Raw genomic sequence first — 53,036 nt, 5'->3', positions numbered from 1 at the left:
AAGTAAATTCCACTGTGAGATGGGAGAGTGGAATTTAAAATTTTAATTTTGGTTAAAGAGGTAATTTAAAATAACAGTTGCCTAATACATTTTTCTAATGTAAAATGGACAGTGATGTAAAAATGCATCCGTAGTTTAATGGATAAAACGCCGCCCTCCGGAGGCAGTAATGTGGGTTCGATTCCCGTCGGGTGCATTTATCACATTATTATGAATACAAATTTTGATAAAGGAGTGTGTCATTGTGAGCACTGAAAAAAAGCAATTTATAAGTTCTGAATTAGAGGATTTATTAAAAGAGGTTGAAGAAGATCACAAAAAGTCCGGTGAGATTATAAAAAAGAAAAAAGAAAATAAGAAAAAGAAACCCAAAATCAGATTTGATATAATAATTGCCATACTTTTGGCAGTAGTAATTTTAGGAGGCGTTGTTTTCTTAGTATCACATTTTGTGGGAAAAAATAATTCAGCATCAAATAAGGAAACAGTAGCAAATCCTTTAGAAGATGAAAAGTATCCTGAGATTTCCGATGTTATTAAGAATTACCTTAATGCATTTTTAATTGAGGATGAGCAGAAGCGTCTTCAGGTATTAGCCCAGTACGTTGGAAATATGTATGACATTAACAAAATTAAATACAACAACTATGTTTCAGCATATAGTGACATAGAGTGTTACACTAAAGAAGGACAGTATGAAAACACATACGTTGTATATGCATATTATCAGACAGAGTACAAGAATATTGATACTCCGGCTCCGTCCATAACCCGTTTTTACGTTGTTCGTGATGGGAAAACAGGAAATGTGTATATTCAAAATGATCCCGGTGAGGAAGTTGAGAAGTACATGGACAGCCTTACGAAAGATGATGATGTGCAAAAACTGTTAAAGAGTGTAAGTCAGGAATTTGAAGAGGCAAGAAAGTCTGACAAGAAGTTAGATGATTATTTTAATAAAATAAGTGAAAAGGTCAGTGAGAAAAAGGAAGAAGCTTCTACAAAAGAAAACAGTACAACAAAGGCTTCTGATGAAACTACACAGAAGGCTACAAAGAAAAAGAAATAATTATAAAAAGAAGTATTGCATTTGTGATACTTCTTTTTATACTAAAAAACAGAAGTAAATGTTGCAAATATGGATGTATTTAGTAACCAATGAAATAGAATTTAAATATTACCAAGGAGTTATGTGTGGAGAAAACATGTTATATAGCAGGTGCCGGGGATAATACAGGCACTGATTTTAAAATAAATGAAGGGGATTGTGTCATAGCAGCAGATGGTGGAGTGAAAATTCTTGAAAAGTTAAACATTACTCCTGATTATATATTAGGGGATTTTGATTCATTAGGCTATGTACCGAAAGGGGATAATGTTATAAGATATAAGGTAATGAAAGATGACACGGATATGATGCTGGCTGTGGAACTGGCAATGGAAAAAGGCTATAATAATATAGTAATATACGGCGGAACCAAGGGTAAAAGAATAGACCACACCTTTGCCAATATTCAGGTTATGCTTTATGCATCAAAAAGAGATGTTAATATAAAAATGATTGATGATGTTAATACTTACTATATGATTACCAATAGGAAAATAACCATTCCCAAGCAGGAAAAAGGTAATTTGTCGGTATTTGCCATAGATGGTGATGCTAAGGAGGTTACAATTAAGGGGGCATTGTATCACGCTGAAAAAGTAACCATTGAACCGGATTCTACATTATCAGTGAGCAATTCATTTATTGGAAATGAAGTGGAAATTGAAGTTAAGGATGGAAGCCTGCTAATAATAACTGATGAAATGAGTCATTAATTTATTAACAGGTAAGGAAATAATATGAGTAAAATAACCAGGGCGTTTTGTATAGATAACAAAGAAATATCAAGAGAAAAAAACAGGGACTTAACTCCTATACGTCTTAATAAATATTTAAGCGATTCGGGATTTTGTTCAAGGCGTGAAGCAGACAGATTAGTGGAACAGGGAAAGGTTTTTGTAAATGATGAAGTGGCTCTTATGGGGCAGAAAATCCTTTGTACTGACATAGTAAAAGTGGAGGATAAGGTAATTATAAGGGAAAAGCAGCAGATACTTATTGCCCTTAATAAGCCTGTAGGAATTGAGTGTACCTCAGATATGAAAAATCCTGATAATATAATAGATTTTGTTGGTTATCATAAGAGAATATATCCCATTGGCAGATTAGACAAAAACTCTCAGGGGCTTATTTTGCTTACCAATGACGGTGCTTTTGTAAATGGAATATTAAAAGCATCTAATTACCACGAAAAGGAATATATAGTCACTGTAGACAAAAAAATAACTGACGATTTTATTAAAAAAATGTCACAGGGAGTAGAAATATTAAATCAGAAAACAAGACCCTGTAGGGTATCTAAAATAAGTAATAATACCTTTAATATTGTTCTTACTCAGGGACTTAACAGACAAATAAGAAGAATGTGTGAGGCACTAGGCTATAATGTTCAGAAATTAAAAAGAATCAGAATAGTTAACATTGAAATGGGCAATATGCCTGTTGGTGCATACAGAAACGTAACAGAGGAAGAGTTAAATAAATTAAAGAAAATCTGTGGTATTTAAGAGAGGATAAAATGGAGAAATCGGAGAGAATTAAAGAATTAGTTGAACTTTTAAATAAAGCAGGAAGAGCTTATTATCAGGAGGCAGAAGAAATAATGTCTAACTTTGAATATGATAAGCTTTACGATGAACTTCTTTCATTAGAAAAGGAAACAGGAATTGTTCTTGCTAACAGCCCTACGGTGAACGTAGGATATGAGGTAGTAAGTGAACTGCCGAAGGAACAGCATGGAAGTCCTATGCTGTCATTGGATAAGACAAAGGAAGTGGAGACATTAGCTGCATTTGCAGGGGAGAGAAAATGTCTTTTGTCATGGAAGTTAGACGGACTTACGGTAGTTTTGACATATAACAACGGAAGTCTTCAAAAGGCAGTTACCCGTGGAAACGGACAGGTGGGGGAAGTAATTACTGCTAATGCAAGAACCTTTAAAAATATCCCTGTATCCATTCCTTTTAAAGGGGAGTTAACTTTAAGAGGTGAGGCTGTAATTAAATATTCTGATTTTGAGGAAATAAATAAGTCAATAGAAGATATAGATGCAAAGTATAAAAATCCAAGAAATTTATGCTCAGGTTCAGTGAGACAGTTAAATTCGGAAATAACAGCTAAAAGAAATGTTAATTTTATGGCATTTGCCTTAATTAATGCTGAAAATGTGGATTTTCAAAATTCCATGGAAAATCAGTTTATATGGCTTGAAAATCAGGGTTTTGATGTGGTGGAACATAAAAGGGTAACTCAGGATAATATGAAGGAAACCGTGGAATATTTTGCAGAGAAAATAAAAACATATGATTATCCTTCAGATGGACTTGTACTTATGTATGATGATATTGCATATGGAATTTCTCTGGGGTCAACGGCTAAATTTCCAAGAAACGGCATAGCCTTTAAATGGGAAGATGAACAGGCTGAAACAACTTTGAAATATATAGAATGGAGTCCCAGCAGAACAGGTCTTATAAATCCTGTTGCAGTTTTTGAACCGGTGGAATTAGAAGGTACCACAGTTACCAGGGCAAGCGTTCATAATGTAAGTATAGTGGAACAGTTAGCCCTTCACTCAGGAGACAGGATAAAGGTTTACAAGGCAAATATGATTATTCCACAGATTTCCGAAAATCTTACCCAAACCGGAAATATTGAGGTTCCTGATACATGCCCTGCCTGTGGACATAATACGGAAATAAGAAATGATAACGGAATAAAAACTCTCTATTGTCCCAATAAACAATGTCCTGCAAAAAATATTAAGGCATTTACTTTGTTTGTATCAAGAAATGCAATGAACATCGATGGATTATCAGAGGAAACATTGGAAAAATTTATTGATGCAGGTTACATCAGAGAGTTTGCAGATATTTACCGTATAAGCAGATACAGGGAGGAGATTACCAATACATCGGGATTTGGTGAAAAGTCCTATGATAATTTAATAACATCCCTTAACAAGTCAAGGAATGTGGAACTGCACGCCCTTATATACAGTTTGGGAATCCCTAACATAGGTGTTGCAAATGCAAAACTTATCTGCAAATATTTTGATAATGACCTGAAAAAAATCAGACATGCTACAGTGGAGGAACTGGTTAAGATAGATGGAATTGGGGACAAAATGGCAGAAAAATTCACGGAATATTTTTCAGATAAGGAAAACGTTGAAAAATTAGACAGGCTTCTTCAGGAAGTAACAATAAAGAATCCGGAAGTAAACCATAACGCTCAGAATATGGAGGGACTTAACTTCGTTGTAACAGGTAGTGTTAATCATTTTGCCAACAGAAATGAGGTAAAGGAATATATTGAACAAAGAGGCGGTAAGGTGACAGGCTCCGTAACATCTAAAACCAATTATCTTATCAATAATGACATAATGTCTAATTCTTCTAAGAACAAAAAGGCTAAAGAATTGGGAATTGAAATCATTACAGAGGAACAGTTTATTGAAAGATGGAGCTAGGGCAATAAGTCATGTTTAGATAGTGCAATATTTTTTTTAATAAAATGGGTTAAAACCATTGAACCATATCATATATTATGATAAATATATATCAGTATTAAATTTCTAATGAATAATTTATGGGAGGAAAAGATATGCGTGACGATATTATAGAAATTTTATGCGACATTAATCCATTATGGGATCCGGATGATGAGGATATGAGCATAGCGGAGTTCTTAGAGTCAAAACAGCTTATGGAGTTGATTGTTGCACTTGAGGATAAATTTGATGTAGATATTCCTTATGATGAGAGAAACGAAGATAATTTTGAAAATATTGACACTATTATTGAACTTTTAGAAAAGCTTCAGTAATAAGCTGTAATTAATAGGTCTAAAATAGAATATGCAGTATAATGCAAAGTATAAAAGATTGTTGTTAAATGTCTGAAAGATAATTTAATGACAATCTTTTATTTTATGTATAAATCTTGGGGAAAATATTATTAAGATAGCAATTTTTAATGTCAAAAAATATGCCGAAAACAGGGATAGTTTTTCTTGACATATGTAAAGGAAAATTGTATTATTAAATTGTACTAATTGATGTAGTACAATTAATAAATGAAAGGGGAATAATATGTTCACAGTAAACTTTGGTTCAAGAACGCCGGTTTATCAGCAGTTATATGATGATGTAGTACGGCTTACATCCCTTGGAATACTTAAAAGTCACACAAAACTGCCGCCGGTTAGAACTCTGGCTACAGAATTAGGCATTAATCCTAATACGGTACAGAAAGCATACAAGATGTTAGAAACAGACGGATATATATATTCAACTGTAGGCAGGGGAAGCTTTATTTCAGACAAATTAGGACAAAATGAAGCTGAGAAAATAGAGATTAAAAAGAAACTTACCGGTGTTATCGGGGAAGCCTACAAAAAAGGCATTACCAGAGGTGAGATGATAGAAATTATAGATGAAACTATAAGTGGAGGAAAGACAGAATGATAGAAATAAATAATCTGACGAAAAGATTTGACAAAACAGTTGCCATTAATAATTTAAACTGCGTCATATCTGAAGGAACAATTTTCGGCTTAGCAGGAAGTAACGGAAGTGGTAAAAGTACCCTTTTAAGAACCCTTGCAGGAGTTTATGAGCCTGATGGGGGAAAGGTTATAATAGACGGACAGGATTCCTTTGATAACCATGAAATAAAGGAACGCTGCTATTTTATTTCCGATTATCCGTATTTTTTTAATGACAGTACAGTGGAAAATATGGCAAAGCTTTTAAGAGGTCTCTATAAAAGCTGGGATGAGGAACGTTACACACAGTTATGTAAAATGTTCCCTATAGAAACAAACAAACGAATAATTAATATGAGTAAAGGTATGCAAAGACAGGCATCCCTTATTCTTGCCTTTTCAACAAGACCGAAATATTTGTTTTTAGATGAAATATTTGACGGATTAGACCCGGTTATAAGAAAAACATTAAAGACCATTATAATCGAGGACGTTACGGAGAATAACATGACATGTATTATTGCATCCCACAATTTAAGGGAAATTGATGATATATGTGACAGAATAGTATTATTACATAGTGGAAGTCTTGTTACAAATAAGGAAACAGACGAACTTAAGAATAAGATGCATAAAATCCATATGGCATTTAACAATCCGCCGGATGGAGATGCCTTTAACCATTTAGATGCCCAAGTATTAAGCCAGATAGGTGGATATTATGTGCTTATGGTAAAGGGAGATTTAGATGAAGTAATGGAAGAACTAAAGAAATTAGAACCGGCATTTTTAGAAGTAATGCCATCAACATTAGAAGAAGTATTTATTAACGAAATGGAGGGTGTAGGTTATGGAAAATAATGTAGGATTATCAGGCAGAAAAAAAGCAGTTGCATTATTTAAATGGTCATTAAGAAAAAATCTTCCGTTTTCAATTGCATATTGGATTTTGTTGTTTTTATCATTTCCAATGATTGAAATATTTGCAATGATAGTTTGTGGTACGCAGCAAAATTTAGGAATGGAAAGTTATATAAAAGATATGAAAGAAGTTTGTGAATATCTTCCGGCTATATTTTTTGTGGCATTTGCCATAATCTTTTCAATAATCATGGCAATAATGTCATTTTCATATATGCATAATAAAAGAAGTGTGGACTTATTTGGCAGTTACCCAATAAGCAGAAGAACCTTATTTTTTGTAAGATACTTTTCCACATTGGTTTTATGTATAGTTCCTATGATTATAATAGGTTCTGTTGGTGCCATTTTAGGTTTAAGTGATGTGGCATTAATTGAATCATTTAAGGTAATAGGAATACTGACAGTTACAATTATTGGAAATGTAAGTTTTATAGCTATGATTTCATTATGTTGCGGAACAGTGGCTGATGTACTTATATCATATGTGGTAATCAGCGCTATATATCCTATATGTGTCCTGATTGGGGTATTGTTTCCACAATCTGTTATTCCGGGACTTGCTGTATCAGAGATTCCAAGTACGATTCTTACATTTTTATCTCCGGCAGCATCATTTTATACATGTAAATTCGGAAGTGGAAGCGGCCTTGGAATTGCATGGTGGATATGTCTTTCAGTGGTTCTTATGGCAGCATCCTTTGTACTTTGTAAACAGAGAAAGGCAGAAAGTGCCCAGAATGCCTTTGCCTTTAGCATAGTGGAAATTATTATTAAATTCTTCACATGTTTTGCAACAGGATTTGGTGTGGGATATATGTGCTCATTTTTGGGAGATGATAGTTGTAAGGCACAGTATATATGGTTTGTTGTGGGAACTGTAATTGCCGTAATGACGGCTAATTTGTTATTGCATTTAGTATTTCACAGAGGACTATCAAAGTTTAAGTCTAGCCTTATGGAATGTGGTGTGGTATTTGTGTGCATCATGGCATTTTTACTGATTACAACATCAGGAGGATTGGGATACCTGCAAAGAGTACCTGATAAGGAAGATGTACAGAAAGTAAATATTGTTCAGGGAAACACTCAAAGTTTTGTTATTGATGGGAAAGATGTTTTGGCATCTTATACAGATGATGCTAATATTATAAGTGATGTATGTGAAGTACATAAGCTGATTACAAACAGCTTAGATAAGCATCACGGATTTTTACCGATTAAAAGCAGATATGGTGGTAGTGACCAGGAAAGTATTAGTATTAAGTATGTGTTAAAAAATGGAAAAACCATTTCAAGAAAATATGATGGTTATTACATTGCCAGAAATACAAAAGATATTATGAAAAAAATGTCTGATATAACATCAACTAAGTATTATTCTCAGGTAAAGCATCCTTTTTACATAATACCGTATAAATACATTACAGATATGCAAATCTCTAAATATGTTGTAAATGGTGATGCTGATGAAGAAGAAATATATGGTGATGATTATGCTGTTAAGGCAGGTCAGGTTACGGATGAGGTGGATTATTTATCAAAGCCTGAAAATAAGGAGTTGATTAATTCCTTTGTAGAGGCACTTAAAAAGGATGTGGAAGCTAATGGAATGTATATTCCGAAAAGCTACGAAAAAATATGGGGAATTTCAGTTACGTATAGAATATCATCAGATGACGGATATGATGCTGGTGGTTACGCCGGTGGACTGATTTATATTCCGGAAGCTTACACTAACACTATGAAAATTCTTGAGGATAAGGGGTATTTAAATGATGCCTACAACTTTGTAAGTGAGTGCGAAACATATACATACAATGAAAAAGGAAAGTATTTATCCGGCAAAAAAATATATTTCACCCTGCCTGAAGGGTGGGATAAAAATAAGGAAGTACAGTGTGTTGCTGTAGGTGATGATGAGACTATGCTTACAGAAATTGATAATACTTTAACAAAATGTAAAAAAGTTTCAGACACCGTATGGATGTATGAAATACCGGATGATGATAAATATACACAGTTGTACAAAGAAGAAAATGATGAAGATTTTGTAACTAAGGGAGTGGTATTTTATCAGATAGGGAAAAAAGATATGAATATTTCCGGGTTAATCACATTGCCTGAAAAACATGACGGGCAGCAGGTTACTCTTGGAAAACAGCTGAAAAAAGAATATGAGAATTTCTTTTCAAATATGTATGAGTATAATTGGACAAAGTTCAATAAATAGTTAATAATGTCATGCTAAATATTGACCGTAAAAAAAAATAGTAGTATATTTAAATAAGTTAAAAACTACTAAGACAAACGGAGGAAATTTAATATGGACAAGAAAAATATTGACTGGGCAAATCTTGGTTTTGGATATATCCAGACTGACAAGAGATTTGTATCTAATTTCAAAGATGGAAAGTGGGATGACGGAAAGTTAACAGACGATGCTAATGTAGTCATAAACGAATGTGCCGGAGTTTTACAGTATGCTCAGACAGTTTTCGAAGGAATGAAAGCTTACACCACAGAGGATGGACGTATAGTAACATTCCGTCCTGATTTAAATGCAAAGAGAATGGCAGATTCAGCCAGAAGACTGGAGATGCCTGTATATCCTGAAGATAAATTTGTAGAAGCTATCGAAAAGACAATCAAGGCTAACGCAGGATACGTTCCACCATATGGCAGTGGAGCTACACTTTATGTAAGACCTTATATGTTTGGAAGCAATCCTGTTATTGGTGTAAAGCCTGCTGATGAATATCAGTTCAGAGTACTTACAACACCTGTTGGACCTTACTTCAAGGGTGGCGCAAAGCCTATTACAATTAAGGTAAGTGATTTCGACAGGGCAGCACCTCACGGTACAGGTCATATTAAGGCAGGTCTTAACTATGCCATGAGCTTACATGCCATTGTTACAGCACATAAAGAAGGCTTTGACGAGAATATGTATCTTGATGCAGCTACGAGAACAAAGGTAGAAGAAACAGGTGGTGCAAACTTCATTTTCGTTACAAAGGATAATAAGGTTGTTACACCTAAGTCAAATAGTATTTTACCATCTATTACACGTCGTTCACTTATGACAGTTGCTAAGGATTACTTAGGACTTGAAGTTGAAGAGAGAGAAGTATATTTTGATGAAGTTAAAGATTTCGCAGAGTGTGGTCTTTGTGGTACAGCAGCAGTTATCTCTCCTGTAGGAAAGATTGTTGACCATGGAAAAGAAATCTGCTTCCCAAGCGGAATGGAAGAAATGGGACCTACAACAAAGAAGCTTTATGAGACTTTAACAGGAATTCAGATGGGAAGAATTGAGCCACCTAAGGGATGGTTATACGAAATTAAATAATTTGATTAAATGTAAGCCCGCTTGCAAGTTGTAAGCGGGCTGTTTTACACTTATAAAATAAAAGTGTTGAGAGGAGTAAAAGTATTATATGTGGAACAGAGTAGAACTAAAGAATAATGCAAAACAGATTATGAGAAAAAATTACTGGTGGATTGTACTTCTTTCAGTAATTACGGCTATTGCAATAGGACAGGGAATCCGTTTAAACGTAAATTTAGGAACTAACGGAATATCTACTAATTATAGTAAGGGTCTTATGGGAAGAAGTTCCGGAAGTTATTTTGACCAGATAATAAATGGTAGTGGAATAACAAACATGAAACCGGACAGCAGCATTGATATCTCTTCTCAGATGTTTAATGTAAGAAATTATATTAAAAATATATTTAGTGGTATATCCTTAGTTGAATTGTATGCAATTATGAGTGTGGCAGGTTTCTTTATGCTGGCATCTATTTTGCTTAGATGTTTTCTTTTATCCCCACTTGAAGTCGGATGTAAAAGATGGTTTTTAAAGAATAGAACCCAAAAGCCTGAAACATCTGAAATAGCATATGCTTTTAGAAAGGGATACGGAAATGTAGTAAAGATTATGTTTTGTAAGAATCTTTTTACAGCACTTTGGAGCTTATTGTTTATTATTCCGGGTATAATTAAGTCATATGAGTATAGGATGGTGCCTTATTTATTGGCAGAAAATCCAGACATGGATATGCATGAGGCTTTTGAAAGAAGTAAAAACATGATGATGGGAAACAAGTTTGATACATTTGTATTAGATATTTCTTTTATAGGTTGGAGATTCTTATCTGCGCTTACTGCAAATATATTGGATATTTTTTACGTTAATCCGTATGTTTTCCTTACAGATGCAGAATTATATGTTAAATTATGTTCATTAGGAAGTACAAACAGAGAAAATTATAATTATTAAAATAAACAGGGGGCAAAAATAATGAGCGAATTAAATAAGGCTTTGGCAGTTATTAATGAAGTACAAAAGGCAGTAGTTGGAAAAAACGACGTTATTGAAAAAATAATGGCAGCAATTATTGCACAGGGACATATTCTTATAGAGGATATGCCGGGGGTAGGAAAAACTACCATGGCTAAGGCTTTTTCAAAGGCTATGGGAATTAAAGACAGTCGAGTACAGTTCACACCGGATATAATGCCGTCAGATTTAACGGGATTTTCCATATACAAAAAGGAAACGGGACAGTTTGTTTACAAACCGGGAGCACTTATGTGCAATATGTTTTTGGCAGATGAAATAAACAGAACATCCCCTAAAACCCAGTCAGCATTATTAGAGGTTATGGAAGAAAGACAAATTACCGTTGACGGAATAACAAGAGAGATGGGAAATCCTTTTGTGGTTATAGCAACGGAAAATCCTGAAGGCTCAGCAGGAACCCAGATGCTTCCGGAGTCACAGTTAGACCGATTTATGATTTGTGTAAATATGGGGTACCCTACAGTGGAAGAGGAAATGGAAATCCTTAAAAGAAGACATATGGGAAATCCTTTAGAATATGTAAATAATGTAATAAGTGCTAATGACATTATCCTTATGGAACAGGAAGTAAAGGAAGTGTACATTAAGGACAGCGTGTACAAATATATTGTTCAGGTGGCAGAAAGCACAAGAAACCATGAAATGTTAGGAGGGGGAATGAGTCCCCGTGGAACAGTGGCTTTAGCGGCAATGAGCAGGGCATATGCATGGATGAAAGGGCGAAACTTTGTTGTACCACAGGATGTAAGAGATGTATTTGAGTGTATTGCAACTCACAGAGTGAGACTGAGTACCAAGGCAAAGGTAAGCCATATTAATAAACACGATGTTTTAAGTGAAATTTTAAGACAGGTACCTGAACCTGCAATGAGAAGGTAGGTATGATTAAAAGAAGTTTAATTTATAGTTTGGTTACCTTAATAACCCTTTGCATGTTTTTTCTTTTTACAGAGAAGGTAATAGGAATTGTTCTTTTAATGGAATGTATGTATTATATTATGGCAATTGTGTATGTTCGTATTGTATCACGGTTTATACAGGTTAAATTGGATAAAGGCTTGTATTCTGCTGAAAAAAACAGTGAAATTCCAATATTAATTCAGGTAAAAAATAAATCAAAGTGGTTAAGTGTAAGGTGTGGCTTTAAAATTAAGGTGGTAAATAATTTTACCGGTGAGGTTAAAAAGGAAATAATTAATCATACCGTTACAAGAGGAGTAAAGGAAACTTTCAGTGAAAGCTTTTTATCCTCAGACTGTGGTGAAATTTCCGTATATTTAGTGGAGTATTATGTATATGACTGGATTGGCTGCCTTTATTTAAAAAAGAAAACAAATGATGTTAAGAAGATAGAAATATTGCCGGAAACCCATCTTTTAATGACAGAGATACAAAGAACCACCAGAGAATTTATTACAGATTCAGAGGTATATTCTGATAGCGAAAAAGGTGATGATTTATCTGAAATATATCAGGTAAGGGAGTACGTGGAAGGTGATCCTATACATGATATACACTGGAAACTGTCAGCCAAGACTGACAATCTTTTAATAAAGGAACACGGAAAACCATTAGGCTGTGTGGTTCTTATATGGATTGACTTGTTTAGAAACAATACCGTAAAGCATCTAAGAGGAAAGAAACATGGCAGAAAAAATCTGCCGGTAAATGCCATTGAAATGGCTGCTTCGGTATCTCTTTCATTAATAGAACAAAAATGTGTTCATATGGTTGCATGGTACGAGGAAAAAAATGACAGAATTATTAGGAAGAGAGTAGAAAATGAAGAAAATATATACGAACTTCTTAACAGGCTGCTTTATTTAGAATCATATCATGACAGAAAAAGAGCAGATATGCAGTTTGATGAGCGTTTCGACAGAAATGATTTCAGCTCCATGGTGGAAATAAAGTCTGATGGAAGGCTGATTGTAAATGGCAATGAAATAGAAGTAAAGAAGAAGGGCGATAAAGTATGTTATGAAGAGACATATATTATCGTATAGCGTAGGATAAAATGGCGGGAATAGAATTTGTTAAACTTGAAAAAAAGAATAGTAATTTCATTATGTATCTTTTGGCAGTATTCTTTGTGCTGTTATGTTCTTTTGATGCAATTTCCTCAGTGTTTAAATTTGATATAAAACCCATAATTACAATATCAGTCAGCGGAGCAGCCGCAATAGGTGGATATGCTTTATTTATGCTGATGATAAAAAGCAGAAAAGCTATGGTGATAATAGGTGTTTTGTATCTTTGTGGATTGTATTTTTTCAGGGCAGGAAGTGGAATTTATATAAACAAAATTCTGAAACTTTGGAATTTTTACTATGAGACCAATTATGTAGGCTTAAAGTATAAGTCATCTTATCTTTACAATGTGGTGATATTGCTATTGGTGGAATTATTAATAGCAGTTATTTTATACAGTATTATCATAGGGAAAAATTGCCGGTATGTGGCTTTACTACTGGTATTAGCACCTGTGATTTTAGATTCGGCAGTAGGTTATCTGCCTTCAGTTTCAAGTACATTAGAACTTATTTTTGCAGCAGTATTTTATTTTACAATATACCGTCAACAGGGAGAAAAAAATGTAATTACCACTGCTGTAGCAACCATGGCAGTGTTACTGATGGTGTCGGTTCTGGCTTTTAATATTTCACCTAAGCTGGAAAAGTATAAAAAAATGGACAGTTATAAGAAAACAGCAGAGGCTATTAAGAACTTTGATAAAATTAATCCGGGAGATTTCTTAAGTTCCATTTTTGAAGGCAGCGGAAACTATGCCAAAGCAGGAATTGGAAAAGGAAAGTTAGAAAATATTAATGAATTCAGGGCTACCGGGAAGAAGGTATTAAAGGTTACGGTTACAAAGAAGCCTACAAAAACGGTGTATTTAAGAGCTTTTGTAGGAATAGATTATAACGGGAAGGAATGGACAGGTGCCGATAAAGATACCGTAAAGGATATAAAAGAATTTTATAACACACAAAGTCAGTTTAAAAAGTTAATAAATGAACCCTATAATAAGTTTTCAACTTATACATCCCTGGCAAAACAGAAAATGACTATTGATGTTTTAGGGGCATCCGGCAAATATGGATATTCACCGTATTTTTCCGAAGTAAAGGATGAAAGTGCTGATTATGATACCTGCGCCTTAGGTGATGGAAAAAAACAACATATATATTTATATTTCGATGGAAATGATTTAAGTAATAATTTTGACTATTTAAGCAATGTATCTTCCTATTGGTACAAATATAGTGAATTTACAAAAGTAAGATATATCGGAAAACCTAAGGGGCTTGATGAATTAAAACATAGATGTAATCAAATTGACAGTAATTACGAAGTAGGTGTTGCCACGGCAATTAATGAATGGTTTAGTGATTTACAATATAGTAAAGCGCCGGGAAAAACAACAGATGGCAGGGATTTCGTGGAGGATTTTCTTTTTAACAGGAAAACGGGATTTTGCGTGCATTTTGCATCGGCGGCAACGTTGATTTACAGAATGAAGGACGTACCGGCAAGGTATGTGGAGGGATACGTTATTGACCCCTCAAGTTTTACCAAACAAAATGACGGTACATTTGCAGCTACGGTTACTGATGAAGGGGCTCATGCATGGTGTGAGGTATTTAATGATATTAAAGGCTGGCAGGTAAGGGAACATACACCGGGATACAGCACGTCGAGAATATCAAAACAGGAAAACAATACTACAAAGCAGGAAGCAACTACAGTTGCAGCGGTAGCTACAACCCACGCAAATGAAAGTACAACGGCTTCGGCGGATAACACAAAGGCAACTGTAAACAGTGAAAGTCATAAGAATACATCTCACAGTGAAAATGTAAGTTTAAAGCATGTAATAAAGGTGTTAAAAGTAATTTTCATACTTATAATATGTGTGGTGGCGGGATTCATTATTTTTGTTTTGCCTCATAGAATTAAGAGAGTCAGTAAAATACGGAAAATAAAAGGGAAAAACAGTATATGCAGCACTTATAAGGAAATCTGTAATATATGCAATTTCTTCGGAGCAGGTTTAAATAAGGGCAATTCCACAGAGGCAATAGAGAAAATGATAAAACAGTTTCCACAGCTCTCAGAAGAAGAATGGCGATGGATATATGACATAACCCTTATAGCAGCGTTTTCAAATGACAGGGCTACAGATGAGGACAAGAGGAAAATGTACATGCTTTATCGTAAATTTAGAAACGATATGTTAAAGAGTTTAAAGGGCGTTAAAAAGTTTATTTTTAAATTCATAAAGGCAATGTAATTAAAAATAATAAAACTTAACTGGTTTTAGTGAAAAAATGGCGTTAATTCGCCATTTTTTTTATTGAAGATACTAGACAAAGGAAATAGAATTTGTTAAAATTATAACAATCTTGGAAATATCAGATATGTTACATATTTTTCACAAAACATTAACAGAGTTATTTCAAATGTTTATTGCGGTTAAATTCAATTGATGATATTATTTAAGAGTGTGAGTAATTTTTAAAATTGATGTAATTTATTATATTAAATTAAATTTTTATGGAGGATTATATTATGTCAAAGAAAGTAGTTATTGCAGGCGCATGCCGTACAGCAATCGGAAAAATGGGCGGAGCATTAAGCACAACTCCGGCACCGGTTTTAGGATCTATCGTTATTGAGGAAGCTCTTAAGAGAGCAGGCGTTCCTAAGGAAGCAGTTGATCACGTATATATGGGATGCGTTATCCAGGCAGGTCTTGGACAGAACGTAGCACGTCAGGCTTCACTTAAGGCAGGACTTCCTATTGAAACACCGGCAGTTACAGTAAACGTTGTTTGTGGTTCAGGTCTTAACTGTGTAAATATGGCAGCTCAGATGATTAAGGCAGGAGATGCTGATATCGTTGTTGCAGGTGGTATGGAGAATATGTCAATGGCACCTTTTGCACTTCCAAAAGCAAGATTTGGTTACAGAATGAACAACGGAACACTTGTTGATACAATGGTAAATGATGCATTAACAGATGCTTTCAACAATTATCATATGATGATTACAGCTGAAAACGTAGCTGAACAGTGGGGAATCACAAGAGAAGAATTAGATGCATTCTCAGCTAACTCACAGCAGAAATGTGAAAAGGCTATGGCTGAAGGTAAGTTTAAGGATGAAATCGTTCCAGTTGTTGTTAAGAACAGAAAGGGCGATATCGTTGTAGATACAGATGAAGGACCAAGAGCAGGAACAACTGCTGAATCACTTGGTAAATTAAGATGCTGTTCAGGAAAGCCTGATGGTGTTGTTACAGCAGGTAATGCTTCAGGTATTAATGATGGAGCAGCTGCAGTAGTAGTTATGAGCGAAGAAAAGGCTAAGGAATTAGGCGTTACACCTATGGCTACATTTGTTGGCGGAGCACTTGGCGGAGTTGATCCTTCAATCATGGGTGTTGGACCTGTTGCTTCAACAAGAAAAGTTATGGAAAAGACAGGCTTAACAGTTGACGATATGGATTTAATCGAAGCTAACGAAGCTTTTGCAGCACAGTCAGTTGCAGTTGCAAGAGACCTTGGATTTGATATGAGCAAGGTTAACGTAAACGGTGGAGCTATTGCACTTGGACATCCTGTTGGAGCTTCAGGTTGTAGAATACTTGTTACATTACTTCACGAGATGCAGAAGAGAGACGCTAAGAAGGGTCTTGCAACATTATGTATCGGTGGCGGAATGGGCTGCTCAACAATCGTTGAAAGAGACTAATTAAATATATAAAAAGCTGGTAGCAGATTTTACTACCAGCTTTTCATGTGTTTTTTAATAAGGTAATTTAAAGGAGAAGTGATATGGAATTTATTACTTATGAACAGGAAGGATTTGTTGGAGTTATTACCATCAACCGTCCAAAGGCATTAAACGCATTAAACAGCCAGGTCCTTGATGAATTAAACGCTACATTAGATGCAGTTGATGTTAATGAAACAAGAGCATTGATTTTAACAGGTGCCGGAGAAAAGTCATTTGTTGCAGGCGCTGATATAGGAGAAATGTCAACACTTACAAAGGCTGAAGGCGAAGCTTTCGGTAAGAAGGGAAATGATGTTTTCAGAAAACTTGAAACATTACCTGTTCCTGTTATTGCTGCAGTAAACGGATTCGCTTTAGGTGGCGGATGTGAAATATCAATGAGTTGTGATATTAGAATCTGTTCTGAAAATGCTATTTTCGGACAGCCTGAAACAGGTCTTGGAATTACACCGGGATTTGGTGGAACACAGAGACTTGCAAGAATCGTTGGACCTGGAATGGCTAAACAGATGATTTATACAGCAAGAAACATTAAGGCTGATGAGGCTTACAGAATCGGTCTTGTAAATGCAGTATATCCACAGGAAGAACTTATGGATGCAGCAAAGAAAATGGCAGCAGGCATTGCAAAGAACGCACCTATTGCTGTAAGAGCATGCAAGAAGGCAATTAATGATGGATTAGATGCAAACATGGATGATGCAATCGTTATTGAAGAAAAATTATTCGGTAGCTGCTTTGAGACAGAAGATCAGAAGGCAGGTATGGGTAACTTCCTTGAAAAGGATAAAGAAAAGAAATTAAAGGTTGTACCATTTAAGAATATGTAATATAAGCCACTTAGTTTTTTATAATTATTGATTTGAGACATAAGTGGATACAAAATAAAATTATCATAAATATTATGGAGGAATAATCATGAAGGTTGGAGTTATTGGCGCAGGAACAATGGGTCAGGGAATCGCAAAGGCTTTCGCTCAGGTTGAAGGATACACAGTTGCATTATGTGATATCAAGCAGGAATGGGCTGAAGGTGGAAAAGACAAGATTGCTAAAGGTTATGCAAGACTTGTTGAAAAAGGAAAAATGACACAGGAGAAGGTTGATGGTATTCTTAACAGCATCACACCTGGTCTTAAGGAAGATTTATGTGCTGACTGCGATTTGATCGTTGAAGCTGCTTTTGAAAATATGGAAGTTAAGAAAACAACATTTGCAGAATTAGATAAGATTTGCAAGCCTGAATGTGTTTTCGCTTCAAATACATCATCACTTTCTATCACAGAAATTGGAAATGGTCTTACACGTCCTATGATTGGTATGCATTTCTTCAATCCTGCTGACAGAATGAAATTAGTAGAAGTTATCGCAGGGGTTAATACACCTGATGAAACAGTTGCAACAATCAAGAAGATTTCAGAAGAAATCGGAAAGACACCTGTACAGGTAAATGAAGCTGCAGGATTTGTTGTAAACAGAATTTTAATTCCAATGATTAACGAAGCTGCTTTCATTAAGATGGAAGGTGTTTCAGACATTGCCGGTATTGATGCTGCAATGAAACTTGGTGCTAACCATCCAATGGGACCTCTTGAATTGGGAGATTTCGTTGGTTTAGATATCTGCCTTGCAATTATGGATGTACTTTACAATGAAACAGGGGACAGCAAATATCGTGCATGCCCATTAATCCGTAAGATGGTTAGAGGCGGAAACCTTGGTGTTAAGTCAGGTAAGGGATTCTATGTATATAACGCAGACCGTACTAAGACACCAGTTGATGCTCAGTAATTAGAGCAAACTATAAATTTGGAGGACAAATAAATGGATTTTACTTTAAGCAAAAAACATGAAATGGCTAGAACACTTTTCAAAGAATTTGCAGAAAACGAAGTTAAGCCTCTTGCTCAGGAAACAGATGAAAATGAACAGTTTCCTGTAGAGACAGTTGAAAAGATGGCAAAATATGGTTTCCTTGGTATTCCGGTTCCAAAGGAATACGGCGGACAGGGATGTGATCCTTTAACATATGTTATGTGTGTTGAAGAATTATCAAAGGTTTGTGGTACAACAGGTGTTATCGTATCAGCTCATACATCACTTTGTATCGATCCTATTATGACATTTGGTACAGAAGAGCAGAAGAAGAAATATGTAGTTCCCCTTGCAAAAGGTGAAAAGTTAGGCGCTTTTGGTCTTACAGAGCCGGGTGCAGGAACAGACGCACAGGGGCAGCAGACAAAGGCTGTTTTCGATGAAGCTACAAATGAATGGGTATTAAACGGTTCTAAGTGCTTTATCACAAATGGTAAGTATGCAGATGTTTACATTGTAATCGCTGTAACAGGTAAAGTTGAAAAACGTGGTAGAATGATGAAAGAAATTTCAGCATTCATCGTTGAAAAAGGAACACCTGGATTTACATTTGGAACAAAGGAAAAGAAGATGGGTATCCGTGGTTCAGCAACATACGAATTAATCTTTGAAGATTGTCGTATCCCGGCTGAAAACTTACTTGGTAAGAAGGGTAAAGGTTTCAACATCGCTATGCACACACTTGATGGTGGACGTATCGGTATTGCAGCTCAGGCTCTTGGTCTTGCTGAAGGTGCTCTTGAAACAACAATTGATTATGTTAAGGAAAGAAAGCAGTTTGGCAGATCAATCGGACAGTTCCAGAATACACAGTTCCAGTTAGCTGATATGGCTACTAAGGTAGAAGCTGCCAAGTTATTAGTATACAAGGCTGCTATGGCTAAGGCTACACAGCAGACATATTCTGTAGAAGCTGCTAAGGCTAAATTATATGCAGCAGAAGTTGCAATGGAAGTTACAACTAAGGCTGTTCAGTTACACGGTGGTTATGGTTATATCAGAGAATATGACGTTGAAAGAATGATGAGAGATGCTAAGATTACAGAAATCTATGAAGGTACTTCAGAAGTTCAGCGTATGGTAATCTCTGCTAACTTATTAAAGTAATAGGAGGTACTAATCGTGAAAATTATCGTATGTGTAAAACAGGTACCTGATACAAAGGGTGGAGTACAGTTTAACCCGGATGGTACATTAAATAGAGCTGCAATGCTTACAATCATGAATCCAGATGATAAAGCAGGTCTTGAAGCAGCACTTAGATTAAAAGATCAGTACGGAGCAGAAGTTACAGTTCTTACAATGGGTCTTCCAAAAGCTGAAGATGTTCTTCGTGAAGCTATAGCTATGGGTGCTGACAACGGAATCTTAGTAACAGACAGAGTTTTAGGTGGTGCTGATACTTGGGCTACATCTACAACAATTGCCGGTGCTATCAGAAACATTAAAGATTATGATATTATTATTACAGGACGTCAGGCTATCGACGGTGATACAGCTCAGGTTGGACCACAGATTGCTGAACATCTTGGAATCCCTGTTATTTCATATGCTGAAGGCATTGAAGTTGACGGAGACAGCGTAATCGTTAAGAGACAGTACGAAGACAGACATCATATGCTTAAGGCAAAGATGCCGGTTCTTATTACAGCTCTTTCAGAATTAAATGATCCTAGATATATGACTCCGGGTGGAATTTTTGATGCTTGTGATGCAGAAATTACAACTTGGGGAAGAGCAAATCTTGTTGATGTAGAAGATGGAGATCTTGGACTTAAGGGCTCACCTACAAAGATTGCTAAGGCTTCAGATAAGGTTCGTAAGGGTGCAGGCGAAAAGGTTACACCTGATTCACCGGAAGAAGCAGTTGAATACATCATGGACAAATTAATAACAAAGCACGTTATTTAATAGAGAGGAGATTATAATTATGCAGAACATTAATTTAGAAGATTATAAAGGCGTATTTGTCTTCGCTCAGCAGGTAGATAACGAATTAAGCCCAATCGCATTCGAATTACTTGGAGAAGCAGGAAGACTTGCAAAACCTTTAAATACAGAAGTTACAGCAGTACTTCTTGGATCAAAAGTTGGAAACTTGGTTGACAAATTAGCAGAATATGGTGCTGATAAGGTAATCGTAGTTGATGATCCTGAACTTGAAACATACAGAACTGAGCCATATGCACATGCATTAGCTTCAGTTATTGAAGAATACAAGCCTGAAATAATGTTAGTAGGTGCAACAGCTATCGGTAGAGATTTAGGTCCTACAGTTTCAGCCAGAGTAGCTACAGGTCTTACAGCAGACTGTACATTACTTGAAATTGGTGATTTTCCAATTAACCCAATTCCGGGAAAGGAGCAGAAGCACAATCAGTTACTTATGACTCGTCCTGCATTTGGTGGAAACACAATTGCTACAATCGCTTGTCCTGACAATAGACCACAGATGGCAACTGTTCGTGCAGGTGTTATGCAGAAGGCTGATCCTAAGCCTGGAGCAAAGGCAGAAGTTATTGAATTTAACCCTGGATTTGAGAAGAACAACAAGTATGTTGAAATTCTTGAAGTAGTTAAGTCAGTAGCTGAAACAGTAGATATTATGGATGCTAAGATTTTAGTATCCGGTGGACGTGGAGTTGGTTCAGCAGAGAACTTCAAGATTCTTGAAGACCTTGCAAAGGTTCTTGGTGGTGAAGTTTCATGTTCAAGAGCTGTTACAGATAATGGCTGGTTACCGGTTGACAGACAGGTAGGACAGACAGGTAAGACAGTTCGTCCACAGGTTTACTTTGCAATTGGTATTTCAGGTGCTATTCAGCACGTTGCCGGAATGGAAGAATCAGACTTAATCATCGCAATCAACAAAGACGAAGATGCTCCAATCTTTGACGTAGCTGATTATGGTATTGTAGGTGATTTAAACAAGGTAGTTCCACAGCTTACAGAAGCTATTAAGGCAGAACTTGCAAATAAATAATCGTGAAGCATTAAGCATAGCGAATAAATAAGAGATATAAAGAGAATGTCCCTTGCAACTATGGTTGCAGGAGGCATTCTTTTTATAATTGCATTGGACGAAGGAAATATATCTGTTGGAGATATGGTACTTGGCAGTGATAATAAATATGTGGTAAGTGTCCCATCAACCGAAGAAGGAAAATCCAATATAAAGTTGGGAAATTCAGGTACAGCAGATTACTATGTTATGACTATGAATGTTGATAAAGGATATTGTAAAAGCTATAAAATTAGACCTTATGTTGTATTGAGGGATGGAAGTGTGGTTTATGGTGCCATTCAGGGATATAATGTGTTCGATGTGGCAAAAAAAATATATGATAATAATTTAATGAACAATGAAAAATCCCATAATCTTCTTTATGACAATCTGATTAAATTAGTTGACCCTAATTATATGAGGGTGGATTTTGACTGCCCTAAAATAAATGCTGACACATAGAAGAATATATTAATTTGTAAAAATGTCAAAAATTACTTTTTGCACTAATTTGTTGAAAAATTAGGTAGATATAAACTGAATTTGTGGTATAATTAAATGGTGTTTTTGCACGAATAAATATATTCTAAAGAAAGGAAATGTATGGTCAGAGGACTGTACGGAGAGGAAAATGTTAGAAAAAATTTTCAAACTCAAACAGAACAACACTTCTGTAAAAACAGAAGTAATTGCGGGTCTTACAACATTTATGACTATGGCATATATTTTGGCTGTAAACCCGAACATCTTAAGTGATGGCACAGGCATGGATAAGGAAGCTATCCTTATTGCAACATGTTTAGCATCATTTATCGGTACTATGTGTATGGCTTTTATGGCAAATCTTCCATTTGCTTTATCAGCAGGTCTTGGACTTAATGCGTATTTTGCATACACAGTTTGTGGTGAAATGGGATATTCATGGCAGGTAGCGTTATTTGCAGTATTTGTTGAAGGTATTATCTTTATTGTACTTTCATTAACAAATGTACGTGAAGCTATCTTTGATGCAATTCCACTTAATCTTAAGAAAGCAGTATCAGTTGGTATCGGTTTATTTATTGCATTTATCGGATTACAGAATGCAGGTCTTGTTGTAGATTCATCAACACTTGTTACTATTACTGATTTCACAAAGAATTTCCACACAGCCGGAATCACAGCATTATTAGCTGTTATTGGTGTATTTATTACAGCTATACTTTATATTAAGAGAGTTAAAGGCTCAATTCTTATTGGTATCGTATCAACATGGGTTCTTGGAATTATATGTGAACTTACAAAAATCTATGTTCCTGATAACGAGAGCTTTTTCTCAGTTATTCCTACAAGATTTGTAAGCTTTGATTTTTCAGCATTAGGAAAAACATTTGGACAGTGCTTTAATCTTGATTTCAAGGCTGTAGGTATTGTAAACTTTATTATTGTTGTATTTGCATTCCTTTTTGTTGACTTATTTGATACATTGGGAACAATCATCGGTGTAAGTACAAAGGCAGGTATGCTTGATGAAAATGGAAAGTTACCAAACATCAAACCTGCACTTTTATCAGATGCTATTGCAACATCAGCAGGTGCCATACTTGGTACATCAACAACAACAACATTCGTTGAGTCATCAGCAGGTGTAGCAGAAGGTGGACGTACAGGTCTTACAGCAGTTATTACAGGTGTGTTATTCTTAGTAGCTGTAATTTTCTCACCTTTATTTATAACAATTCCATCATTCGCTACAGCTCCGGCACTTATTATGGTTGGATTCCTTATGTTTGGTGCAATTACAGACATTAAGTTTACAGATGAAAATTTAACAGAAGCAATTCCTGCTTACCTTTGTATTATTGCAATGCCATTATTCTATAGCATTTCAGAAGGTATTTCAGTAGGTATTATTTCATATGTATTACTTAACCTTGTTTGTGGAAAGGCTAAGAAGGTTAAACCATTATTATATGTTTTAGCTGTATTATTCGTTTTGAAATATATATTCTTATAAAAAGTTTAAAACCAATAAACAAAACAAAACCGGGCTTCAAAGCCCGGTTTTGTTTTGTTTGTCTATCATTATTTTGTTATTGTATTATTTCATCATCAGGCATAACCAATGCTGCTATGATGTAAGCAACAATACCCGTACCACATGAACACAATGTAACAAGACACCAAATAAGTCTTACAACAGTAGAATCAATGTTTAAATAAACACCTAAACCGCCACATACACCGCATAACTTTCTGTCAGTACCGGATTTACATAGTCTTTTCTTCATAAAAAACTCCTTATCTTATTAATAAGTCATAGCCTTTTCTTCGCCACTCATAACCCTTAATGCACCCTGTGCTAAAGCTAATAATTCATCTTCACCAGGATAAATTGTTATAGGAGCAAGGAAACTTACAGCGTTCTTGAAGTATTCCTGAGTGATAGCATTGTAAGCAATACCACCTGTTAAGATAATCTGGTCAATCTTACCACCAAGAACAACAGCCATAGCACCGATTTCTTTTGCTAACTGATAATGGAAAGCATCCATTACTAACTGGGCTTTTTCATCATCCTTAGCCATTTTTACAAGGTCTCTCATATCGTTAGTTCCAACATAAGCATTGAAACCACCGTTACCGTTAATCATCTTTGAAACTTCAGCCTGAGTATATTTTCCGCTAAAGCAAAGCTTCATTAAAGCACCTGATGGAAGTCCACCTGATCTTTCAGGAGAGAAAGGACCGTCACCATCTAAAGCATTGGCAACATCAATAACCTTGCCGTTCTTATGAGCTCCAACTGAAACACCGCCACCCATATGAACAACGATTAAGTTAAGGTCTTCATATGCTTTTCCAACTTCTTTCGCATATCTCTTAGCAACAGCCTTCTGGTTTAATGCATGGAAAATTGAAATTCTTGGCATTTCAGGGTGACCTGAAAGTCTTGCAACGTCCTGTAATTCATCAACAACTACAGGGTCAACAATATATGATGGAACATTGATTTCAGATGCAATCTCTTTAGCAAGAATACCGCCTAAGTTAGAAGCATGCTGTCCCTGTTTTCCAATCTTTAAATCCTCTAATAATTCAGGTGTTGTTTCATATGTACCACCTGGTATTGGTTTAAGAAGACCACCACGACCTACAACAACATCAATATCATTAAGGTCTACACCTTTTTCCTTTAAAACATCAAGAATAACTTCTTTTCTGAAATCCTTCTGATCATAAATAGTAGCATACTGTGCAATCTCTTCTGTAGAATGTCTGAGAGTTTCTTCCATTAACTGGGTTTCATCTTCATAAACACCAATTTTAGTAGAAGTAGAACCCGGATTAATAATTAAAATTTTATATGACATAACTGCCTCCTTTATTTTAATTTCTCTGCAACGATTGCTGCAAGAGCAATAGAGTTAACTTTAACTTCAAATTCATCTGAACGGGATGTAAGAATAACAGGAGCTTTTGTACCTGTTAAAATATTACCGTTTTTACATTCAGCAGTGTGAACTAATGCCTTATATGTAATGTTACCTGCGTGAATATCAGGGAATAATAATACATCAGCATCACCAACAATTTTTCTGTTAGTTGTTCCTTTGTGGAATGCAGCCTGAGGCTCAATAGCAAGGTCAAGGGAAAGAGGTCCGTCAACGATACATCCTTCAATTTCACCATTTTCATTCATTTTTGTAAGTTCGTCAGCATCAACTGTGCAAGGCATCTTAGGGTTTACAACTTCAACTGCTGCAAGTGGTGCAACCTTAGGACACTCAATGCCACAGGCATGAGCAATTTCAACTGTGTTTCTAATAATGTTTGCCTTTGTTTCGAGATTAGGATAAGGAACAAAAGCAACGTCTGATAAGAATAAAAGATGATCAATACCCTTTATTTCAAATACGCAAACATGTGATAATGTTTTGTCTGTTCTTAAACCAACTTCCTTATCTAATACACTCTTAAGGAATGATTTTGTATCAATAAGTCCCTTCATGTACATATCAGCTTCGCCGTCATGAACTAATTTAACAGCAGTTCTTGCTGCTTCAATAGGATCGGCAACATCGATTATTTTATAATCATTTAAATGCATTTTAAGAACCTGTGCAATTGTTCTTATTTTAGATTCATCACCAACTAAAATAGCATCGGCAATGCCTCTTTCTTTTGCAGCCTTTACAGCCTCCAAAACAGCATCATCGTGTGCGCATGCTACAGCAACAGTCTTTTTAGGACAATCTGCAACCTGTTTTAGTAAATCATCAAAACTTTTACTCATATTCATGTACCTCTTAAATTTTATTTTCTTCAAATATTGCCCTGCAATATTTGGGATAAACCACCTTAAATAATAGCACCAGCACCACATTCGGTCAAGGAAAAACGCTGTTTATAGGGAAAAGATGTTCCATAAAAAGTATAAATATTTTCTAATTGCTAACTTTAACCATAAAGGGTATACTTGTTTAGTAAAAAATTAATTTGAGGACGTATTCATGAAGAGTTTACTAAAGTATTTAAAAAATTATAAGAAGGAATCATTTTGCGCACCATTGTTTAAAATGCTTGAAGCATGTTTTGATTTAATTGTACCGTTAGTAGTATCAGCAATTATTGACAATGGTATAAAGACAAATGACACATCATATGTGTTAAAAATGGGAGGAGTTCTTGTATTATTAGCTTTTGTGGGACTGGCATTTTCCATTACAGCCCAGTATTTTGCTGCAAAAGCATCAGCCGGTTTCGGACAGGAATTAAGACATGAGTTATTTAGTCATATTCAAAAGCTTTCCTATACCAATGTAGATAAATACGGCGCATCTACATTTATTACAAGAATGACAGCAGACGCGAACCTTGTTCAGTCTCAGGTAAACATGGCTCTCAGACTGTTACTTCGTTCACCTTTTATTGTTTTCGGTGCCATGATTATGGCATTTTTTGTTGATTTTAAAACCGCATTGGTATTTGCTGTTTCCATACCGGTTTTGTCAGTTATAGTATATGGAATAATGCTTATAACAATTCCTCTTTACAAAAAGGTTCAGGGAGCTCTTGACAAGGTAATGGGAAGTACCAGAGAAAATTTAAGCGGTACAAGAGTTATCAGGGCTTTTAATAAGGAAGATGAAGAAATTGACAGATATAATAGTGAAAATGAACTATTAAATAAATTTCAGATTTTTGCCGGAAAAATTTCCACAATAATGAATCCTATGACCTATATAGTTATAAACGTTGCTATTATTGCAATTTTGTGGATAGGTGGGGAAAGGGTTGATACAGGCATACTGACTCAGGGAAAGGTTGTTGCCTTAGTTAACTATATGTCTCAGGTTTTAGTTGAATTAGTTAAATTGGCAAGTCTTATTATTAATCTTACAAAGGCATTTGCTTCCGCGAAAAGAATACAGGACATATTTGATATACCATGCAATATAGAGCAGGGAACTTTAAAGCAGGGTAGTGATAAGGAAAATATTGTGGAATTTGACAATGTATCCTTAACCTATGAATTATCAAAGGAGCCATCCATAGAAGGAGTAAATCTTAAAGTTAAAAAAGGTCAGACTATTGGAATCATAGGTGGAACAGGCTCTGGAAAAACCACCCTTGTAAATCTTATACCAAGATTTTATGATGCCACGGAAGGCACCGTTAAAATAGAAGGTGTAGATGTAAAGGAGTTTAATAAGGAAGAACTGGGAATGAAGGTTGGTATAGTACCTCAAAAGGCATTGTTGTTTAAGGGAACTATTAGAAGCAATCTTTTGTGGGGGAATGAAAATGCCACGGAAGAAGATATGATAATGGCGTTAAAACGTTCCCAAAGCTATGATTTTGTTATGGAAAAGGATAACGGCTTAGATGCTGATGTGGCACAAAACGGAAAGAACTTTTCCGGAGGACAAAAACAGCGTCTTAGTATTGCAAGAGCTCTTGTAAGAAATCCGGAAATCCTTATATTAGATGACAGTTCTTCAGCACTGGATTTTGTTACAGATGCAAAGCTTAGGGCAGCCATAAAGGAATTAAAGGATACCACGGTTTTTGTGGTTTCCCAAAGAACTGCTGCCATAATGGATGCAGATAACATTTTAGTGTTAGATGACGGAAAAGTAGCAGGAGTGGGAAAACATGAGGAATTGCTGGAAAATTGTCATGTATATAAAGAAATATATGATTCACAGTTTAAAAAATCACAAGAGGAGGGCAAATAAATGAAAGATAATATGATTTCACAAAAAGAGGCTCTCATAGAACTGGGAAAAAGAATAAAAAAATATTGGTACATGTTGGCAGGCTCCATGGTCTTTGCTGTGGTGTATGTTGTACTATCATTGTATATTCCAAAGCTTATAGGTTATGGAACAGATAAAATTATTGATGCTAAAAAGGTAGATTTTTCGGGACTTAAGAATGTGATTTTTACCATAGTGATTTGTGCCATAGTGGCAGGAATTGCCCAGTGGATTATGGGACTATGTAACAACAGAATTACATTTAATGTAATAAGAGATATAAGAGAGGAAGCATTTGCAAAGACGCAGCGACTTCCTGTAAGCTACATTGATTCAAGGTCAAGTGGCGACATAGTAAATAATGTAATTACAGATGTTGACCAGTTAGCAGACGGTTTGCTTATGGGATTTTCAAATCTCTTTACGGGAGTTGTAACCATTGTTTTAACCCTTATATTTATGTTGCAGACTAACTGGAAAATAGCCTTAGTTGTAATTTTAATTACACCGGTTTCTTTCTTTGTGGCAGGCTTTATTGCAAAGCGCACCTATTCTATGTTTAGAAAGCAGTCAGAAATAAGAGGTGAGCAGACGGCATTAATAGATGAAACAATTAGTGGTATTAAAGTTGTAAAAGCCTTTGGACAGGAAGAAAACACTGTTAAAAGGTTTGATGAAGTAAATGACAGATTATGTGATGTTAATATGAAGGCAACTTTCTATTCCTCTATAACTAACCCATCTACCAGATTTGTAAACAATTTAGTTTATGCAGGGGTTACCATAAGTGGTGGTTTAGAAGCGGTTTTAACCGGAGGAATTACAGTAGGTGGTCTGACATGTATATTAAGCTATGCAAATCAGTACACAAAGCCTTTTAATGAAATATCAGGTGTTGTTACGGAACTTCAAAATGCAATTGCATGTAGTGCAAGAGTATTTACACTGATAAATGAAGAACCGGTAAAAGATGTTGAAAAAAATGAAGATACGGTACTTGATAACATATCAGGAAAGGTCGATATTGAAAATGTTGATTTTTCCTATGTACCTGACAAAAAGCTTATAGAAAACCTGAATCTTCATGTGGCACCGGGAGAACGTGTTGCCATAGTAGGGCCTACAGGTTGCGGTAAGACTACAATAATAAATCTTCTTATGAGATTTTACGATGTTAATTCGGGAAAAATATCAGTAGAAGAAAAAGATATAAGAGATGTAACAAGAAAAAGCCTTAGAAATTCTTACGGAATGGTGTTGCAGGAAACATGGCTTAGAAATGCAACTGTAGCTGAAAATATTGCCATGGCAAAGCCTGACGCCTCAAGAGAAGAAATAATAAGTGCTGCAAAGTCAAGTCATGCTCATAGTTTTATAAAGCGTCTTTCGGAGGGATACGATACTGTTATAGGAGAAGATGGAGGAAATCTTTCCCAGGGGCAAAAACAGCTTCTTTGTATAACAAGGGTAATGCTGGCATTGCCACCAATGCTTATTTTAGATGAAGCTACTTCATCCATTGATACAAGAACGGAAATCAGGATACAAAGGGCATTTAACAAAATGATGAAAGGAAGAACAACCTTTATTGTTGCCCACAGACTTTCAACCATAAAAGAAGCAGACTGTATTTTGGTTATGAATGCAGGAAAGATTATTGAGCAGGGAAATCATGAGGAGCTTCTTGCCAAAAAAGGATTTTATTATAAACTGTGGAACAGCTAAAAGGCTGTGCCACAGTTTGACTTCTTAAAATCAATTTCGTTTTTTATAAAGTATAGAAATACAAGCATAATAGCAAGGGCACTTATTCCGGCAGAAACTATGTCAAACATTTTGCCGGAGAAAGAAGAAAAACTAAATATAAATTTTATCAGTTTACCCGCTACCAGACTGCAAAATAGCCAGGCAGTGGGTTTTATAATGTTATCTGTAGCGGAGAAGGAGAAATGTATTTCTTTATAAATATATAATCCGTGGAGAAGGGTTGTTAACAGATTACTTATTAAAAGTCCCCATAAATAGCCTGTTATACCAATAAGGGGAACTATAAACCAAAGACAGACAAGCCTTATAATGGTACCTATTACATTATGGACAAAGGCAGTGTTGGTTTTTCCAAGACCATGAAGTACGGAGCCTAAAGTAATGGATAAATACATAAAAGGGCAAAGCCATGCCAATATTTTGATATATTCACCTGCTTCACTATGACCGAAAATTGTAGTTCCTATAAAATCACCATAACATAGGAAAATACCTATGCAAAATATTCCCGTGACAAAGGAGAACCATACAGATACCTCTGTGGTTTTTATTACGTTTTGAGACTTGCCACCGGCATTTTCTCCTGCAATGGCAGGTAAAATCATGGTAGAAACAGATGTATTAATGGCTGATGGAAAAGTGACCACTGGAAGTGCCATTCCGGTAAGTATTCCATAAACACTTAAGGCATCATTAGAAGTCATTCCGCTTTTTACCAGAACAATAGGTACTAATATAGCTTCTATACATTGAAGAAATGTAATCATTATCTTGTTAATTGTAAGTATGTATGAAACTGAAAAAAGATTTTTAATCTGAAAGAAAAGCTGGTTAATTTTAAATTTGTAGATTTTTTCAGTGCTTATTGCAATTACACAGAAAATAACCCCTCCTAATTCTGATATTACCATTGAATATACTGCAATAAGAGGAGTGATTTCTATGGCTTTTTCCACCCAGACCAGTCCTAATATGTATAGGGAAATAACCTTAACAATCTGCTCAAAAATAGAGGAAACAGCCGGAACAAAGGTTTTCTTCAGACCTAAATAATATCCCGATACACAGGCATGAAAGGTGGTAAGGGGAATGGTTATGGCTGCATATTTTAAAAGTTTTTCACATTCATTGTTTTTTATTATGTGTAAAGAAATACTGTCTGCAAAATAAAAAAGCAGAAGTGCTGTTGTAACAGACAGAAATAATGACATTATAATGCTACTTACAAATACAAGAAATTTATCTTTGTTATTACGGCTTTCTGCAACAAATCTGGATACGGCAATTTGTATTCCACCACAGCTTAAGGCAACACAAAAGCCTAAAACCGGAAAGATTAATTGAAAAATTCCCATACCTCTTGCAACTATTAAGTTTGACAGGAATATTCTATATAAGAAACCTATTACCCTGCTTAAAACACTGGCAAGGGTAAGAATAATTGTACCTTTGATAATTTGATTTTTTACTGACATAGCAACACATAGCAATAATTATTTATACAATTTATTCACAAAATGGGAAAAAATGCTATTAACATAAAATAAATAAAGGAGTAGGCCATGATATATCTGGATAATGCAGCAACTACAAAAATAAGCGATGGGGCAATAAAGGCAATGGAGCCTTATATAAATGAAGTGTATTCTAATCCGTCAGGAGTGTATGCTTTTTCAAAAATGTCCAAGGAACTTATTGAAGAAACCAGAAAAAACATAGCAGATTTTATAAATGCCAAACCGGAAAATATTTTCTTTACCTCCGGAGGAACTGAATCCGATAACTGGGCATTAGAAAACTCAAAAAATAACGGAAAACACATAATAACATCAAAAATCGAACATCACGCAATTTTAAATAAGTGTCAGCAGTTAGAAAAGGATAAAATGAAAGCAACTTACCTAAACGTAGACAGTCAGGGAGTGGTAAATGCTGATGATGTGGAACGAAATATAAGGAATGACACGGCAATTATTTCAATTATGTTTGCCAACAATGAAATTGGAACAATAGAGCCTGTAAAAGAAATAGGTAAGATTGCTAAGGAGCATAATATAATTTTTCATACAGATGCAGTTCAGGCTTTTGGGCATGTATCCATAGACGTGGAGAAAATGAATCTTGACATGATGAGTGCCAGCAGCCATAAGTTTCATGGACCAAAGGGAGTGGGATTTTTATATGTGAGAAATCCTGAAAAAATGATCCCCCTTATTTATGGAGGGGGACAGGAAAGAGGAAAACGTTCAGGAACGGAAAATGTAATTGGCATTGCTGGAATGAACGGGGCGTTACAGGAAGTGATGTCTAACTTTAATGATAGAGTGCAAAAGGAAACTAATTTAAGAAATTATCTTATAAACAGAGTTTTAAGTGAAATACCGTATATAAAATTAAACGGCAGTATGGCAAGAAGGCTTCCGGGAAATGCCAATTTTACCATTGCAGGAGTGGATGGTACCTCGTTAGTAGTATTAATGGATAATGACGGCATATGTATTTCATCAGGCTCGGCCTGTTCCTCAGGTTCAGATGCACCATCCCATGTAATATCTGCAATAGGTGTACCGGAGAAATTTGCTTATGGAACTGTAAGAATAACATTGTGCAGTGATAACACAAAGGAAGAAATTGATTACACCATTCACAGATTAAAGGAAAACATAAAAATGTTAAGAAGCAGGTAAAAAAAGAAAAACTACGTGTGCCATAGGAACAAATCCATACAGCCACGTAGCTTTACATAAATTATTTCTCATAAATCTTTAAATTATATCTGTTAGCTATATCCTCTATTTTGTTGAAACCAAAACCTATATCACAAGCCTTGTGGGCATCAGAACCTATCGTCACATATTTTCCACCAAGTTCAGTGTAACGTTTTATAATGTCTGTGTGAGGATTTGGAAAATCAAGACCCTTAGCAAGTCCTGCTGTGTTAATTTCCAACTTTATATAGTGAGTAATAATAAACTTTAATATTTCATCAATTACATCCATGTAATCAAAAACACAGTAATTAGCATCTTTATTTGGGCTGTATCGCACTATGTAATCCAAATGACCTAAGGTATCAACGGAATTAAAACTATGCAAAGCATCAAGGAGGGTGGAAAAGTACAATTCAAAAGCCTCCCTGTCGGTGTGGGATTCCCAAAAACTGTAATAATAAGGGTCCATATTGTCAACCACATGGCAGGAGCCTATAACAAAATCAAAGTTTACATTATGTAAAAGCTTCCTGCATAATTGGACATTATCCATTGTAATGCCAAGTTCCACACCTTTTAGAATCTGAATTTTGTTTTTATACTTGTCTGCATAATGGTTTAATGTGTCAAAATACCTGTTAAAATCAATATAAGGTGACTCTCCTTTAACAGGCCAGTTAAAATCCTGATGGTCTGTTATGGCAATTTGTTTCATATTTAAAGAAACTGCTTTTTTTATAATATTATCTAAAGTTTCCTCGCTGTCAAAAGAAAAACTGCTGTGAACATGATAATCTGAATACATAAAAACTCCTTTATTAGTGTGCATGAATAAAAAATGAAAAAATAAGCAAAATATCAGTTGTTAAAACAATCAGGCTTTTGCATTAATAACAAAAACAGCCGGTGAAAATATTTTGTTTACACCTAGAAAAATATAACAAAAATACCAATAAAAATCTACTTTTAAGTGCAATTATGGATTTCTTGACAAAATTTTAACAAAAAACCAATAAAAACCACAAAAACACCTTGATATTTGTAAATGAATTATGTAAAATAAGTTTTAGGTTAATGAAGATTAACAAAAAATTTTTAAATTCTTATTTTTAGGAGGAAAAATCAAATGGCAGTTAAAGTTGCAATTAACGGATTTGGACGTATCGGACGTCTTGCATTCAGACAGATGTTTGGAGCAGAAGGTTATGAAGTAGTAGCTATCAACGACTTAACAAGTCCTAAGATGTTAGCTCACTTATTAAAGTATGATTCATCACAGGGTAAATACGAAAAGGCTGATACAGTTTCAGCTACAGAAGACTCTATCATCGTTGATGGTAAGGAAATCAAGATTTACGCTGAAGCAGATGCTTCAAAATGTCCTTGGGGCGAGCTTAATGTAGACGTAGTTTTAGAGTGTACAGGTTTCTATACATCTAAGGCAAAAGCTCAGGCTCATATCGATGCAGGTGCTCGTAAGGTTGTTATTTCAGCTCCAGCTGGAAATGATCTTCCTACAATCGTTTACAATACAAACCATACAACACTTAAGCCGGAAGATACAATTATCTCAGCAGCTTCATGTACAACAAACTGTTTAGCACCTATGGCTGATGCACTTAACAAGTACGCTCCAATCCAGAGTGGTATCATGTTAACAATTCATGCTTACACAGGTGATCAGATGACTCTTGACGGACCACAGAGAAAAGGTGATTTAAGAAGATCAAGAGCAGCAGCAGTTAACATCGTTCCTAACTCAACAGGTGCTGCAAAGGCTATCGGATTAGTTATTCCTGAATTAAACGGAAAATTAATCGGTTCTGCACAGAGAGTTCCAGTTCCTACAGGATCAACAACAGTTCTTACAGCTGTAGTTAAGGGAAAAGACATTACTGTTGAAGGAATCAACGAAGCAATGAAGGCAGCTTCAAATGAATCTTACGGATACAATGAAGACGAAATCGTATCAAGCGATATCGTAGGAATGAGATATGGTTCATTATTCGATGCAACACAGACAATGGTATCAAAGGTTGACGATGATACTTATGAAGTACAGGTTGTTTCATGGTATGACAATGAAAACTCATACACAAGCCAGATGGTTAGAACAATTAAATACTTCTCAGAACTTGCTTAATTAATAAGTATTATAAAAGTTCTCTAATATTTAAATTAGATCCAAATGGGTCCGGCTTTAGGGCCGGACCTTTTGTTATATGAAAGGAGCACAAATATGCTTAATAAGAAATCAGTTGATGATATTAATGTTAAAGGATTAAGAGTTTTAGTTCGTTGTGACTTTAATGTACCTTTAAAGGAAGGTGTTATTACAGACGAAAACCGTCTTGTTGCAGCACTTCCTACAATCAAGAAATTAATTAATGATGGTGGAAAGGTTATACTTTGCTCACATCTTGGAAAACCAAAGGGAGAGCCAAAGCCTGAATTATCTCTTGCACCTGTAGCAGTAAGACTTTCAGAATTATTAGGACAGGAAGTTAAGTTTGCAGCAGATGACAATGTAGTAGGTGAAAATGCTAAGGCAGCTGTAGCAGCTATGAAGGATGGAGACGTAGTTCTTCTTCAGAATACACGTTACAGAGCAGAAGAAACAAAGAACGGAGACGAATTCTCAAAGGAATTAGCTTCACTTTGTGATGTATTTGTAAATGATGCTTTTGGTACAGCTCATAGAGCACACTGCTCAAACGTTGGTGTTACAAAATATGTTGATACAGCAGTAGTTGGATATTTAATGCAGAAGGAAATCGATTTCCTTGGAAATGCAGTAAACAATCCTGTAAGACCTTTCGTAGCTATTCTTGGTGGCGCTAAGGTTGCTGATAAGTTAAATGTTATTAACAACTTACTTGAAAAATGCGATACACTTATTATTGGTGGTGGTATGGCATACACATTTGTTAAGGCACAGGGAGGAAACGTTGGTATTTCATTAGTTGATGATACTAAGTTAGATTACTGCCTTGATATGATTAAGAAGGCAGAAGAATTAGGAAAGAAATTATTACTTCCTATTGATACAGTTGCAGCTGACGGATTCCCTGATCCTATTGACGCAGAAATTGAAACAATGATAGTTCCAACTAATGCAATTCCTGATGACAAGGAAGGACTTGATATTGGACCTAAGACACGTGAACTTTTTGCAGATGCTGTAAAGAATGCTAAGACAGTAGTTTGGAACGGACCTATGGGCGTTTCAGAAAACCCATGTCTTGCAGCAGGTACTGTAGCAGTAGCTCAGGCATTAGCTGACACAGATGCAACAACAATCATCGGTGGTGGTGATTCAGCAGCAGCAGTAAACAACCTTGGATTCGGCGATAAGATGACTCACATTTCAACAGGTGGTGGAGCTTCACTTGAATTCCTTGAAGGAAAAGATTTACCAGGTGTTGTAGCAGCAAACGACAAATAACGCTAAGGCAAATGAGTCCATTTACACAAAAATAAATCAAGAACAATGAATGCTTGCATTCATTTGTTCATAGATTTATTTTTGTGAAGCTGGCGAATGCCAGCGTGCTTATTGACGTGGAACGTCAATAAGGAATGGAAAAAGTGTTAACATATAAAGGAGACATAAACATGAGAAAGAAGATTATTGCAGGCAACTGGAAAATGAACAAAACTCCTAGCGAGGCAGTTGCATTAATAAATGAATTAAAGCCATTAGTAGCAAATGACGAAGTAGACGTAGTATTTTGCGTACCTGCTATTGATTTAGTTCCTGCCATTGAAGCAGCAAAGGATACTAACATCAGCATTGGTGCAGAAAATATGTACTTTGAAGAAAGTGGAGCATATACAGGAGAAATCGCTCCTAACATGCTTACAGATATTGGAGTAAAATACGTTATTATCGGACATTCAGAAAGAAGAGAATACTTTGCTGAAACAGATGAAACAGTTAATAAGAAAGTTCTTAAGGCATTTGAACATGGTATTACACCAATCATTTGTTGTGGAGAATCTCTTACACAGAGAGAACAGGGAATTACAATTGACTGGATTCGTCAGCAGATTAAGATTGCTTTCTTAAATGTAACAGCAGATCAGGCTAAGACAGCAGTTATCGCTTATGAGCCAATCTGGGCTATTGGAACAGGTAAGACAGCAACATCTGACCAGGCTGAAGAAGTATGTGCAGCAATCAGAGAATGCATTAAGGAAGTTTATGATGAAGCTACAGCTGAAGCAATCAGAATTCAGTATGGCGGATCAATGAATGCCGGAAATGCAGCTGAGTTATTAGCTAAACCTGACATTGACGGTGGTTTAGTAGGCGGTGCAAGCCTTAAGCCGGATTTTGGAAAGATTGTAAACTATAACAAATAATAAATTGTCTAAACATACAGGACGCCGGATGTAACCGGCGTTCTGTTATGGGTTTATAGAGAATAAAGGAGAAATAGAATGAGCAAGAAACCTACGGTATTGATGATATTAGACGGTTACGGTTTAAATGATAAAGTAGAAGGAAATGCTGTTTTACAGGCAAATACACCTAATATGGATAAGCTTATGGCTGAGTATCCATACGTTAAAGGTTATGCCAGTGGTTTAGCAGTAGGTCTTCCTGATGGACAGATGGGTAACTCAGAGGTTGGACATCTTAACATGGGTGCAGGACGTATTGTTTACCAGGAACTTACAAGAATCACAAAAGAAATTGAAGACGGAACATTCTTTGAAAATGAAGAGCTTGTAAAGGCAATGGAAAATGCCAAGAATAACAACAGTGCACTTCATATTTTCGGATTATTGTCAGACGGTGGTGTGCATAGTCATAACACACATATTTATGGCACAATTGAAATGGCAAAGAAATTCGGATTAGACAAGGTATATGTTCATGCATTCTTAGACGGAAGAGATACACCTCCATCATCAGCTGCTGAATATATGGAACAGTTAGTTGAAAAGATGAAGGAAATCGGTGTTGGTGAAGTAGCTACCGTTTCAGGACGTTATTATGCAATGGACAGAGATAACAACTGGGATAGAGAAGAAAAGGCATATGTGGCAATGACAAAGGGTGAAGGGGTACAGGAAACTGACCCGGTTGCAGCTATAAAGGATTCTTATGCAAAGGATGTAACAGATGAATTTATGCTTCCAACAGTTATTACTAAAGACGGACAGCCTGTAGCAACTATTAAAGACGGTGACTCGGTGGTATTTTGCAACTTTAGACCTGATAGAGCACGTCAGATTACAAGAGCTTTCTGCGCAGATGACTTTACAGGATTTAACAGAGAAAAGAAGCTTGATTTAGTATTTGTATGCTTTACAGAATACGATGTTACTATTCCAAATAAGTTAATTGCATTTAAGAAGGTAGAAGTAACAAACACATTTGGTGAATTCCTCGCAGCTAATGGATTAAAACAGGCAAGAATAGCTGAAACAGAAAAATATGCCCATGTAACATTCTTCTTTAACGGTGGTGTGGAAGAACCAAACGAAGGAGAGGACAGAATATTAGTTGAATCTCCTAAGTATGTTCCAACATACGACAAGAAGCCTAGAATGAGCGCATATACAGTTTGTGATGAAGTTTGTAAGGCGATTACAGGTGGAAAATACGATGTGATTATAACAAACTTTGCTAACCCTGACATGGTAGGTCATACAGGAGTTATGGAAGCTGCGGTTAAGGCAATAGAAGTTATTGATGAGTGTGTTGGTGAAGTGGTTGAATTTATCAAAGAAGTTGACGGACAGTTATTTATCTGCGCAGACCATGGTAATGCAGAGCAGTTAATTGACTACGAAACAGGAGAACCATATACAGCACATACAACTAATCCTGTACCATTTATTTTGGTTAATGCAGATCCTAAATACACATTAAGAGAAAATGGTGTGTTAGCTGATATTGTTCCTACATTAATTGAACTTATGGGAATGAAACAGCCAAAGGAAATGACAGGAAAATCACTTTTAATTGAAAAATAATTAAATTATATATGATTTGAGGCGTGACAGTTTATAAAATTGCCACGCCTTTAATATTAAAAGGAATGCAATGAAAAAAAGAAAAAAAGCAAAAATGAATTATACCCGGTATCGTTCCAGGTATATAAGAAGGAAAAAATTAAACACAAAAAGAGTTGCTATATGCATATTAAGTATATGCCTTGTAATAACAGCAGCTGTAACAGCCGGTATTGCAGGGAAAAAGAAAAATAATAATGTAAAAGAGGCAATGGCTACTCCTGCATACACAAAAAATGAAACTACAGATAATAAGGAAAAAGAAACCACAAAAAAAGTAAAGGCAGAAAAGACAGATGTTACCCTTATTGCGGTTGGAGACGATTTGGTAAGTGATTCGGTTTTATATACAGCTAAAAGAAGCGATGGAACCTATGATTTTTCAAGTGTGTATGAAAAAATGAAGCCGGATTTTAAAAAAGCAGACATAGCTATTATAAATCAGGAAACAATACTTGGTGGAGACAAGTTTGAATATAAAGGTTATCCATGCTTTAACACCCCTGACAGCATGGGAAAAGCCATTATGGATGCAGGGTTTAACATTGTGCAGCAGGCATCAAATCATTCCTATGATACGGGAGTAGAAGGAATAGAACATTGTATTAAATATTGGAAAAAACATAAAAAGAAAGTTCTTATGGTGGGACTTAATGAAAATGAAGAAGAATACAATACCATTCCCATATTTAAGTGTAAGGGTATAAAGTTTGCCATTCTTAATTATACATATGGCTTAAATGGCTTTAAATTGCCTGAGGATAAAGGATATCTTGTAAATCTTTTAGATGATGCCCACTGGGATAAGGTAAAGTCAGATATAGAAAAAGCTGAACAGATAGCAGACTTTACCATTGTACTTCCCCATTGGGGGCAGGAATATGTTCAGCCGGACCCAATACCGGAGCAGGAAAAGTGGGCGAAGATGATGGTTGAAGCAGGAGCAGATTTAATAATAGGAACCCATCCTCATGTAGTTGAAAAAATTCAATGGATTAAATCTGATAACGGAAATTCGGCATTATGCTATTATTCCCTTGGAAATTACACCTCCGGACAGGAAAACTGGAAAACGCTGTTAGGAGGAATGGCAAAGCTAACCATTAGAAAAGATGAGAAAGGTATACGAATATTAAAAAAGAAGGCAGGAGTCGTTCCTACAGTTAATCACTATGTGTGGGGGAAGTCTCAGGGAGTGATAAGACAGCAATATACATATAGACTGTCTGAATATTCACAGGACATGTTGCAGGGACACAGTATACAGTGGTCAAATCCTGTGACATACACGGATTTAACAAAACTTTCCCAGGAAGTTTTTGGAGACTGGGTGATAGAATAAAAAAAATAATAAATTGGATAAAAACCTCTCATATGTACAAAATAATTACTGGTAATTATTTAACGCAATGGGAGGTTTTTATGTATAAATATTTGAAAATAGTAAATGTAAAGGGCAGGGAAGTCATGGATTCAAGGGGAAATCCTACAGTGGAAGCGGAAGTTACCGTAAAGGCTTTGGGAATGCCGGGAGAAATATATACAGGATGTGCCATTGTTCCATCAGGAGCATCTACAGGTATATTTGAGGCGGTGGAATTAAGAGATGGAGAAAAAAGGTATGGTGGAAAAGGTGTATTAAAAGCAGTAAAAAACATTAATGAGGAAATATATCCTGCTTTAGAAGGAGAAAATGCCTTAAATCAAAATAAAATAGACCATATTATAATGAATCTGGACAAATCTGAAAATAAGGGAGAATTAGGGGCTAATGCAATACTTGCAGTATCAATGGCAAATGCGAAGGCCTGTGCTTTAGCTTTAAATATTCCTGAATATAAATATGTGGGAGGAATAAGTGCCAAAACTCTGCCGGTTCCAATGATGAACATATTAAATGGTGGTGCCCACGCATCAAATAATATTGATGTACAGGAATTTATGATTTTGCCTGTTGGAGCTGACAGTTTCAGGGAAGGGCTTAGATGGTGTGCAGAAGTTTATGACAGTCTGAAAAAAATACTGAAATCCAAGGGATTATCAGTGGCAGTAGGAGATGAAGGAGGATTTGCCCCTGATTTGTCAGGGGAAGAAGAAGCCCTTGATATTATTGTAAAAGCTATAGAAAATGCAGGATACAAGGCTAATGAAGATTTTAAAATATCCCTTGATGTGGCAGCTTCCGAGTGGAAAACAAATCAGGTGGGAGAGTATCTTATGCCAAAGAAAAACAAGCAGATGAATACAGATGAATTAATAGAAATGTGGGAAGAAATTTCAGATAAGTATCCTATTTTTTCCATTGAAGATCCCTTAGATGAGGAAGACTGGAAAGGCTGGGAGAAAATCACGGAAAAATTAGGAGATAAAATCCGTTTAGTTGGAGATGATTTGTTTGTTACTAATGTTAAAAGACTTAAAAGGGGATTAAAAAATAAATGTGCCAATGCAATATTAATTAAACCAAATCAGATAGGAACAGTAACGGAAACCTTAAATGCAGTAAAGATGGCTCAAAATATGGGATATATTGCCATTATGTCCCATCGTTCCGGGGAAAGTGAAGATACAACAATAGCTGATTTGGCAGTAGGATTAAATACAGGGTATATAAAAACCGGAGCACCTTGCAGGGGAGAGAGGACGGCTAAATATAACAGGTTATTAAGAATTGAAGAGCAGATGGGTATTTAGAAAAATATATCAATTGTCCGCTGAGAAGGCAACTCCTGGAAACAGGAGTTGTTTTACAGATTTTGTCCTTGGGCATTTTCAGGAGCTAATTTCTCATTTGCGATATATTCGTAAATGTTGTCCAATTCATGGATTGATCCTTCCACAATTTATACTTGATTTTAGTACCTTAATATGTTAAGATAATCAATGTTTGATACGAATTAGAGGGGAAGCGTGTGGTGTTTTCCATAAAGAAATATAGAGGAGGTGTGGACATTGACATTATTAAGAGTATTAACAGTAGTGTTTATGATAATTTGTTTAATTATAACAGTAGTTATCTTACTTCAGGAAGGAAAGCAGGCAGGTCTTACAGGAGCTATTAGTGGCGCTGCTGAATCATATTGGGGAAAGAACAAAGGACGTTCAATGGAAGGTAAGCTTGAAAAAGCTACTAAGGTTTGCGTAGTTTTATTCTTTGTAATTTCTATAATTCTTAATATGGGATTTATCAATTATTAAGATTAATTAAAAATGACTGACTGATGAAGGTGTAGATTTCTACACCTTTTTTCTATATATTGAGAAAGGATATTGAATGGCAGAATATAAAGACATAATAGAAGAAAAGAAAAAGGTGCTTATGAGTCTTATGAATGATAAGCATTATGTACCAATGAAGTTTAAAGAGTTAGCAGTAATATTAAATGTAAAAAAAGAAGACAGAAAACTGTTGGATTTTGTATTGTCTGAGCTGGTTAACGAAGGAAAAATAACCATATCCAAAAGGGGAAAATATAGCCTGCCAAAAGAAACCTATGTAAAAGGAATTTTTATAAGTAATGAAAAAGGTTTTGGTTTTGTGGAGGTAGAAGGTGAAGAGGAAGATTATTTCATACCGGAAAAAAATATTGGAGGAGCCTTTCATCATGACACTGTTTTAGTGGCGGTAGAGCCTTTTTCTACAGGAAAGAGAAAAGAAGGAAAGGTTATAAAAGTTTTATCTCACGAAATAAGTGAAGTGGTGGGATATTTCCAGAAAAATAAATCTTTTGGATATGTGCTTCCTGATAACAATAGAATATCAAGTGATATTTATATTCCGGGAAAGTACACCATGGGGGCTGTACAGGGACATAAAGTAGTGGTGAAAATCACTGATTATGGTTCAAAGGATAGAAAACCGGAAGGAAAAGTCATAGAAATTTTAGGACATGTAAACGACCCGGGAGTTGACATTCTTTCAATTGTAAAGGGATATAACATACCATGTGAATATCCTAAAGAGGTGATGGAACAAATTGAAAATATTCCTGAAGAGGTACAGGAAAAGGATAAAGAAGACAGACTTGATATCAGGGACTGGCAGACGGTTACAATTGATGGAGAGGATGCAAAGGATTTAGACGATGCCATAACCCTTAAAAAGGAAGATGGTATTTATACTTTAGGAGTTCATATTGCTGACGTGTCTCATTATGTAGTAGAAAATTCTCATCTTGATAAGGAGGCAAAAGAGCGGGGAACCAGCGTATATCTGGTAGATAGGGTTATTCCAATGCTTCCCCATAAGTTATCTAATGGCATATGTTCGTTAAATCAGGGCGTTGACAGATTAGCTCTTAGCTGTATTATGAAAATAAACGAAAATGGGGAAGTAATTGATCATCAGGTAGCAGAAACTGTAGTTAATGTTGACAGGAGAATGACCTATACAGCGGTAAATGAGATTATTACAAACAAAAATCCCGATACAATGAATGAGTACAGTGAATTAGTGCCCATGTTTCAGCTTATGGCAGAGTTATCTTCAATAATCAGGGAAAAAAGATATGGCAGAGGAGCAATAGATTTTGATTTTCCTGAATGTAAAATTACATTAGATGAAAAGGGTTATCCTGTGTCTATTAAACCTTATGACAGAAATGCAGCCACAAAGATTATTGAGGATTTTATGCTTATGGCAAATGAAACCATTGCAGAATATTATTTTTGGCAGCAGATACCTTTTGTTTACAGAAATCACGAAAAACCTGACAGTGACAGAATGAAACAGCTGTCATTGTTCATTACTAATTTCGGATATCATGTTAAAATGTCTAAAGACGAGGTACATCCAAAGGAATTACAGAAGCTTTTGAAAAGTATTGAAGGAACTCCGGAGGAGGCAATGATTAGCAGAGTTACCCTTCGTTCAATGAAAAGGGCTGAATACACACCGGAGTGTTTGGGACATTTTGGCCTGGCTGCAAAATATTATTGTCATTTTACATCACCTATAAGAAGGTATCCGGATTTACAGATTCATAGAATTATCAAGGAATGTCTTCGCGATGACATGACGGAAAAGCATATTGAACATTACAAGTCTATTTTGCCGGAGGTCACTAAGCATTGTAGCATGACTGAAAGACGGGCAGATGATGCAGAAAGAGATTCTGAAAAAATGAAGAAAGCTGAATATATGAGAGGCTTTATAGGAGAAGAATATACAGGTGTCATATCTTCAGTTACAAGCTTTGGCGTGTATGTTGAATTGGAAAATACAGTAGAGGGACTGGTTCATGTATCAAATATGACAGATGACCATTACGAATACGATGAGGCCTCCTATAGCCTTAAAGGTCAGCAGACAATGAAGACATATAAGCTAGGTCAGATAGTGAAAATCAGGGTGGAAAATGCTGATAAAGTAACTGGAACAATTGATTTTAGTATGGTATAAATATGGAAGGAGGGGAAAAACATGGCAAAAATTTCTGAAAAGTTAATTGCTACTAACAAAAAGGCAAGACATGATTATTTTATTGAGGATACTTATGAAGCGGGAATTGTGTTGCATGGCACTGAGGTTAAGTCCCTGCGTGCGGGACATTGCAGTATTAAGGAATCCTTTGTGAGAGTGGATAACGGAGAAGTTATTATATATGGAATGCATATTAATCCATATGAAAAAGGCAATATTTTTAACAAGGATCCTTTAAGACCTAAGAAATTAATGCTTCACAAATATGAGATAAATAAGCTTGTAGGAAAGTTAAATGAAAAGGGACTAACACTGGTTCCGCTTAGGGTTTACTTTAAGGGAAGTTTGGTGAAGGTGGAGATAGGTCTTGCAAGAGGTAAGAAACTCTATGATAAGCGACAGGATATTGCAAAGAGAGACATTAAGAGAGAAAGCGAAAGAGATTTCAAAATCAGAATGAGATAAAGTGACAGGAGGATATAAAATGTATACAGAATCATTAGTTAAATTAGGAAAGGTACGTTCAGAAATAAGGGAAATTTTTGAATATGGAAATAAGAGAAAGGCAGAAATAGGGGCTGAAAATGTTTTTGATTTCAGCATAGGGAATCCAAGTGTTCCGGCACCTAAATCAGTAAATGATGCCATAATTGACCTTGTAAACAATTTTGATTCAGTGGCACTTCACGGCTATACATCAGCTCAGGGAGATGCAAAGGTTAGAACTACAATTGCAAATTACATTAATAACAGATTTAATACAGAGATTGCACCGGATAACATTTATATGACCTGTGGTGCAGCATCATCTCTTACCATTGTATTTAATGCAATAATGCAGAAAGATGACGAGTGTATAGTGTTTACACCTTATTTCCCGGAATATGGGGTATTTTTAGAGAGAACAGGTGCAAAGCTTGTGGCTGTTAAATCTGAAGATAAAACATTTCAGGTAGATATGAAAGGATTTGAGGCTGCAATTAATGAGAAAACAAAAGCAGTTGTAATAAATTCTCCTAACAATCCTTCAGGTGTTGTTTATTCAGTAGAAACAATTGAAAAAATGTGCGATTTGTTAAGAAAGAAGGAAAAGGAATATGGACATCCTATTTTTCTTGTAACGGACGAGCCATACAGAGAATTGGTTTATGATGATATAGAGGTTCCATATCTTATTAATTACTATGATGATACTTTTGTATGTTATTCATACAGCAAGGCTTTATCCCTTCCGGGAGAACGTATAGGATACATTGTTGTTTCTCCAAAGATGAAAGATGCAGGAGATGCCTATGCAGCAGTTTGTGGTGCAGGACGTGCCCTTGGGTATGTATGTGCATCAAGTATGTATCAGAGAGTTATTGAAAAGTGTATTGATGATACAGCGGATATTTCAATTTATAAGGTAAACAGGGATTTACTTTACAACAACCTTACGGAAATGGGATATGAATGTGTATATCCTGATGGAGCATTTTATCTTTTTGTAAAGGCAATGGGAGATGATGCCCATGAATTCTGCGAAAAGGCAAAAGAGCATGAACTTTTGTTAGTTCCTGCTGACAGCTTTGGAACACCGGGATATGTAAGAATTTCTTACTGTGTTCAGACAAAACAGATTGAGGATGCATTGCCGGCATTTAAGAAATTAGCAGAAAGCTATCAGAAGTAGGTGAAATAATGAGTGAACAAAATAGTTGCGAATTTTGCAGTAATTATGTTTATGATGAAGAATATGAGGAATATGGGTGTGTGGTAAACATGGATGAAGATGATTTAGCCAGATTACTTCAGTTTAAAAACTCCAGCTGTCCATATTTCTCATATGGTGATGAATATAGAATAGCAAGAAAGCAGTAGGTAATGAAACAGGAAACTTACATAAAGATTTCAGAATTTGTAAGAAAATATCCACATGGAGAAAGTATAGTAAAATATGCCAATAATATTATTACGGGAGTAGTATATATGGCATATTTTGTTATACTTATATTTCTTGCAGTAAACAGGGATGAAAGGGTAATAAGAATAGTTTTAGTAACAGGCATATCTTTTATATTGGTTAGTATTTTCAGGTATGTTGTGGACGCACCAAGACCTTATACTTTGTATGAATTTAAGCCTGTTGTAAAAAAAGAAAAGACGGGGCAGTCAATGCCGAGCCGTCATGTTTTTTCAGCATTTGTTATAGGTATGTCAGCACTTTATATAAGTGTTCATTTGGGAATTCTTATTTTGGCTGACAGTTTTTTAATGTGTTTTATGAGAGTAATAGCAGGAGTACATTTTCCAAAAGATGTAATTGTCGGAGCTATTATTGGAATATTAAGTGGAGTAATTGGATTTTACATTATTTAATTAAGGATTGGAGACTAAAATGGATAATCAGAATAAATATGTAAAAGATATGACAGTAGGAACACCATACAAGTTGCTTTTAGCATTTGCAATACCACTGTTAATAGGTAATGTGTTTCAACAGCTGTACAATATGGTGGATTCCGTAATAGTTGGACGGTTTGTAAGTGCAAATGCCCTTGGAGCCATTGGAACTACAGCATCATTGCAGTTTTTTTTCTTTTCACTTGTAGGTGGTCTTTCCGTGGGAATTGGAATCATTGTTTCCCAGTATTTTGGTGCCAATGATGAAAAAAATGTTAAAGACACCATTGGAAATGCTACCATAATTATAATTGCATGCTCTACCATAATGGCTATTGCGGGATACTTTGCAGCAAGACCTATTCTTATACTTTTACAGACAGATGCAGTTATTTTAGAGGATGCAGTGGCGTATCTTAAAGTTACATCAATTGGTATTATATGTATGGGATTATACAATGGTGTATCAGGTATTTTAAGAGCATTGGGAGACAGCAAGACACCTTTGATCTTTTTGATATTTGCCAGCATTCTTAATGTTATATTAGATCTTATTTTTGTGCTGGTGTTTAACTGGGGAGTAGTGGGAGCAGGTGTTGCCACAGCGTTTTCGCAGTTTATTTCAGCAATAACATGTATAATATATGCTTATAAAAGTAATTCATATTTTAGAATTAAAAGAGAAAATTTCAAAATCAATAATATGATAATTAGAAAAAGCATGAGACTGGGTATTCCGGTAGCATTGCAAAATGCACTTATTGCTTTTTCATTAATTGTTTTACAGGCAATTGTAAACAGCTATGGAGCAGATTTTACCACGGCTTTTACGGTAGTATCAAGAATTGAAACCCTTATCCAACAGCCATTTATGTCTATGGGTGCAGCAGTATCTACATATACGGGACAAAATCTTGGAGCCGGAAAAATTGACAGGGTAAAAAAAGGATTTAACACGGCAACAACCATTACCACAATATTTGCAATTAGCATAATGCTTTTATTCTGGATATTTACACCGCAGATTGTTTCCATATTCGGAAAAGACCCTACGGTTATGAAACAGGCTGTTGACGGACTTAGAATAACAAGCTGTTTTTACATATTTTTGGGAATGATATATACCACCAGAAATGTGTTAAATGGTGCTGGAGATGCAATATTTTCACTGTTTACCGGAATTGTGGAGTGTATAGGACGTGTAGGTTTTGCATATCCTCTTACCCTTATACCTTTCATGGGAAGCTACGGAGTATTCTATGCTACGGGAATAACATGGCTTTTAAACGGACTGTTTAGCCTTATAAGGTATAAAAAAGGCAAATGGAAAAATATTAACATAGTAAAAAATGATATTTAAGGAGCGTTTATGTACGAAACCGCAGAAAATACGGAAAAAATAATTTTAGTTGCCGTGGCAACAGGAAATGAAGATGACGCAATGGAATCTTTAGATGAACTGGAGGAGCTGGTTAATACAGCAGGTGCAGTGGTTGTGGGAAGAGTTATCCAAAATTTAGACCACATTAATAACACTACCTATGTAGGTTCAGGAAAGGTTCAGGAAATAAAGGATTTAATATGGGAAACAGAGGCAGATGCCATAGTATGTGATGATGAATTATCTCCTGCACAATATAAGAATCTTGAAGATGAATTAGATGTTAAGGTAATGGACAGAACTCTTATAATTCTTGATATTTTTGCAGGAAGGGCAAAAAGTGCCGAAGGAAAAATCCAGGTAGAGTTAGCACAGCTTAGGTATCGTTCCACAAGACTTATTGGAATGAGAAATCTTTCAAGACAGGGTGGCGGAATAGGAACAAGAGGCCCGGGAGAAAAGAAATTAGAGGTAGACAGACGTCTTATCAGAAACAGAATATCCCAGCTAAAGGAACAGGTTAGAAATATGGAAAGCCACAGACAGGTTACAAGGGCTAAAAGACAGGACAATCCTGTTCCGGTGGTTGCCATAGTGGGATATACCAACGCCGGAAAGTCTACACTACTTAATACTTTAACAGCGGCAAATGTGCTAGAGGAAGACAAGCTTTTTGCAACTCTTGATCCTACAACGAGAAATTATAAGCTTCCTAACGGTCAGGAGGTTTTACTGACAGATACAGTCGGATTTATAAGAAAATTGCCTCATCACTTAATAGATGCTTTCAGAAGTACCTTAGAAGAGGCAAAGTATTCAGATATAATTATTCATGTGGTGGACTGTTCAAATCCTTCTATGGATAAAAATGTCCATGCAGTTTATGAAACACTAAAAAATCTTGAAGTAAAAGATAAAATAATCATTACGGTATTTAACAAAATAGATAAGGTAGAAGAAAAGCCGGTTTTAAGGGATTTTAATGCTGATTACACAGTTAGTGCTGCAATAAAGAAAAATATCGGACTAAATGAAATAAATGACGCAATAGAGGCAGCTTTGAAATCCATGCGTGTAATGGTGGAAAAGGTATACGATTATTCAGAAGCAGGAAAAATAGGAATAATCAGAAAATACGGTCAGGTACTTAGTGAGGAATATAAAGAAGATGGAATACATCTTAAGGCATATGTACCTTCGCAAATTATGGACAGAATATAGACATATCAGAAACGAAAGGCATAACAATGACTACAAAAGAAGCAATTAAGGAGAAGGACAGGAGGCATTGTAATGAAACATATAGAAAAAATATCTTTAATCGGATTAGGAGCCATGGGAGTATTTTTTGCACCGAGATTATATGAAACTTATGGTGAAAACTTTAGGGTTATTGCCAATGGTGAAAGAAAAGAAAGATTAGAAAATAAAGGTGTCACCGTAAATGGAATAAATTATAAGTTCCCAATAATTACTCCTGATGTAATGGGAGATGAGGCCGATTTAATAATAATTGGCGTTAAGGGATATTCCTTAGAGCAAGCTATCGAGGATATTAGAAATCAGGTAGGGAAAAATACCCTTATTTTGTCACTTTTAAATGGGGTTGACAGTGAGGAACGTCTGATAAAAGAATTTGGAAATGAGCATGTTTTATATTCATTTATGAGAATGTCAGTAGTTATGAAGGATGGCAAGGCTGATTTTGATCCATATTGGGGAAAAATTCACTTTGGTGAGAAAGAAAATCACGAGTATACAGACAGGGTTTTGGCGGTAAAAGAGGTTTTTGATAAGGCTGATATTCCCTACTCCATTGAGAAAGATATGTTAAAGGGAATCTGGTTTAAATATATGTGCAATATTGGAGAAAATATGACCTGTGCCCTTTTAGGTATACCTTTTGGCGCTTTTAGAACTGATGATAATGCAAACTGGATTAGAATAAATGCCATGAGAGAGGTGGCTGCAATTGCCGGGAAAAAAGGAATTGATTTAGGGGAAAAGGAAATAGAGGCACAAAACAAAACTGTAGTTACAATACCTGAAAAGAACAAACCATCAACCCTTCAGGATTTAGAAGCAGGGAAGAAAACGGAAATAGATATGTTTGCAGGTAATGTGGTAAAAATGGGTAAAGAGCTTAATGTGCCTACTCCGATAAATGAAATGTTTTATCATGGAATACGTGTATTGGAAAATAAATAAAAAAGGAATATCAATATGGTGTTTCTAATTCTATACAACACGAAATGCAACACAAATGATTCAAATATGATGAGAAACTTTAAAAAAGGCAAAAAAATAAAGCTGCCAACGGGATTTGAACCCGTGGCCTCCGCCTTACCAAGGCGACGCTCTACCTCCTGAGCCATGGCAGCCTGTCATACGACTTAAAAATAATAACATATTCTAATGAATTTTACAATAACATATTTTAGTAATGTCATAATTGCATAATTCGTTGAATGTATGAAATTTTATTAATAAAATATTTTCACTAAATATTGAAACGTAAAAATATATGTGTTATGATTATACGAGCATTAAATCTGAGAAAAGAGGATGTACATATGAATAAAAAGGTATTATCGGTTTTAGTAGATAACACATCAGGTGTTCTTAACAGAATTGCCGGTTTGTTTAGCAGAAGAGGATATAACATTGACAGTTTAACAGTTGGAGAGACTGAAAATCCTAAATATTCCAGAATGACTATTGTAGTAACAGGTGATGATGCTATATTAGAACAGATTGTTAAGCAGATTACAAAGTTAGAGGATGTCAGAAGAGTTGATGTTTTAGAACTTAATAATTCAGTTACAAGGGAACTTATTCTTGTAAAGATAAAGACTACTCCTGCACAGAGACAGCAGATTATATCCGTGACTGAAATTTTCAGGGCTAATATTGTTGATGTGGCAAAGGACAGTGTTATGATTGAGATTACAGGAAGCCAGTCAAAGCTTTCTGCATTTTTAAGTCTTCTTGAAGATTATGAGATTTTAGAATTAGTAAGAACAGGTATCACAGGTCTTGCAAGAGGAATTAAATAGTGTAGTTTATATATAGAGAATTAATATTTACATTACATTCTTTATAAAATAATAAATATTTTACAAATGGAGGCGACAATTATGTCAGAAGCAAAAATCTATTATCAGGAGGATTGCAATCTTTCATTATTAGATGGTAAGACAATTGCAATTATCGGCTATGGTAGCCAGGGACACGCACATGCTTTAAACTTAAAGGAATCAGGATGCAATGTCATTATTGGTTTATATGAAGGAAGTAAGTCATGGGCTAAGGCTGAGAAGCAGGGATTTGAAGTATTTACAGCAGCAGAAGCAGCTAAGAAGGCTGACATTATTATGATTCTTATTAATGATGAACTTCAGGCTGATATGTATAAGAAGGATATTGAGCCAAACCTTGAAGCTGGAAATATGCTTATGTTTGCTCATGGTTTCAACATTCATTACGGATGTATTAATCCTCCAAAGGATGTAGATGTAACTATGATCGCTCCTAAGGCACCGGGACATACAGTTCGTTCAGAATATCAGGCAGGCAAGGGTACTCCTTGTTTAGTAGCTGTTGAACAGGATGCTACAGGTAAGGCTTTAGATTTAGCACTTGCATATGCTTTAGGAATTGGCGGAGCAAGAGCAGGTGTTCTTGAAACAACATTCAGAACAGAAACAGAAACAGACTTATTCGGTGAGCAGGCAGTACTTTGTGGTGGTGTTTGTGCATTAATGCAGGCTGGTTTTGAAACATTATGTGAAGCAGGATATGATCCAAGAAATGCATACTTTGAATGTATTCATGAAATGAAGTTAATCGTTGACTTAATTTATCAGTCAGGATTTGCAGGAATGAGATATTCAATTTCAAACACAGCTGAATATGGTGATTATATAACAGGACCTAAGATTGTAACAGAAGATACAAAGAAGGCTATGAAGCAGATTCTTTCAGATATTCAGGACGGTTCATTTGCTAAGGAATTCTTACTTGATATGTCACCTGCAGGACGTCAGGTACACTTCAAGATGATGAGAAAGAAAGCATCAGAACATCCATCAGAAAAAGTCGGAGAACAGATCAGAAAGCTTTACAGCTGGAACAACGAAAACGACAAATTAATCAACAACTAATCCGTTAGCAATTTTTAAGCGAAGGATTATAAACCCAAAAGAACACACAGCCTTGTGCTTGCACAAGAGGCTGTGTGTTCTTTTGGGTTTATAGGCGTGCATTTAAGGAATGCACGCCGCTTATTGATTTTCGTTTTAAAAATATCTAATTAATGAAAAAAATAAACACGAAAATCAATAAGAAATCCGTCGCTAAAAGCATCACTTGCGCAAAAAAAAGGTACGCTTGCGCAAGATCTATTGAAATATTAAAATCCCAATAATAAAATGTGAGTGAAAGTCTTGTACGAATTATATTTGGTTTGGTGGGGGCAAGTAGACAATGAAGAACAAATAAAAAGGGGGATCAGAGGTTAGGATTATAGCACTTATAATCAATCATAAATATTACTTGTAAGAACCCCCATTTTTAAAAATGGAACTTAGGGAGAAATTGAAGTAGTGAACAAAGGAAATGGAGGAAAAGTTATGAGAAGGAACATTTATGGTAAAATGATTTCGGTAGTAATGGCAATGGCATTGTGTGTAACAAGTATTAATGTTTCAGCAGTGCAATCAGAGTCGGAAATCACAAAGGAAAATGCTTTAATGTCAGATAAACAGGAAATAATTGAAAATAATGACAAGAGCATTGATGATGAAGGTAGAGAAAAGCCTGTTGTAATTAAGGAAATAAAGAGTATGAGAGATGAAAATTCAAACACGTACCTTATGAGCAACGGAATGAAAAAAACAGTATATTATTCAGACAACATACGCTTTGAAGAGGATGGAAAATTAAGAAATTATAATTCAGAGTTGGTTTCCGCTGAATCACAGGATAAGAAAATCATATCTTTGGCAAAAAATATTTCCGTAAAAAATTCAAAAAAATACAAGTATGTAAATAAGTCCGGAGATACAAAACAATATTTGCCGGAAACAATCGGGGAGGAAAGCCCGGTTCTTCTTACACAGGATGACTACAGAATATCATTTGTACCGTTGGATGCCGGGGAGAATTCGGATGATTATGTAGAAACTAAAACCGATAAGGTATCATTAGAAACTGAAAAAATTGAGGATGCCGTAACTGGAAAGAAGGAAGAAAAAAGCATAAAGGCAGTATATGAAAACACCGGGAATGATACAAAAATAGCATATCATTCGTTAGAGCATGGAATGAAAGAAGACATTATACTTAATGAAATTCCTGATAATAATGAATTTTTATATAAAATATGTACTGAAAATCTTGAGGTACGTCTTGATGCAGTAGGTGGTGGGATTTCATTTATTGACAAGGAAAAAGACAGTATTGTTGCGGGAATTCCGGCACCATCAATGAATGATAGTACGGGAAAAGCATACAGTGAAGATGTACATTATGAATT

Annotated in this window: 47 protein-coding genes and 2 tRNA genes; 43 read left to right on the top strand and 6 right to left on the bottom strand. The window is 35.6% G+C overall.

Annotated features, from left to right (window positions below; all coding sequences use genetic code 11):
- Window positions 1-124: 124 nt before the first annotated feature.
- The 22 genes from DWW68_RS12110 (at window position 125) to DWW68_RS12005 (ending at window position 23,564) form a co-directional block, all read left to right on the top strand.
- Window positions 125-196, top strand: a tRNA-Arg gene (locus DWW68_RS12110).
- Window positions 197-244: 48 nt separating this feature from the next.
- Window positions 245-1,069, top strand: a complete 825-nt coding sequence (locus DWW68_RS12105; protein WP_118595014.1) for a hypothetical protein — start codon at window positions 245-247, stop codon at window positions 1,067-1,069.
- Window positions 1,070-1,194: 125 nt separating this feature from the next.
- Window positions 1,195-1,821 carry a thiamine diphosphokinase gene (locus tag DWW68_RS12100; RefSeq protein ID WP_158576904.1) on the top strand — a complete coding sequence of 209 codons (627 nt, stop codon included), beginning with the start codon at window positions 1,195-1,197 and terminating at the stop codon, window positions 1,819-1,821.
- Between the two features lie 24 nt (window positions 1,822-1,845).
- Window positions 1,846-2,613, top strand: coding sequence for a pseudouridine synthase (locus DWW68_RS12095; protein WP_118590087.1), 768 nt, complete (start codon window positions 1,846-1,848; stop codon window positions 2,611-2,613).
- Between the two features lie 11 nt (window positions 2,614-2,624).
- Window positions 2,625-4,577 carry an NAD-dependent DNA ligase LigA gene (ligA, locus tag DWW68_RS12090; protein WP_118590085.1) on the top strand — a complete coding sequence of 651 codons (1,953 nt, stop codon included), beginning with the start codon at window positions 2,625-2,627 and terminating at the stop codon, window positions 4,575-4,577.
- 134 nt (window positions 4,578-4,711) lie between these two features.
- On the top strand, window positions 4,712-4,933 hold the full coding sequence (locus DWW68_RS12085; RefSeq protein ID WP_021953874.1) for a phosphopantetheine-binding protein: 222 nt from the start codon (window positions 4,712-4,714) through the stop codon (window positions 4,931-4,933).
- Between the two features lie 265 nt (window positions 4,934-5,198).
- Window positions 5,199-5,573, top strand: a complete 375-nt coding sequence (locus DWW68_RS12080; RefSeq protein WP_021953875.1) for a GntR family transcriptional regulator — start codon at window positions 5,199-5,201, stop codon at window positions 5,571-5,573.
- Complete coding sequence (locus DWW68_RS12075) at window positions 5,570-6,454, top strand: ABC transporter ATP-binding protein (RefSeq protein ID WP_118590081.1); 885 nt, start codon at window positions 5,570-5,572, stop codon at window positions 6,452-6,454. Before DWW68_RS12080 ends, DWW68_RS12075 begins: the two co-directional genes overlap by 4 nt.
- Window positions 6,444-8,747, top strand: coding sequence for an ABC transporter permease (locus DWW68_RS12070; protein WP_118590079.1), 2,304 nt, complete (start codon window positions 6,444-6,446; stop codon window positions 8,745-8,747). Before DWW68_RS12075 ends, DWW68_RS12070 begins: the two co-directional genes overlap by 11 nt.
- A 93-nt stretch (window positions 8,748-8,840) precedes the next feature.
- Window positions 8,841-9,866 carry a branched-chain amino acid aminotransferase gene (locus tag DWW68_RS12065; RefSeq protein ID WP_118590077.1) on the top strand — a complete coding sequence of 342 codons (1,026 nt, stop codon included), beginning with the start codon at window positions 8,841-8,843 and terminating at the stop codon, window positions 9,864-9,866.
- Window positions 9,867-9,954: 88 nt separating this feature from the next.
- The gene (locus DWW68_RS12060) at window positions 9,955-10,800 is read left to right on the top strand and encodes a DUF975 family protein (protein WP_021953879.1); all 846 of its coding nucleotides are present in this window, start codon (window positions 9,955-9,957) and stop codon (window positions 10,798-10,800) included.
- Between the two features lie 21 nt (window positions 10,801-10,821).
- Window positions 10,822-11,763: a MoxR family ATPase gene (locus DWW68_RS12055; RefSeq protein ID WP_118590075.1), complete on the top strand. Its 942-nt coding sequence runs from the start codon at window positions 10,822-10,824 to the stop codon at window positions 11,761-11,763.
- A 2-nt stretch (window positions 11,764-11,765) separates the two neighbouring features.
- Window positions 11,766-12,890, top strand: a complete 1,125-nt coding sequence (locus DWW68_RS12050) for a DUF58 domain-containing protein (RefSeq protein WP_118590073.1) — start codon at window positions 11,766-11,768, stop codon at window positions 12,888-12,890.
- A gap of 11 nt (window positions 12,891-12,901) precedes the next feature.
- Window positions 12,902-15,181: a transglutaminase-like domain-containing protein gene (locus tag DWW68_RS12045; RefSeq protein ID WP_118590072.1), complete on the top strand. Its 2,280-nt coding sequence runs from the start codon at window positions 12,902-12,904 to the stop codon at window positions 15,179-15,181.
- Window positions 15,182-15,459: 278 nt separating this feature from the next.
- On the top strand, window positions 15,460-16,644 hold the full coding sequence (locus DWW68_RS12040; protein WP_118590070.1) for an acetyl-CoA C-acetyltransferase: 1,185 nt from the start codon (window positions 15,460-15,462) through the stop codon (window positions 16,642-16,644).
- 83 nt (window positions 16,645-16,727) lie between these two features.
- Entirely contained in the window at window positions 16,728-17,519 is a 792-nt protein-coding gene (locus DWW68_RS12035) for an enoyl-CoA hydratase-related protein (protein ID WP_021953884.1), read from the top strand.
- Between the two features lie 88 nt (window positions 17,520-17,607).
- The gene (locus tag DWW68_RS12030) at window positions 17,608-18,480 is read left to right on the top strand and encodes a 3-hydroxyacyl-CoA dehydrogenase NAD-binding domain-containing protein (protein WP_118590068.1); all 873 of its coding nucleotides are present in this window, start codon (window positions 17,608-17,610) and stop codon (window positions 18,478-18,480) included.
- 33 nt (window positions 18,481-18,513) lie between these two features.
- Window positions 18,514-19,671 carry an acyl-CoA dehydrogenase gene (locus DWW68_RS12025; protein ID WP_021953886.1) on the top strand — a complete coding sequence of 386 codons (1,158 nt, stop codon included), beginning with the start codon at window positions 18,514-18,516 and terminating at the stop codon, window positions 19,669-19,671.
- 15 nt (window positions 19,672-19,686) lie between these two features.
- Window positions 19,687-20,475 (top strand): electron transfer flavoprotein subunit beta/FixA family protein, encoded by a 789-nt coding sequence (locus tag DWW68_RS12020; protein WP_021953887.1) that lies wholly within the window; start codon window positions 19,687-19,689, stop codon window positions 20,473-20,475.
- Between the two features lie 19 nt (window positions 20,476-20,494).
- Window positions 20,495-21,547 carry an electron transfer flavoprotein subunit alpha/FixB family protein gene (locus DWW68_RS12015; protein WP_021953888.1) on the top strand — a complete coding sequence of 351 codons (1,053 nt, stop codon included), beginning with the start codon at window positions 20,495-20,497 and terminating at the stop codon, window positions 21,545-21,547.
- A 45-nt stretch (window positions 21,548-21,592) separates the two neighbouring features.
- A complete protein-coding gene (locus tag DWW68_RS12010) occupies window positions 21,593-22,030 on the top strand; it encodes a hypothetical protein (protein ID WP_118590066.1) in 438 nt (145 codons plus the stop codon).
- Between the two features lie 169 nt (window positions 22,031-22,199).
- Window positions 22,200-23,564, top strand: coding sequence for an NCS2 family permease (locus tag DWW68_RS12005; protein WP_118590064.1), 1,365 nt, complete (start codon window positions 22,200-22,202; stop codon window positions 23,562-23,564).
- Between the two features lie 76 nt (window positions 23,565-23,640).
- Here DWW68_RS12005 and DWW68_RS12000 read toward each other — a convergent pair whose 3' ends face one another.
- Genes DWW68_RS12000 through ptb form a run of 3 tightly spaced genes read right to left on the bottom strand, consistent with a single transcriptional unit; the run spans window position 23,641 to window position 25,844 of the window.
- On the bottom strand, window positions 23,641-23,838 hold the full coding sequence (locus DWW68_RS12000) for a PspC domain-containing protein (protein WP_021953891.1): 198 nt from the start codon (window positions 23,836-23,838) through the stop codon (window positions 23,641-23,643).
- 18 nt (window positions 23,839-23,856) lie between these two features.
- Window positions 23,857-24,921, bottom strand: coding sequence for a butyrate kinase (buk, locus tag DWW68_RS11995; protein WP_021953892.1), 1,065 nt, complete (start codon window positions 24,919-24,921; stop codon window positions 23,857-23,859).
- A gap of 11 nt (window positions 24,922-24,932) precedes the next feature.
- Complete coding sequence (ptb, locus tag DWW68_RS11990; RefSeq protein WP_021953893.1) at window positions 24,933-25,844, bottom strand: phosphate butyryltransferase; 912 nt, start codon at window positions 25,842-25,844, stop codon at window positions 24,933-24,935.
- A 217-nt stretch (window positions 25,845-26,061) separates the two neighbouring features.
- Between ptb and DWW68_RS11985 the strand changes: the two genes are divergently transcribed.
- Both DWW68_RS11985 and DWW68_RS11980 read left to right on the top strand, forming a co-directional pair.
- On the top strand, window positions 26,062-27,789 hold the full coding sequence (locus tag DWW68_RS11985) for an ABC transporter ATP-binding protein (RefSeq protein WP_118590062.1): 1,728 nt from the start codon (window positions 26,062-26,064) through the stop codon (window positions 27,787-27,789).
- A complete protein-coding gene (locus DWW68_RS11980; RefSeq protein WP_118590060.1) occupies window positions 27,790-29,535 on the top strand; it encodes an ABC transporter ATP-binding protein in 1,746 nt (581 codons plus the stop codon).
- Here DWW68_RS11980 and DWW68_RS11975 read toward each other — a convergent pair.
- Window positions 29,532-31,052, bottom strand: a complete 1,521-nt coding sequence (locus DWW68_RS11975) for a polysaccharide biosynthesis protein (RefSeq protein ID WP_118590058.1) — start codon at window positions 31,050-31,052, stop codon at window positions 29,532-29,534. The two genes, DWW68_RS11980 and DWW68_RS11975, sit on opposite strands and share 4 nt — an antisense overlap.
- A gap of 87 nt (window positions 31,053-31,139) precedes the next feature.
- Here DWW68_RS11975 and DWW68_RS11970 point away from each other — a divergent pair, with 87 nt between their 5' ends.
- Window positions 31,140-32,264 (top strand): cysteine desulfurase family protein, encoded by a 1,125-nt coding sequence (locus tag DWW68_RS11970; protein WP_118590056.1) that lies wholly within the window; start codon window positions 31,140-31,142, stop codon window positions 32,262-32,264.
- Between the two features lie 61 nt (window positions 32,265-32,325).
- On the opposite strand, the gene DWW68_RS11965 is transcribed toward DWW68_RS11970, so the two are convergent.
- A complete protein-coding gene (locus DWW68_RS11965; RefSeq protein ID WP_021953898.1) occupies window positions 32,326-33,093 on the bottom strand; it encodes a histidinol-phosphatase HisJ family protein in 768 nt (255 codons plus the stop codon).
- 321 nt (window positions 33,094-33,414) lie between these two features.
- On the opposite strand from DWW68_RS11965, the gene gap reads away from it, so the two are divergent.
- The 15 genes from gap to DWW68_RS11890 all read left to right on the top strand — a co-directional run bounded on the left by gap (window position 33,415) and on the right by DWW68_RS11890 (window position 49,708).
- Entirely contained in the window at window positions 33,415-34,431 is a 1,017-nt protein-coding gene (gene gap / locus DWW68_RS11960) for a type I glyceraldehyde-3-phosphate dehydrogenase (RefSeq protein WP_118590052.1), read from the top strand.
- Between the two features lie 96 nt (window positions 34,432-34,527).
- Window positions 34,528-35,733, top strand: a complete 1,206-nt coding sequence (locus tag DWW68_RS11955) for a phosphoglycerate kinase (RefSeq protein WP_021953900.1) — start codon at window positions 34,528-34,530, stop codon at window positions 35,731-35,733.
- A 170-nt stretch (window positions 35,734-35,903) separates the two neighbouring features.
- A complete protein-coding gene (gene tpiA / locus DWW68_RS11950) occupies window positions 35,904-36,653 on the top strand; it encodes a triose-phosphate isomerase (protein ID WP_118590050.1) in 750 nt (249 codons plus the stop codon).
- A gap of 78 nt (window positions 36,654-36,731) precedes the next feature.
- Entirely contained in the window at window positions 36,732-38,276 is a 1,545-nt protein-coding gene (gene gpmI / locus DWW68_RS11945) for a 2,3-bisphosphoglycerate-independent phosphoglycerate mutase (protein ID WP_118590048.1), read from the top strand.
- Window positions 38,277-38,346: 70 nt separating this feature from the next.
- Window positions 38,347-39,657, top strand: coding sequence for a CapA family protein (locus DWW68_RS11940; RefSeq protein WP_021953903.1), 1,311 nt, complete (start codon window positions 38,347-38,349; stop codon window positions 39,655-39,657).
- A gap of 80 nt (window positions 39,658-39,737) precedes the next feature.
- Window positions 39,738-41,009, top strand: coding sequence for a phosphopyruvate hydratase (gene eno, locus DWW68_RS11935; RefSeq protein WP_118590046.1), 1,272 nt, complete (start codon window positions 39,738-39,740; stop codon window positions 41,007-41,009).
- 258 nt (window positions 41,010-41,267) lie between these two features.
- Window positions 41,268-41,513 carry a preprotein translocase subunit SecG gene (gene secG / locus DWW68_RS11930; protein ID WP_021953905.1) on the top strand — a complete coding sequence of 82 codons (246 nt, stop codon included), beginning with the start codon at window positions 41,268-41,270 and terminating at the stop codon, window positions 41,511-41,513.
- Window positions 41,514-41,589: 76 nt separating this feature from the next.
- Complete coding sequence (gene rnr, locus DWW68_RS11925; protein ID WP_118590044.1) at window positions 41,590-43,716, top strand: ribonuclease R; 2,127 nt, start codon at window positions 41,590-41,592, stop codon at window positions 43,714-43,716.
- Window positions 43,717-43,737: 21 nt separating this feature from the next.
- On the top strand, window positions 43,738-44,202 hold the full coding sequence (gene smpB / locus DWW68_RS11920) for an SsrA-binding protein SmpB (RefSeq protein ID WP_021953907.1): 465 nt from the start codon (window positions 43,738-43,740) through the stop codon (window positions 44,200-44,202).
- 19 nt (window positions 44,203-44,221) lie between these two features.
- Window positions 44,222-45,409 carry a pyridoxal phosphate-dependent aminotransferase gene (locus tag DWW68_RS11915; protein WP_118590042.1) on the top strand — a complete coding sequence of 396 codons (1,188 nt, stop codon included), beginning with the start codon at window positions 44,222-44,224 and terminating at the stop codon, window positions 45,407-45,409.
- Between the two features lie 8 nt (window positions 45,410-45,417).
- Window positions 45,418-45,597, top strand: a complete 180-nt coding sequence (locus DWW68_RS11910) for a DUF6472 family protein (protein ID WP_021953909.1) — start codon at window positions 45,418-45,420, stop codon at window positions 45,595-45,597.
- A gap of 3 nt (window positions 45,598-45,600) precedes the next feature.
- Window positions 45,601-46,095 carry a phosphatase PAP2 family protein gene (locus DWW68_RS11905; protein ID WP_118590040.1) on the top strand — a complete coding sequence of 165 codons (495 nt, stop codon included), beginning with the start codon at window positions 45,601-45,603 and terminating at the stop codon, window positions 46,093-46,095.
- 19 nt (window positions 46,096-46,114) lie between these two features.
- The gene (locus DWW68_RS11900; RefSeq protein ID WP_243053112.1) at window positions 46,115-47,479 is read left to right on the top strand and encodes an MATE family efflux transporter; all 1,365 of its coding nucleotides are present in this window, start codon (window positions 46,115-46,117) and stop codon (window positions 47,477-47,479) included.
- 9 nt (window positions 47,480-47,488) lie between these two features.
- A complete protein-coding gene (gene hflX, locus DWW68_RS11895; protein WP_118590038.1) occupies window positions 47,489-48,721 on the top strand; it encodes a GTPase HflX in 1,233 nt (410 codons plus the stop codon).
- A gap of 72 nt (window positions 48,722-48,793) precedes the next feature.
- Complete coding sequence (locus DWW68_RS11890; RefSeq protein ID WP_118590036.1) at window positions 48,794-49,708, top strand: ketopantoate reductase family protein; 915 nt, start codon at window positions 48,794-48,796, stop codon at window positions 49,706-49,708.
- Window positions 49,709-49,808: 100 nt separating this feature from the next.
- On the opposite strand, the gene DWW68_RS11885 is transcribed toward DWW68_RS11890, so the two are convergent.
- A tRNA-Thr gene (locus DWW68_RS11885) sits at window positions 49,809-49,881 on the bottom strand.
- Window positions 49,882-50,073: 192 nt separating this feature from the next.
- On the opposite strand from DWW68_RS11885, the gene ilvN reads away from it, so the two are divergent.
- From ilvN to DWW68_RS11870, 3 genes are all read left to right on the top strand, one after another.
- The gene (ilvN, locus tag DWW68_RS11880; RefSeq protein WP_021953914.1) at window positions 50,074-50,556 is read left to right on the top strand and encodes an acetolactate synthase small subunit; all 483 of its coding nucleotides are present in this window, start codon (window positions 50,074-50,076) and stop codon (window positions 50,554-50,556) included.
- 66 nt (window positions 50,557-50,622) lie between these two features.
- Window positions 50,623-51,663 carry a ketol-acid reductoisomerase gene (gene ilvC / locus DWW68_RS11875; RefSeq protein ID WP_118590034.1) on the top strand — a complete coding sequence of 347 codons (1,041 nt, stop codon included), beginning with the start codon at window positions 50,623-50,625 and terminating at the stop codon, window positions 51,661-51,663.
- Between the two features lie 468 nt (window positions 51,664-52,131).
- The coding region (locus DWW68_RS11870) for a hypothetical protein (RefSeq protein ID WP_147365686.1) at window positions 52,132-53,036 on the top strand (905 nt) is incomplete at its 3' end.

It is taken from the genome of Eubacterium sp. AF16-48 (assembly GCF_003479405.1).
GTDB lineage: Bacteria > Bacillota > Clostridia > Lachnospirales > Lachnospiraceae > Eubacterium_G > Eubacterium_G segne.
This window is presented reverse-complemented; position numbering and strand designations above follow the sequence as displayed.

What these genes read in the sequence shown, in the direction of transcription:
- DWW68_RS11910 (WP_021953909.1), top strand. Translation starts at nt 45,418, where the DNA reads ATGAGTGAACAAAATAGTTGCGAATTTTGCAGTAATTATGTTTATGAT.
- DWW68_RS12085 (WP_021953874.1), top strand. Translation starts at nt 4,712, where the DNA reads ATGCGTGACGATATTATAGAAATTTTATGCGACATTAATCCATTATGG.
- DWW68_RS12010 (WP_118590066.1), top strand. Translation starts at nt 21,593, where the DNA reads ATGTCCCTTGCAACTATGGTTGCAGGAGGCATTCTTTTTATAATTGCA.
- DWW68_RS12070 (WP_118590079.1), top strand. Translation starts at nt 6,444, where the DNA reads ATGGAAAATAATGTAGGATTATCAGGCAGAAAAAAAGCAGTTGCATTA.
- DWW68_RS12015 (WP_021953888.1), top strand. Translation starts at nt 20,495, where the DNA reads ATGCAGAACATTAATTTAGAAGATTATAAAGGCGTATTTGTCTTCGCT.
- DWW68_RS12065 (WP_118590077.1), top strand. Translation starts at nt 8,841, where the DNA reads ATGGACAAGAAAAATATTGACTGGGCAAATCTTGGTTTTGGATATATC.
- eno (WP_118590046.1), top strand. Translation starts at nt 39,738, where the DNA reads ATGTATAAATATTTGAAAATAGTAAATGTAAAGGGCAGGGAAGTCATG.
- DWW68_RS12055 (WP_118590075.1), top strand. Translation starts at nt 10,822, where the DNA reads ATGAGCGAATTAAATAAGGCTTTGGCAGTTATTAATGAAGTACAAAAG.
- DWW68_RS11940 (WP_021953903.1), top strand. Translation starts at nt 38,347, where the DNA reads ATGAAAAAAAGAAAAAAAGCAAAAATGAATTATACCCGGTATCGTTCC.
- DWW68_RS12005 (WP_118590064.1), top strand. Translation starts at nt 22,200, where the DNA reads ATGTTAGAAAAAATTTTCAAACTCAAACAGAACAACACTTCTGTAAAA.
- DWW68_RS11970 (WP_118590056.1), top strand. Translation starts at nt 31,140, where the DNA reads ATGATATATCTGGATAATGCAGCAACTACAAAAATAAGCGATGGGGCA.
- ligA (WP_118590085.1), top strand. Translation starts at nt 2,625, where the DNA reads ATGGAGAAATCGGAGAGAATTAAAGAATTAGTTGAACTTTTAAATAAA.
- DWW68_RS12075 (WP_118590081.1), top strand. Translation starts at nt 5,570, where the DNA reads ATGATAGAAATAAATAATCTGACGAAAAGATTTGACAAAACAGTTGCC.
- ptb (WP_021953893.1), bottom strand. Translation starts at nt 25,844, where the DNA reads ATGAGTAAAAGTTTTGATGATTTACTAAAACAGGTTGCAGATTGTCCT.
- DWW68_RS12040 (WP_118590070.1), top strand. Translation starts at nt 15,460, where the DNA reads ATGTCAAAGAAAGTAGTTATTGCAGGCGCATGCCGTACAGCAATCGGA.
- smpB (WP_021953907.1), top strand. Translation starts at nt 43,738, where the DNA reads ATGGCAAAAATTTCTGAAAAGTTAATTGCTACTAACAAAAAGGCAAGA.
- gap (WP_118590052.1), top strand. Translation starts at nt 33,415, where the DNA reads ATGGCAGTTAAAGTTGCAATTAACGGATTTGGACGTATCGGACGTCTT.
- DWW68_RS12000 (WP_021953891.1), bottom strand. Translation starts at nt 23,838, where the DNA reads ATGAAGAAAAGACTATGTAAATCCGGTACTGACAGAAAGTTATGCGGT.
- gpmI (WP_118590048.1), top strand. Translation starts at nt 36,732, where the DNA reads ATGAGCAAGAAACCTACGGTATTGATGATATTAGACGGTTACGGTTTA.
- ilvN (WP_021953914.1), top strand. Translation starts at nt 50,074, where the DNA reads ATGAATAAAAAGGTATTATCGGTTTTAGTAGATAACACATCAGGTGTT.
- DWW68_RS12060 (WP_021953879.1), top strand. Translation starts at nt 9,955, where the DNA reads ATGTGGAACAGAGTAGAACTAAAGAATAATGCAAAACAGATTATGAGA.
- DWW68_RS11955 (WP_021953900.1), top strand. Translation starts at nt 34,528, where the DNA reads ATGCTTAATAAGAAATCAGTTGATGATATTAATGTTAAAGGATTAAGA.
- DWW68_RS11915 (WP_118590042.1), top strand. Translation starts at nt 44,222, where the DNA reads ATGTATACAGAATCATTAGTTAAATTAGGAAAGGTACGTTCAGAAATA.
- DWW68_RS12095 (WP_118590087.1), top strand. Translation starts at nt 1,846, where the DNA reads ATGAGTAAAATAACCAGGGCGTTTTGTATAGATAACAAAGAAATATCA.
- DWW68_RS11975 (WP_118590058.1), bottom strand. Translation starts at nt 31,052, where the DNA reads ATGTCAGTAAAAAATCAAATTATCAAAGGTACAATTATTCTTACCCTT.
- DWW68_RS11905 (WP_118590040.1), top strand. Translation starts at nt 45,601, where the DNA reads ATGAAACAGGAAACTTACATAAAGATTTCAGAATTTGTAAGAAAATAT.
- DWW68_RS12045 (WP_118590072.1), top strand. Translation starts at nt 12,902, where the DNA reads ATGGCGGGAATAGAATTTGTTAAACTTGAAAAAAAGAATAGTAATTTC.
- hflX (WP_118590038.1), top strand. Translation starts at nt 47,489, where the DNA reads ATGTACGAAACCGCAGAAAATACGGAAAAAATAATTTTAGTTGCCGTG.
- DWW68_RS11985 (WP_118590062.1), top strand. Translation starts at nt 26,062, where the DNA reads ATGAAGAGTTTACTAAAGTATTTAAAAAATTATAAGAAGGAATCATTT.
- DWW68_RS12080 (WP_021953875.1), top strand. Translation starts at nt 5,199, where the DNA reads ATGTTCACAGTAAACTTTGGTTCAAGAACGCCGGTTTATCAGCAGTTA.
- DWW68_RS11965 (WP_021953898.1), bottom strand. Translation starts at nt 33,093, where the DNA reads ATGTATTCAGATTATCATGTTCACAGCAGTTTTTCTTTTGACAGCGAG.
- tpiA (WP_118590050.1), top strand. Translation starts at nt 35,904, where the DNA reads ATGAGAAAGAAGATTATTGCAGGCAACTGGAAAATGAACAAAACTCCT.
- DWW68_RS12050 (WP_118590073.1), top strand. Translation starts at nt 11,766, where the DNA reads ATGATTAAAAGAAGTTTAATTTATAGTTTGGTTACCTTAATAACCCTT.
- buk (WP_021953892.1), bottom strand. Translation starts at nt 24,921, where the DNA reads ATGTCATATAAAATTTTAATTATTAATCCGGGTTCTACTTCTACTAAA.
- DWW68_RS11980 (WP_118590060.1), top strand. Translation starts at nt 27,790, where the DNA reads ATGAAAGATAATATGATTTCACAAAAAGAGGCTCTCATAGAACTGGGA.
- DWW68_RS11890 (WP_118590036.1), top strand. Translation starts at nt 48,794, where the DNA reads ATGAAACATATAGAAAAAATATCTTTAATCGGATTAGGAGCCATGGGA.
- ilvC (WP_118590034.1), top strand. Translation starts at nt 50,623, where the DNA reads ATGGAGGCGACAATTATGTCAGAAGCAAAAATCTATTATCAGGAGGAT.
- DWW68_RS12025 (WP_021953886.1), top strand. Translation starts at nt 18,514, where the DNA reads ATGGATTTTACTTTAAGCAAAAAACATGAAATGGCTAGAACACTTTTC.
- rnr (WP_118590044.1), top strand. Translation starts at nt 41,590, where the DNA reads ATGGCAGAATATAAAGACATAATAGAAGAAAAGAAAAAGGTGCTTATG.
- DWW68_RS11900 (WP_243053112.1), top strand. Translation starts at nt 46,115, where the DNA reads ATGGATAATCAGAATAAATATGTAAAAGATATGACAGTAGGAACACCA.
- DWW68_RS12035 (WP_021953884.1), top strand. Translation starts at nt 16,728, where the DNA reads ATGGAATTTATTACTTATGAACAGGAAGGATTTGTTGGAGTTATTACC.
- DWW68_RS12030 (WP_118590068.1), top strand. Translation starts at nt 17,608, where the DNA reads ATGAAGGTTGGAGTTATTGGCGCAGGAACAATGGGTCAGGGAATCGCA.